The 52,260-nt window shown below is 35.6% G+C and carries 20 protein-coding genes and 1 other RNA gene; 17 read left to right on the forward strand and 4 right to left on the reverse strand.

Annotation, left to right across the window (positions count from 1 at the left end):
* Nucleotides 1–889 precede the first annotated feature (889 nt).
* The 3 genes from hemH to CKF58_RS08380 all read left to right on the forward strand — a co-directional run bounded on the left by hemH (nt 890) and on the right by CKF58_RS08380 (nt 6,568).
* A complete protein-coding gene (gene hemH, locus CKF58_RS03815) occupies nt 890–1,957 on the forward strand; it encodes a ferrochelatase (protein ID WP_222987690.1) in 1,068 nt (355 codons plus the stop codon).
* 493 nt (nt 1,958–2,450) lie between these two features.
* A complete protein-coding gene (locus CKF58_RS03820; protein ID WP_119531140.1) occupies nt 2,451–3,452 on the forward strand; it encodes a 2-hydroxyacid dehydrogenase in 1,002 nt (333 codons plus the stop codon).
* Between the two features lie 815 nt (nt 3,453–4,267).
* Nucleotides 4,268–6,568, forward strand: a complete 2,301-nt coding sequence (locus CKF58_RS08380; protein WP_222987691.1) for a cation:proton antiporter domain-containing protein — start codon at nt 4,268–4,270, stop codon at nt 6,566–6,568.
* Between the two features lie 239 nt (nt 6,569–6,807).
* On the opposite strand, the gene CKF58_RS03830 is transcribed toward CKF58_RS08380, so the two are convergent.
* Nucleotides 6,808–7,554 (reverse strand): hypothetical protein, encoded by a 747-nt coding sequence (locus tag CKF58_RS03830; RefSeq protein WP_119531142.1) that lies wholly within the window; start codon nt 7,552–7,554, stop codon nt 6,808–6,810.
* Between the two features lie 218 nt (nt 7,555–7,772).
* Here CKF58_RS03830 and rnpB point away from each other — a divergent pair.
* The 7 genes from rnpB to greA all read left to right on the forward strand — a co-directional run bounded on the left by rnpB (nt 7,773) and on the right by greA (nt 36,666).
* Nucleotides 7,773–8,113: RNase P RNA component class A (gene rnpB / locus CKF58_RS03835), an RNA gene on the forward strand.
* Between the two features lie 677 nt (nt 8,114–8,790).
* A complete protein-coding gene (locus CKF58_RS03840) occupies nt 8,791–12,540 on the forward strand; it encodes a hypothetical protein (RefSeq protein ID WP_119531144.1) in 3,750 nt (1,249 codons plus the stop codon).
* Between the two features lie 315 nt (nt 12,541–12,855).
* A complete protein-coding gene (locus CKF58_RS03845; RefSeq protein ID WP_119531146.1) occupies nt 12,856–17,202 on the forward strand; it encodes a hypothetical protein in 4,347 nt (1,448 codons plus the stop codon).
* 75 nt (nt 17,203–17,277) lie between these two features.
* Nucleotides 17,278–23,952, forward strand: coding sequence for an FtsK/SpoIIIE domain-containing protein (locus tag CKF58_RS03850; protein ID WP_119531148.1), 6,675 nt, complete (start codon nt 17,278–17,280; stop codon nt 23,950–23,952).
* A gap of 1,718 nt (nt 23,953–25,670) precedes the next feature.
* The gene (locus tag CKF58_RS03855) at nt 25,671–34,613 is read left to right on the forward strand and encodes a two-partner secretion domain-containing protein (protein ID WP_119531150.1); all 8,943 of its coding nucleotides are present in this window, start codon (nt 25,671–25,673) and stop codon (nt 34,611–34,613) included.
* Nucleotides 34,614–35,051: 438 nt separating this feature from the next.
* A complete protein-coding gene (locus CKF58_RS03860) occupies nt 35,052–35,408 on the forward strand; it encodes a thioredoxin domain-containing protein (RefSeq protein ID WP_119531152.1) in 357 nt (118 codons plus the stop codon).
* A 763-nt stretch (nt 35,409–36,171) separates the two neighbouring features.
* Complete coding sequence (gene greA / locus CKF58_RS03865) at nt 36,172–36,666, forward strand: transcription elongation factor GreA (protein ID WP_119531154.1); 495 nt, start codon at nt 36,172–36,174, stop codon at nt 36,664–36,666.
* Nucleotides 36,667–36,927: 261 nt separating this feature from the next.
* Here the strand turns inward: greA and CKF58_RS03870 are convergent, their stop codons facing one another.
* Nucleotides 36,928–37,272, reverse strand: a complete 345-nt coding sequence (locus CKF58_RS03870; protein WP_119531156.1) for a YhbY family RNA-binding protein — start codon at nt 37,270–37,272, stop codon at nt 36,928–36,930.
* 230 nt (nt 37,273–37,502) lie between these two features.
* Between CKF58_RS03870 and CKF58_RS03875 the strand changes: the two genes are divergently transcribed.
* Together CKF58_RS03875 and rlmE are read left to right on the forward strand one after the other, a co-directional pair.
* Nucleotides 37,503–37,763: a SemiSWEET family transporter gene (locus CKF58_RS03875; protein WP_119531158.1), complete on the forward strand. Its 261-nt coding sequence runs from the start codon at nt 37,503–37,505 to the stop codon at nt 37,761–37,763.
* Nucleotides 37,764–37,870: 107 nt separating this feature from the next.
* Complete coding sequence (gene rlmE, locus CKF58_RS03880) at nt 37,871–38,500, forward strand: 23S rRNA (uridine(2552)-2'-O)-methyltransferase RlmE (protein WP_119531160.1); 630 nt, start codon at nt 37,871–37,873, stop codon at nt 38,498–38,500.
* Nucleotides 38,501–38,664: 164 nt separating this feature from the next.
* Here the strand turns inward: rlmE and CKF58_RS08735 are convergent, their stop codons facing one another.
* Together CKF58_RS08735 and CKF58_RS03885 are read right to left on the reverse strand one after the other, a co-directional pair.
* Nucleotides 38,665–39,135 carry a tannase/feruloyl esterase family alpha/beta hydrolase gene (locus CKF58_RS08735; protein ID WP_484283647.1) on the reverse strand — a complete coding sequence of 157 codons (471 nt, stop codon included), beginning with the start codon at nt 39,133–39,135 and terminating at the stop codon, nt 38,665–38,667.
* A 90-nt stretch (nt 39,136–39,225) separates the two neighbouring features.
* Nucleotides 39,226–40,278: a tannase/feruloyl esterase family alpha/beta hydrolase gene (locus CKF58_RS03885; protein ID WP_484283649.1), complete on the reverse strand. Its 1,053-nt coding sequence runs from the start codon at nt 40,276–40,278 to the stop codon at nt 39,226–39,228.
* A 1,034-nt stretch (nt 40,279–41,312) separates the two neighbouring features.
* On the opposite strand from CKF58_RS03885, the gene speA reads away from it, so the two are divergent.
* From speA to CKF58_RS03910, 5 genes are all read left to right on the forward strand, one after another.
* Nucleotides 41,313–43,274, forward strand: a complete 1,962-nt coding sequence (gene speA, locus CKF58_RS03890; protein ID WP_119531162.1) for a biosynthetic arginine decarboxylase — start codon at nt 41,313–41,315, stop codon at nt 43,272–43,274.
* Between the two features lie 39 nt (nt 43,275–43,313).
* Nucleotides 43,314–44,246 carry an agmatinase gene (gene speB / locus CKF58_RS03895; RefSeq protein WP_119531164.1) on the forward strand — a complete coding sequence of 311 codons (933 nt, stop codon included), beginning with the start codon at nt 43,314–43,316 and terminating at the stop codon, nt 44,244–44,246.
* Between the two features lie 871 nt (nt 44,247–45,117).
* Nucleotides 45,118–47,052 carry a hypothetical protein gene (locus tag CKF58_RS03900; RefSeq protein WP_119531166.1) on the forward strand — a complete coding sequence of 645 codons (1,935 nt, stop codon included), beginning with the start codon at nt 45,118–45,120 and terminating at the stop codon, nt 47,050–47,052.
* A 424-nt stretch (nt 47,053–47,476) separates the two neighbouring features.
* Nucleotides 47,477–50,092 (forward strand): penicillin-binding protein 1A, encoded by a 2,616-nt coding sequence (locus tag CKF58_RS03905; protein ID WP_222987692.1) that lies wholly within the window; start codon nt 47,477–47,479, stop codon nt 50,090–50,092.
* Nucleotides 50,093–50,431: 339 nt separating this feature from the next.
* Nucleotides 50,432–52,195 carry a hypothetical protein gene (locus CKF58_RS03910; protein ID WP_119531170.1) on the forward strand — a complete coding sequence of 588 codons (1,764 nt, stop codon included), beginning with the start codon at nt 50,432–50,434 and terminating at the stop codon, nt 52,193–52,195.
* The last annotated feature ends 65 nt before the right edge of the window (nt 52,196–52,260 follow it).

Raw genomic sequence — 52,260 nt, forward strand, 5'->3', positions numbered from 1 at the left:
AGGAGAGTTTCTCTCTTATAAGCTACTCATAGGCAAATTTATCTCATTATATTATACCTTGTAGGAATAAATTTTGCCGCTTGTGACCCTACGAAGATTTAAATTAGCTGACTTTGGTAGTTTAAAAATAGCTTTAATAGAAATAACTAACATTAAACTATCAAAAGTAACATTTTTCTAGTAGGCTCTAAGATCTCTCGCAAAATCCCTACGCTGATAAAATAACGCTAGTTTCGGAAAAATCAAGTTTTTTAGCCACATAAAGACGCTTTTATCGCGGCAATTAAGGCAAAATTATCTGCTGTAAAATTTCCTATCAAAATTTTGCGGATCTATCACTAAAGCTATTTAAGCTTATTTAGATAAGCTCTTCGAATATCAAGCTTAGAATAAGCAACAGTATTTTATCCAAGTATTACCACTTGTCAAAGCTAAAGGAGTGAGAAATGAGATGTCTTGGTAGTTATGCGAGAGTTTTGGTAAATTGATAAGTGCTTAGAGTATTTTGTGTGACAGTTGAGGAATTGGGATATTCATGATACAATCAAGGCACAAAATAAGGTACACTTGAAAGTAGAGGAAATTAGAGCAAGGTAAAGTAAAGGAAGAGAGTTACGGTTACTTTTACCTAGATTGTTAAAAGTTAACTGATCTAATTTTACCTAGATTGCTAAAAGTTAACTGATCTAATACGACTTTATCATTTCTTTCTTAGAAGACGTTATCAGTTATTCTTGCTTGACGTTTTTAGTACTTCTAATATGACCTTATCTGTCACTCAGACACGATTTTATTAGCTCTTACTTATCCTTATCCGACTTTATAATTTAACTTGGGGTTATCCCTGCTTAATGAGCTTGGCTTGTTAAGTGCAATGAGAATAATCATTATGGCAAAAATTAGTGTTATTTTAGCTAATCTGGGAACCCCAGAAGCACCAACTTCTAAAGAAGTATCAAGTTTTTTAGGAGAGTTTTTATCTGATCCACGCGTGGTAGATGTTCCTCAACCTAAATGGGGTATTATTCTCCGTTTTATTCGCTTATTCCGCAGTCCTAAAGTGGCAAAAACTTATGCCCAAGTATGGACAGAACAAGGTAGCCCACTAATGGCTATTTCAGGGCAACAACGTGATGCTTTACAAGTTTTATTAACCAAGTTATATCCGCAACATCAGTGGACAGTTGCTCTGGGTATGACTTATGGACAACCTAATCTAAAATTAGTAGTACCAGAAGTATTTGCACATCAACCGGATCATGTAATCTTATTACCAGCATATCCGCAATTTAGTTCAACAACAACTTTACCAGTAATTGATCAGTTTAATCGTGGTTATGCGGATAAGAATCAACGTTTTATGCCAAGTTTTAGTGTAGTACGTGATTACCACTTACACCAAAGCTATATTCAAGCTTTAGCACAAAGTATTAAACAGCATGTAGCTAAACTTTTACAGCAAGATCCTAAGCAAGTAGATGTTTCTAAATACTTCTCGGCAAGTAATAAACTCTTTATTTCTTACCATGGCATTCCTACACGCTTTGCAGAGCAGTTAAAAGATCCATATCCAGAATTATGTGAGCAAACGACTGCAGCTTTAGTTCAAACCTTAGGTTTAAAACCAGAGCAATATCAGCAAACCTATCAATCGGTATTTGGTAAAGAACCATGGTTAGTACCACAAACCGATCAAAGTCTTGAAGCTCATGCTAAAACTCATCCTAATGCGCAAGTAGTAGTAATTTGTCCAGGTTTTAGTGCTGATTGTATTGAAACGATCGAAGAAATTGGACAAGAAAATCATGAAGTATTCATGCATGCCGGTGGTAAAGCTTATAGTTGGGTAGAATGCTTAAATGCAGATCCTACGCATATACAGGCTTTAGTTGATATTCTTGCCCCTCATATTAAGCTAGTAGAAGAGACATTTGCTAGTCGTGTGCAGATTAAGTAATCCACAGCAAAGGCGTTCTACTCCTGTTTTTTACATACTCCAAAATAAGAATAAGAAATAAGAGTAAGAAATTAAACATTAGAAATTAAAAATTTAACCTTATTTATTCTTATTTTTATTCTTGCTGTGCTTGTTAACTAAAGTTAGATTTATCATAATCTTAAGCAATCGTAAGCTTACGACTTACTATTTATTTGTCGATCCACACAAATAATTGTTTACTAAATCACTATAGTATTTAGGGTTTTTAAAAATTATTTAAGACCCCTAAACGATAAAATTGTTGTGAAAATAATAAAAAACTGATAATCAGCTTTTTAAGATTTTAATTAATTTTTCACCTGTTAGTGAGAAGCCTTCTTTAAATCTTTTGATTTGGAGGTGTGAAATCGCTCTTTTTGTGTGAATTTCTGTGAAGAGTTTGCCGTGCACAATAGGCTGCATTAGTGTATAATAGCCTACGAAATTGACAACACACATTGGAGTTTAATTCATGAACATTACTCTTTTCAGCTCTAAATCATACGATAAAAAATTCTTTACCAAAGTAAATGCTGATGGTAATTTTGGTTACAACTTAACTTTCTTAGAAGATCGTTTAGATGCTAACCACGTAGCAAACTTACCAGCTAACACTGATGTAGTTTGTATTTTCGTAAACGATGATGCTTCACGTCCAGTATTAGAAGCTTTAAAAGCTCGTGGCGTTAAAATCATTGCTTTACGTTGTGCAGGTTTCAACAACGTTGATTTAGATGCAGCTAAAGAATTAGGCTTACAAGTAGTTCGTGTACCAGCTTACTCACCTGAATCTGTGGCAGAGCACGCAGCAGCATTATTATTCTCTTTAAACCGTAACATTCACCGTGCATACGTTCGTACACGTGAAGCAAACTTCAACCTCGAAAACTTAGAAGGTATTTGTTTATACGGTAAAACTGCTGGGGTAATTGGTACAGGTAAAATCGGTTTTGCGATGATCCGTATCCTAAAAGGTTTAGGTATGCGTGTATTATGCTATGACCCATTTGTAAACCAAGCAGCAATTGATTTAGGTGCAGAATACGTAGATTTAGATACAATTTATAAAGAATCAGATGTAATCTCTGTACACTGTCCATTATTCAAAGAAAACCGTCACTTCTTAAATAAAGAAGCATTTGACAAAATGAAAAATGGCGTATTATTAATCAACGCTAGCCGTGGTGGTTTATTAGACACTGAAGCTGCATTACAAGCAATCCGTGCTGGTAAATTAGCAGGTTTAGGTCTAGACGTATATGAAAACGAACAAGCTTTATTCTTCGAAGATAAATCTTCAGTAGTTTTAGGTGATGACCTATACTTACGTTTAATCGCGAACCCACGTGTATTATTAACTGGTCACCAAGCGTTCTTAACACAAGAAGCTTTAACTTCAATTTCTGAAACTACTTTAAACAACATTAAAGAAGTGGTAGAAACAGGTAAAGCTACTAACTCAGTATTACAATAATTAAGTTTAGTCTGCTAAAGACTATAGCTAATTATGAAAAAATCTCCAAGTTATAAGCTTGGAGATTTTTTTCATAAGTGCTAGAGATGGTTTGCAGAATACATCTATAAGAATTACAGATAACCACGTAAAAGTTAAGGTAATTATGGGAACGAGCTCTAGGGCAAATAATTAAAGTCCTAAAGAACTAGCAATTAGACATAAAATTATTTCCAAAAGATAAGCTCATTTCTAGCTAAATTAGCACTAGGAGGCAATATCTTAAGAGAAGCGAAGTATAGAGTAACATTTGTTCATTTGCTGTGCTATCTTTGGCGAAAAATTAGTTCTAAAAAATTCACGGATTTATGGGCTAAAGAGGGGTGGATTGTGCTACAATCTATACTAAGCCCTTACTCTATTTAGGTATAGGTAAACTCTATTTGGGTTTAGATTTTTCTCTTAGTGATTTGTCCAAGATAAGCTTAATAGTGCTTAAAGTTAAAAGACTAAAGGAAAAAGTCTAGAACTAAAAAGCTTAAAGTTAACTGAGTTTACTTTAATAATAGAGTAGTGCTTATTACCAACAGATGCTAGATCTGCGGAATCCCTATGTATAAACAGGTGTGGGCAAGGTACTTGTGGACTAAATTTTTTTTGAGTGTCATCTAAAAAAGAGCTTTGAGCTTTTTTAGACTAAAAATTAGTCATGCTTGATACAAAGTTCAGACCAACAACTCTTGCTCAAGCGGGTTTATACCTCTAGGTATGTTGCTAGTTTATTAGCCCTAGCATATACCATTTAAACTTAACGCAAAAAAGGAAAAAACTACGTAATGCATCATGACACTCCGTTGATTAGTATCATTGCCATAGGTTTTATGCTCTCATATATCTTTGGGATGATTGCTAATCGCTTAAAACTCTCACCTATTATTGGTTATCTCTTTGCTGGTATTCTTTTAGGTCCAAATGTTTCATTTGTATACAATGCGGACTTAGAATTAGCAAATCAAATCTCCGAAGTAGGGGTTATGCTCCTAATGTTTGGAGTGGGTCTTCACTTCTCGGTTAAAGACCTAAACGAAGTTAAAAGTATTGCCGTACCTGGAGCAATTGCACAGGTGGTAGGTACGATCGCCGTAACTACCTTAATCGGTCATCTAATGGGGCATAGTTGGTTTAACTCGGCGATTTTTGGTCTGTGTTTATCAGTTGCCTCAACAGTTGTACTTTTACGTGCTTTGGAAGACAATAGCATTACCCAAACCCCAAGGGGTAAAATTGCCGTAGGTTGGCTAATTGTAGAAGACTTAATGACCGTAGTGGTATTAGTTGTCTTACCAACTATGCAATTTATGACAAACGGCACAGAAATGAACCTTGCACAGTTCGGAATGGATATGTTCTGGACGGCAGTTAAGTTTGCGGCCTTTGTCTTTGTGATGTTCTTCTTTGGGGGTAAATTAATTCCAATGGCGATTTCTCGCTCGGCTGCAACTGGCTCAAGTGAATTATTTACTCTAGCAACTCTAGCTATTGCTCTAGGGATTGCATACATTGCCGTAGAAGTATTTAACGTATCTTATGCTCTAGGTGCATTCTTTGCCGGAATGATTCTTAACGGTTCTGAATTATCGCACCGTGCAGCAGATAATACTCTACCTTTACGTGACGCCTTTGCGGTTCTATTCTTCGTATCGGTAGGGATGTTATTTAACTACAACGTAATTCTAACTAATCCACTAGGTGTAATCTACACAGCTGTAATTATCCTCCTTGTTAAATCAGCAATTGCTTATGCCTTAATTAGAATTATGGGTAAATCAAATCGTACAGCTCTAACCATTTCTGTATCTTTAGCACAAATCGGTGAGTTCTCATTTATTCTTGCTGGTTTAGCTGTAGGTTACGGTTACTTAGATTCAGGACAAAAAGACCTAATCTTAGCAGGTGCGATTATTTCGATTATTCTTAACCCGTTCTTATTCGTGGGAATGGAGAAGTTCCTACAACGCTTCGACGCACGTCTCAAACACAATCTCGAGAACATGCAAGCACGTGGTGGTATGCATCATACAGAAGCTGCTCCAGAAGCAGTTGCTGCACAAACTAAAGAAGCTAGACCAGGGCAAGCGCAAGTTGAAGCTGCAACTCACGAGAAAGAGAACTTACATAATCCAGAACATGAAGTTATTAGCGGGGCGTCATCAATTATTCCTCTACCTGAAGATAAATTAGTAGAGAAATTAGAAGGTGACCAAGCATTCGTGAACGAACAAGTATTAATGAGTAAACATACAATCGTTGTTGGTTACTCATCGATTGGTAAAGCAATTGTCGCGCGCTTAAATGCTACAGCTATGCCTGTAATCGTTATTACAAATAATCTTGATGAGTTCTACGAAACGAACCGTGAAGGTATTCACACTATTTTCGGTGATTTCAAAAATATCGCTCACTTCGAACAAGCCAACGTTAAAGAAGCTAAAGCTATTATCTTTACTAACGACAATGTGTTCGAAATTGGTTATACCGTTGATAAGATCTTCAATGCTCATCCAGAGTTATTTGCAAATATGTCATTTACCGTTTCGGCAATGGCTGACTTCCCAGATGAAATTGAGTTCTTAGAGAAACATCACGTTACCGATATTATCAACTTACGTGAAGTGGCTTCGTTAGTTCTTTTCTCTTCAGTAGTAAAAGAAGATACCCAAGCTGAACTAAACACTAAAGGTACTGATAATAACTACCACGTACGTGTTTCGGTAGATACCCCAAATTCACCAGAAGAAAGTGTAAAACGTAAAATCTTAGCAGATAAAGCTCAAGCTTTAGTAAATGAGCGTAAAGCTAAAGAAAAAGCTAAAGCTGCTGCTAAAGCCGAAAAAGAAGCGCAAGCTCAGGCTCAACAAGCTCATGCTGAAGCAGAAAAAGCTCAAGCACAAGCTAAACAAGCAAGTCAAAAGGCTGAAAAAGTAAGCCAAGATATTAATGCGCAACAAGAAGCGGCTACAGCTAATCTGCAAGCAAATGAAAAAGCAACTGACACTTCAGCAGTACAAGCTGAACAAGCTGCAGAGCAAACTAATGCTGTTCAAGCAGGTTCTGCGAAATCAACTGACAATAAATAAATTATTGTCTTGATAAATTTTATCGTAAGAGATATTTTTTAAGTCTTGTGTATTACTACACAAGACTTTTTTTCATGGAAGCATAGATAAAAGTTTGAGGGATTCTTTTAAGCGGCTTTTGCAACAAGGAGATTTCTTGCTAAGCTTGTAGAGAGGCTGCAACACTTTTCTCAAGATTTTAATGACTATAGTAATTTATCTTCTTACTATGTGGTGCTGTAATGAGTTTTTAGTAATAATTAGAAACTTAATTTAATTACCTTTATACCAAGAGGTTTCAATGCTTTCTGAACCTGTTGGTAATTTTTATTGCTGTCTATTTGGTTATGACTTTTAACTTTGAAGTTTACCAGCTTTTGGGCTTCGTAAAGTGAATTGTATCTGAGGGATATCTCAAATTTACCTAAAAGAAAAATTAAATTAGCTTTTTCTAAGTATTTTGGATCTGTGGGTTGTATCTCCCTTTCTAATTTGACATGTTCACCATAAACAACAAGATTTTGAAAAGTACTCAAATCTCCATTATAAAAAGTTACTAAAAAGTTATACAAATTACAAATATTTAAAGCTTCCTCACTAGCTTTATTACGATAGTTTTTATAAAGGTTACGGCAAAGTGTTGCAAATTTTACAAATTTATCTAATGTTGGATTATGGTATTTACCGTTGACGACACTACTTTCATCTGGAAAAACAAAAAGAAACTGCACAGGGAAAATATAGATCGCCAGTCTATAAATAATTGATTTATTAGCATATTGTCCAAAATTGTATATAGACGAGTTAAGGAAATAGTCAAATCTAGCTACTAGAAATTGATTGTTATGATAAAAGTCCATAACAGCCTGCTCACCTTTAGAAATAACGGTAGTTTGTTGTGTTTGAGGGGAAGAAGCATACGCTTGCGACAAATGAGCATTTAACCCCAACATACATAGACAGAATAAACAGCCTTTAACTAGATGAGTAAAGTATGAATTTTTCATTATGAAGATCCTTAATTAAGTTGAGATTAATTTCATTATAGCAGTAAAGTCTAACTCCTCTTTCTAAACCACAAGAGATGTTTTTTAAAGCTATTTTCGTTTTTTATAACAATAGTGTAGATGGTGATAGTAAAGCATTTTCTTAAAGTGGTAAAGGGGGATGAATTATTAATTTATTTCTAGCAAGAGAAATAAATTTACAGTATAATATCCGAGTTTTAGTAGTTCGAGTAATCGCTGGTTAGTAATAATCAGAGGAAAGTCCGGACTCCATATGGGCATGGTGCCAGGTAATGCCTGGGAGGTGTGAACCTACGACTAGTGCAACAGAAAGTAAACCGCCGACTTGTCGGTAAGGGTGAAACGGTGAGGTAAGAGCTCACCAGGCAGTCCAGCAATGGCTGTGCTTGGTAAACTCCACCAGGAGCAAGATCAAATAGGCGTTCGCATAATTCGCCCATAGTTTGAACGCGGGTAGATCGCTTGAAGTTAGTAGTGATGCTAACTCTAGATGAATGATTACATAAAACAGAATCCGGCTTACGGAATAACTAAAACCTGAATTACAAAAGATCCGAGGAAATACCTTGGATCTTTCTATTTTATAGCTATACGGATTGCGCTTAAAGCACTAGGTTGGTTGTAGTTGGTTGATTTAATTGTAGGTAGTTTGGATAGTTATCTATATTAGAGGCTTGTGTAGTCTAGATAATCGTGTAGTCTATACAGTCATGTGATCTAGATAGTCATGTAGTTCAGATAGCTTCTAATAGCGTCTCATATTAGGTAATGGATAGTTACATAGTTTAGCTTCTACCCTTAGTCTGACAAATATATTGATTTGGTTCTCAGCTAGCCGGTTTAAAATTTGATCGAGCGTTAGTTTTCTCAATTTAAAAACTATCATTTAATACCAGAATGACTTTTAATTTTAGCTTAGGGCTTAATTCAATATTTAAAAGTCATTTTTTGTCCAAAAAAGTAAGCCTTTCTTACGAATTACTTTAGCAATTATCGGTAAAAAAATATAAAATATAAAGTGCAAAGATCTATATTTAAACTTCAGAAAACTAGATTTTTCTTTTTGATTTCGCAATATAAAATTTAGAGGCTCGATGACTAAGATTTGAGTACTTAGTTACATTGAGCTTATATAAAACACACGATGTATAGCAGCATTTTTGTCTCAAGCATCTCAACTGTAAGCTGCTATCCCTATTTATACTCTAAAAACTCATGTCTGATACTACGAAAGAAACGGGCTTAATAAGCCGTTTACTCTTATTTATTTTAGTGCTTTTTGGCATTATTTCGATTTTTAGTGTTTTAGTCTTTAATCCAGAATATTCTGGTTGGTCTTATACGACCTCGGCTATAGGTAATCAATCGACGTTCCGTACGGTAATTACTTTTATTGGTGATACCTATTTTTTATTTTTTGGCAGATTTGGTTATCTATATCCATTTATCTTAACTTTCTTACACTTTATCTTTGTGTTCCAACGTACTAAAAACGGTTTTAGCTGGTTTGCGTGGCTCATGTTTATGATCTCGCTAGCTGTTACCTTTTTCGGGATTGGAACTATTTACGACGCTACAATTGGTCACAATGCTCAACTGTTTAGCATTTATGACGTAGGTGGCTTCTTTGCGCAACTAATCTCATACGTTACTAATAGTAATGTAGGTTTAACCCTTATTATTGGGGTTTTAGTTACTTTAGTGGGTATTGGTGCGGTATATACAAGCTTAATTCGTCGTATCTTAGTTGATTATGTTGCTTACCTACGTGGTAAAGACTTATCAGCTCTAGATCTAGATGAATATAATCGTAACAGTATGAACTCGGCGATCATTACTGAAGCGATGAAGCAACAAAGAGAGCGCCTCAAACGTGGTGAAGTTGATGAGTTATCAATCTACTTCTTACCAGGTTTAGAAACTAGCAGTATTCTTGCAACAACACAAAAAGAACTTAACCACTTAAAAGTCCTATGTGCACAATATGAAGCTATGGGCACACGTGGTAAGCGTCAAGAACAAAGTTATATGATCTTAATGCGCATGTATGAACATAAACTTGCGGAATTAAGTGACTTAAACCGTTCATTATCATCACAATCTCTATGGTTTGCCTTTACTAATAGCGCGAAACGCATCTTTAAACGTAACACCCCACAAGTGGTTACAGCTATTAGCTTAAAACAACACCAAGGTTCGAAAGTTGATGATTTATTACACGGAGCTCCAAGTTCAGGCAATGATTTAGATAGCTTAGTTGGTAGTAATTCTGGTGTAGATCATCGTTTAGATATCTTTGATGATAGTTCGGCAGCAGATCAAGCTCCAGTAGTTCGTTCATCAACCGATGAAGAAAAACCAACTCCTCGTAGTTCATATACAGCTCAAGAAACAAGCCATCACTATGCAGCAGGCACTACAAGCGCTGGTGCTACCATGACAGGAGCGGCAGTAGCAGGAGCAGCTTATGCAGCTTCCCAAGCAAGTGCTGCGGCAAGCACCACAAGTAGCGACACTTTTGTAGGAACTACTTCAAACGATGCGTTTGATCTTGGTAATACAAGCAATGATCTATTTACAACTAATTGTGATTCGTTTGTAACAGCTAATGACCAATTTACTGCGAGTAATGATTCATTTGTTGGTACAACTACTAACGATCTATTTACAGCCAATAGCGCAGTCGATCTAGATTATGCTAATGCCGCAATGGCAACAGGTACAACTAATGCTCATCAAGCATTAGATGATTTATATAATCCAACAAGTGCACCAGCAGCGACAAGCTATGCAGCACCAAGCACAGCAGCACCAACTGCTCAAGGTTATACAACTTCTGCAACTTCAACAACACAAGCTACAACTACAACTCTTAAAGCTTATGAATATCAAGCGGCAGAGAATATTGTAGATCCAAGTGAAGCTTATGCAGCAGCTCGTGCTGAAGCTGCAACTAAAGCCCAAATGTCGGCTGCTACAGAAGATTATCGTAATATTCTCCAAGATGATAACCAAGCACAAGCTGCAGAAGAACAAGCGCATGCGGCGAACTTAATTAATAATGTGTTTGGTTCTGGTGGCATTTTCTCTTCACCGAGCACAGCGGCTCAAGAGCCTGTAGTAAGTGAGACTTATGAAGCTACAGCAACAGCTGATTCATTTGCAACAGAAGATTTTGCTGAGGTAACACCAGAGACGGCTACTGCGGTTAGTAATACTAACTCTGTATTAGATGATCTTTTGGCTGAGGCTACACCTACAGCAACTACAAGTTCAGCACAAGAGCACGTAGATGCTTTTGCAAGTATTGCTGCAGCAGTTGAACCTACTGCGGCTTATGCTAGTACTGAAAGTGCAAGTGCTAGTCTAGATATGACTAACGTAGTTGCTAATGAAGTAGCTAATACTGTAATTGATCATACAGCTAATGAAACTGCGCAAGCAGCTAATGATCCAATTGCCGATCTCTTTAGTGCGAATGTAAACGATGCTTCATTTGCTACAGCGCCAGAGCCTCAATTAACTAATGACGCAAGTTCAGTACTTGATGATCTATTTGGTGAAAGTGCAGATCCGGCAACGCAAGTTAATCAAGATTTAAATTCAATCGTAAATCAAGAGCAAGTAGCACAAGAACAAGTAGCAAAAGAGCAAACTCCAGCGATTGCTCAAACAAATGCTCAAGAGCATGCACTTGCAAGTGATAACTTTGCAACCGAGCAATCGAGTCTAAGTGATACGGCTTTTGACTTTGGTGATGAAGAGGTTGAATTTACTGCAGTTGAGCAACAAGCACAACAAACTTCACAAGCTGCAGTTAATCATTTTGAGCAACAAATTGCCCAGCAATTAGATGCTATTGCAACTACAGCAACTAAAGTTGATACTCTAACTCAAGAGTATGCACAAGCACAGCAAACCTTTGCTAATGCAAGTGCTTCAGACAATAATGTAAATGCTGACAACTCTTATCCAGCAACAACCTTAAGCGAAGATTACTCACAAGGTGATGAAGTTTATGGTATTGCACATGAGTTCTTAGATACGCTTGAACGTACAAAACAAGCTAACTATGAACAAATGATGGAAGAGCGTGAAAACATTTACGTAGATCCAAATCTTAAAGATGCTCCAGAAACTACAAGTAAAGAAACACTACTTACGCGTGTATTTGCTGATTCAACCGAGAATCAACAAGGTGCGAAAAAACGTCGAGTTTCTTACAATCAAGTTCTTGAGTATGCTGATAGTGAAAGATCTATGTTTGGCGGTCAACAAGTAGCAGAAGCGGCACAACGTCGTGCTGAATATGCCCAAGCTCTTGCTGAACAGCAAGCTGAATTAGAGCGTAAACAAGCTGAATTAGCGCGTTTACGTCAAGCTAAAGAAGCCGAGCTCCAACGTCAAGCACAGTTACAGCAATTAGCTGAACAACGCAAACGTGAAGAGCAAGCTCGTCTAGCTGAAGAGCAACGTTTACGTCAAGAAGAACTTGCACGTCAAGCTGCACAATTAGCACAGCAAGAAGCGCAGCGTCAAGCTGCACTACGTGCACAAAAAGAAGCTGAAGAACGTGCGCAACGTGAAGCGGCACAACGTGCTGCTGAACTACAAGCACAACGCGAAGCGCAAATTCGTCAAGCGCAATTACAAGCGCATGCGAATATGCAAGCAGGTCTTGAACGAGAACGTTTACGTCAGCAAGAAGAAATGGCTCTACGAGCTTCTCAAGCTCAAGCCTATGCCCAAGCAGCACTTATAGGTGTGGGTATGGGGGCAGTACGTAAAGGCTCTAAAGCACAACCAAAACAAATGCTTAATGATCTAAATTCTCCTTTAAGTCCTACAGGTGAAAACTTACATCAAGTGTTTAATTCTCCAGAATTAGCAGCACAAACACCTGTGACTAACCATCAACCGCAAGTTGAACAAGAAGTAATGTTAGGTCAACAGCGAGATAAATAATAAAAATGCGAGAGGGTAAAACTTCTCGCAAATTTTTTATCTCTAAGCTGGAGGAAAATGGCGCTTTTGTTATGATAAATAAGGCTTAAACGGTTATAATATAATAGATATCCTTAAAATTTTATTAAGGTAATATTTCCCGAATTTTTCTACTAAATTAGTCGTATCAGATTACTAATTTAAAACCATTCTTTTGCGTATGTACTTTATTTCTTAAATTCTTTAAGAAAAAAAGTAGTTAAACTGCACTTAACATCTACCTAATTTAGATAGATGTTTTTGCAGTTTAAGAATAGACTATCAATTCTCCATTTTATGAGTAAAAAAGATATTTCTTTACAAGATTTATTATCTCTGGCTGATGAGCCAGAAAGTAAATCGGAAGAAAAGCGTACAATCTCTGCCTCAAGCACCTCTAAAAGTAAAGGTGGTTTTTGGTCAGGTTTATTTGGCTCGAAAGGATCTAAGTCTGAAAGTGAAGTAAACACTAAAGTCGTAAGTACTGATGAGCACCAATTGCTAAGTGCAGAAAAAGCTTTAGATGAGCAAGTTTCTTCGAGTAATGCTCAAGAGCAAGTTCCTTCTTCTGACGCTGATCTAGAAACAGCTAACAGTACAATTAGCAGTGAAGTTAATGATGTAATAGAGAGTGCTGCTAAAGTTCAAGCTTCAGGCGAGTTATTTACAGAAGTTAACTCTGTTTCTCCTAAAGCAGAAGAAGTTCTAGCAGATACTAAAGCCGTAAATGCTAAATCTACAAATTCTAAAGTTGAAACCACAAACTTAGAAGCAGATTTAGATCAACTTTTAGTGAGCAACAAAAAAACAGCATCTAATACAAGTGAGGTTACTCTTTCAGATACTTCTGCTGATAATGAAGATTTATTTGCGGCCTTAGATACAACTGCAGCGAGTTTAGCGGCAAGTAAAAGCAAAAAAGCGAAAAAATCAGCAAAAGACTTCTCTCTAAATGCTCTTGATCTTGAGCAAGCTCTTGCGGCAACAGATTCTCAAGGAGCTGATAAAGAAAAAGTAGAGAGCAATGCCGCTGAAAGTGTAGATCTAAGTGCTAATAAAAACACAGATAGAAGCGCATATTCAAACGCTGATAAAAGTGCAGATGGAAGCTTTGATGAATTAGCAACAGGTACTGCTAATTTAGATAGTGTTGCGACTTTAGATAATGTTGATGAAGCAAGTGAAGATTTATTTACGAGCTCTAAGTCTGGTAAAGGCGTAGCGGGTGCTAAAGAGGATTCTAATAAAAAAGATACTGCTGCAACTTCATCTAAGTCTACAAAATCAGCAAAAAGAACTAAAGCTTTAGATAGCTTTTTTGCTGAGTTAGATTTAAATTCTTATGCTGAGCAAGAGCAAGTTTCTAACAAGTCAGTAATTGATGAAGAATTAATTGTCTCTAGTGATGTAGTTAAAAGTCTTGAACTAAATAAAGCAGATAAAGTAACTAGTGCCAAAGCTAAAAATAGTGAAGATGATCTATTTGCTGGTTTAAGTACTGGTAAAGCTACTTCTAGTTCAGCTAAATCGAAATCTTCAACAACTTCTAAATTAGCAAGTAAAAATATTGTGCATGATTTAGAAGGATTATTTAGTGATCCATCTGGTTTAGATGAGCAAGCACAAACTCTCTTTACCGAAAAAACTAAAACTAGTGCTACTAAATCGAGCAATGTAAAATCTTCAAGCTCTAAATCTAGTAATGCTAATTTATCAAGCTCATCTAATGCATCAAACTCATTTGCTACTTTAGATGATTTAGAGGCAACGCCAACTATAGGTTTCCAAGATTTACACGCTTCTTCATTAGAAAGTCTTTTTACTCCTGGCTTATTTTCAGTAGAGTCTTCAAACAGCACTAATGCTACAGACGCAAAAACTCACTCTAAAACAAGCGCTGCAAAAGCTCAAACTAATAGTACTGCAGCAGCGCAAGTAAGTTCAGAAGCTAGTGCAAATAATGATCTTTTAGGTGATATAGTTGATGATCTTAAAAGTGGAGAATTAACTTCAGAAAAAGCGCAAGCAGAGTTAGCAGCACTTCAAGCACAGGGTAAAGCTGAAAAAACGAAAGCCTCAGTTACTCCAAGTGATGATTTATTTGCGAGCTTAAATCTCGCGAATGTAGAAGAGGAAGAAGAGGAATCTGAAAAAACAGGAGTGCTAATTGCCGCTCCACGTATTGATAACTCATTCTTTACTGCAGCTAGTCCTACTAAAGCAACCTCATCTTTAGAAGAACAAGAGACTACAGAGGCTAAATTAAGTGCTTCTGTAGAGCAAAGAAATGCTTCTGTTGTGGAGCAAGTAAATACTTCTGATAAAGAACAAGTAAATGTTTCTGCGAAGGATCAAGAAGTAGATTCTTTCGATACTATTCCTCGTAGGGTCAAATTTAGTCCGGTAGAAGGGAGCTTAATTCCAGCTCCTACGTTAAATTGGTCGCTCAATGATCTTGAGCAAGATATTGCAAAGAATAATACCAATAATCCTACATCAACGGATAGTAAAACCTCGACAAATGGATCTTTGTTAGTCAATACTCCAGCTAATGCTCAAGCTAGTAGTAACAACAAAATTCCTACAAGCGAGATCTCTTTACCACCAATTTCTCCAGTAAAATTAAAAATTTCTGCAAGTTTAGGTTTTAATGCTGATCCAGATCAAGATCCTGCTTTTACCGCCAAGACTGGTCGTAGACGTTTAGTTGATGGACAACCGCATTTTGCAGATAACTCTGAACAAACTTTTACTACTTCGGTTTACACCGGAGATAAAGGGATGTTCTTTGTAAAAATCCCTACTAAAACCTTTGATGGTCATAGTAGTGATGCTTTATCAATTGGACAAGGTATTGATCTCGCTCTAAATGATGAGCTAAATGGTAAATTAGCCTTTAATGTACCAGAAGCTTCAATAGCTTCATTACAAGCTGAGTTAGATAATACTCAGCATGACATTATCAGTAAACCTATTGTTAGTGCTGATGATTCACTTGTAAATAGCAGCTTACGCATGGTGCAACATGCGCAAAGCGCTGCTACTAAAGCTAAAAAATTAGCAGAGGTTTCTTATTTAGGTTATCGCCAAGAGTTACTACGTCAACGTTTAGCCGGAGTAAAAATTGAGTTAGCAGCACCTATTGACGAACAAGCAAATGCTCAAGTTCCTGTATGGTACGATGGTTTCCCGATTTTTGCTAAAGATCTAGATGAACGTAATCATGACGAAAAAGTAACGCAAATGCGTATTCGTCATCAGTACGATGGAGAGTTCTTCCATCTTATTTCTCCACGCATAGTGACCGCACCAGTACTGTCTAAAGGTGAATTATTAAAAACTTTCTATGAAAGTGAAATGATTGATTTACCTGGTGGAGTAACCTTTAAGCAATTCCTTAAACAACAAAAAGTTAATTTTGCCGATCACTTAACCATTAATGGTTTAGGTAGGGCGACTGAGTTAGCTTTAATTGCTGGACAGGAAATTGTAACTTTTGTTCTAGCCTCTAATCAACCATATCTCTTAATTGATAAATTTGTATCTCCAAGAACGAAGTTATTAATTTTAGATGCTAAATTACGTGCAGTAAAAACTGCAGTACAACTCGGACAATTAACTCCAGCGCAAGCACAAATGTTAGCTGCAGATCTACCAGCTAAAATTGCTGAGCAAGAGTTAGGGAATATTGTTACTCCTCCGACAGTAGATATGGTAGGTAATAATGTCTTTGTAGAAGATGATTTAGCAGCCTTTAATGAAAAATACAAAGACTTGAAAGCAGAGTTAGCAGCTAAAAAAGCTAGCTTTGCTATGGCAGCTGGTTCCAAAACCATTGCCGTACCAAATCTTTCTTTATTAGAAGGGCAAACTGTTGGCGCTTTAGCAGAAAATGAAAAAGAGTTAGCTTCAAGCAAAGAAGGAGCTAAATCTCATGCAAGTTCAACTACAAATACAACAGATCCATTTACAGCACCACAAAAAGTAATGGTGCCTCTTCCTAAGAAGATTGACTTTGCTGGTAAGAAAATAAAAGTATTAGGCGAAGATGCTCCAGAAGTATCTACTTCAGCAAAAGCTGAACAATCAGTTGCTGCTAATACCGAGCAATCTACCTCAACTATTACTGAGCCATTCACTACGGAAAAAAATGAGCAATCTACTTCAGAGGTAGTACAATTAACTTCAGCTGTAGAACAGTCAACCCCAGTGGATGAGAAGTCAACTCCAGTGGCAGAGAAGTCAACACCAGCTAAAGTTGAACAAACTGCAATTGCTGGAGCAAGTAATGAGTCTCAAGTAAATGAAGTTACAGGTATTCCTGAAATGCCGAGCCTGTTTGTTGACTTTACAACAGAAGTTCCAACAGTTCAACAGGAAGCTTCATCAAATGCTGTTGAAACTAAGAAAGAATTAGAGCAAGCTGTTGTAACTTATACTCCTATTGCTGAAACTCAAGAGTTTATTTCACCTTTTATCATGCCATCATTCAATCTTAATGATAATAGTGAGCAAACTACACAAAATAATGCAAAAGCACAAGATAAAGTAGAAGTAGAAGAAACTTCTACTAATGAATCTGATGATTTTGCTTATCCACAATTACCGGCAAGTGTGCCATTTAATGTTAAAAACCAAGACTAGAGCCCTCTCTAGTCTTGGTCTTCCCTTTAATTTCTGTTTTTGACTAACACGTTGGTTACCAGCGTATGTAAACTCATGTTTAAGAAAAAGTCTTCTTCATCTCCTTTAGCTAATACTTCACAGCAAACCTTGGCTTCAGACCAAGACTTTTTTGCAGATCTGGATGAATTTACAGATTTTGCGCAAATAACTCCTCAAGCTGATGAGAAAGTTTCGGCTAGTTCTGCGATGTCGCAAAATGCTGATGTTAACTCTTCAACTAGTCAAACAACAGCAACTACTAGTAAGGCTAGTAGTGAAATCGCAAATCTAAATTACACTCCTCAGTATTCTCCCTCTACAACTGTTAGTTACAACTTAACACGTAACAGCAAGAAAAAAGTTCCATCTTTCATTAATAATCTTTTAAATTCTACAGAAGATTCTGCGACCTTAACTAAGGTAGATGAAGCAAAAGCACCTGTAGCTGAAAGCAATCAGAACTCAACTATTGTAGCTAGTACTGTAGCTTCAACTCTGGATAAGGATAATTCTTTATCATCTGATACTTCATTAGAATCATCTTCTAAAAGTAAATCTCAAAGTAATACAACCTTAACTAGTTCAGACAACACTACTTCAAACAACTCTACTTCTGATAGTAAGAAAACTTTAGATCTTAGTTTAGAGAATGATAAAGTTGCTTTAGATGATAACAATGTTTCTTTAGATGATAAATATGTTTCTCTAGATGATAAATATGTTTCTCTAGACGGAGATAAAGTTTCAAGTAATGTGGTTACTTTAGGAGAAAGTAAAGATTTATCTGCAAGTAAGCAATCTTTAAAAGATAAGCAAGGTAGTGCTAATCAGCAACTTTATCAGCAAGATACTTCTTTAATTGATGAGATTTTTGGTGAAGCGAATGACACAATAGTTGCTGGTCAACCTTTAGCAGTTGATTTAGCGAACTTAACTTGTTCTTCATATGTAGTAAATCAAGCTGAAGAAATTAAAGTTGAACCTATTGTTGATACCCCTTACTATCAAACTGTATCTAATAACGAGCAAACAACAAAAGTTGAAAAATCAGATGAACAATCTGCAAGTGCTACTAAAGACAATCGTAATGAATTAGAAGATTCTACTGAAAGTAAAGCATTGAATTCCTCTATGAATGATGAAGAGGATTTAATTGCAGCACTTGATAAACAGTTTATCTCTCCAAGTTTAAGAGAAGATAAAGCCGATGTTCTAGCAGAAACTGCAGAAGCTAATACTGCTCTAGATTATTCTTATGAGATCAATGTTTCTCAAAATGTAGATACTTTAGTTAAAGATACTCCAATTACCCAAGAAGAGATTGTAAGTAATCTTGAAGATTTATTTGGAGAAGAAGTTTTATCAGCAACAGATGCTGACCTAGTAGCAGTAGAAACACAAACTACATCTGTAGTTGAGAATGTTGATATATCCTTAGGTGAGCAAGTTGCTGCAATTTCTGATGGAGTAGTGGATTTAGCTCAAGTAGCTAAAGTTAATAGTAATGACTCTAATAGTAGTGGATCTAAGAGTGATGAATCTAAGAGCAATGAATCTAATACTATTGAGTCTTTAACTACTTCTTTAGAACAAGCTACAACTAAATCATATAATCAAACTCCAAAACAAACAGCAAACAATCAGATTGCTACAGATGATTCTACCAAGGCTGAAGCAACTACTCAAGCCGCTAAGCTTTCTGATGAAGCAACTTTAACTTCTCCATTCTTAGCAACTGAAGCTATACCACAAGTTAGTAAAGTTGCTGTGAGCTACTATCAACCTTCAGCAGAACAATTAGCAGAGTTAGAAGAGCTAGATGAACTAAATGCTTTATATGGAGTTACTAGTCCTGAAGAAGTTATCAATAAGCTAATCCAAGCTGCACAAAGTAAAAATAATGCTAAAGCTGTAGAGACTGAAGATTTGCAAGGGACTATTGGTGCTACTGCAAGTACAGATGCGTCAGATAAAGATTTAGAAAATCTTTTAGAGAAACTTATTAAATCTGGTAAAGATGTTGAGACTTTAGTAAAAACTTTAAAAGGACAATACAACCGTACAACAGTTGAACATTATCAACCACAAGATGAGATTTATTTAACAGAAGTTACTAGTTCATCAGAGTTAGATAATAATTTAGAGAGTGTGCAACAAACTACTCTTGCCAAACAGTCTACAGATACACAACAAGCTGCAGTTTCTCATCAATCTGTAGAATCTCTTCAATCTGAAGATGCTCAACAATCTGAAAATATACAAAACGTTGATGATTACTTTAGAGAAGAATTTGGTGAGGAGTTTGAAGAAGAGTTTATTGATGCACAGGATTATAACTATACATATGATGAGTTTGCAGAGGTAAATCTACCAGTTTCTTCGCAAATGCAAGAGCAAGTAAACTCTCAAGAGAAGTTATCGCAAGCTAATTTAGTAAGTACAGTTACAACTCAAGAAACGTATGCAATTGAAGATAAATCAGCTGCTCAAGATGTATTTACAGCTCAAGAAGCACTTGTAACTCAAGAGTTACTTACTACTCTTAGTCATGTAAATTCACAATTACAAAAAACGTTAGACTTTGTTGCTTCATTACCAGAAGAGGAAAGAAAAGAGTACTTTGATTTAGTTCTTGAGGAAATAGAGAATAGTAAGCGTTTAGCAGATCTAGATGCTCAAATTCAAGCATTATCAGGTGAAATAGAGGCTTTAGAACAGCAGCAAGAAGCTTACGACTCATTAGTAGCATCAGACTATACCGTTTCTGAACAAAATAGTGAACAGTTTGCTGAACAAAATAGAGAACAATTTAGCACTCAAGGTACTGAACAATTAATAGCTCATAGTGACCTATCACAAGACAGTTTATTTGCTCAGGAAAATAGCAGTAAAGCTTATGATGATTTAGAATTTAGTGAAGATATGTCTTTAGATGATTTAGATTTATCTTCGCTTGGTAAATATAAACCATCAGTTAATGCTATTGCAGCTCGTTTACAACAAGAGGTTATTGATCAAGCTAATTCACAATCAACTTTATCACAATCAACTTTAGCTGCTGACAAGCAAGAGCAATTAGGTACATTATCTCCAGAAGCTCAAGCTTTTCTTGAATCTATTCTTAGTAATCAAGAGCTTAGAGATGAACTGCTAAAAACTCAAGTATTTAATCAACTAACTTTATTAAATGCACAAACAACAGACACATCTCAAGACTTACTTTACGCTACAGGTGAAACTAATAGTGTAAATAGTCTAAATAGGCTAAATAGTCTAGATCATCAAGTTTCAGGTCAGGCAAATGCAGTAGATTCTGCAAATTCAAACGATCTAGAACTAGACAACCTAAGTGATCTTGATTTAGAAAGTTTAAGTGACGAACTAGTAATATCTAAAGAAAGTGCAATTTCTAAAGATGCCCCTTATGTAAATCCACATAATGGTATGACTCTTGAAGAGTCAAACGCTAAGTTTGCACAAGCTAAAGCCTATTATGCTGAAGCGAAAAAAGAAGAAGCATACTTAGAAGCAGCTTTAGAAAAGCAAGATGAGTTAGCTTCCCTCTTTACATTACGAGCAAATAAAAAACGTCAAGAAGCTATTGCAGATATTGAAGAACTCAATATAGGTAATGCAAGTATTGTTAGTCTCATGCTTGCTGAACAGAAAAAAGAAGAGCAAGCAGAAAGTCAACGTATTGCTGCTTTACGTGAAAAATATCCTTATCAAGTAAATGATCTTGATCTTCCTGTCGAAGAAGAAGTTGTAGATAATGATGGGGAAACAGTATCCGTAAATGATGGAGAGGAAGTATTAGCTGTAAATTATAGCGAGGGATCTCTACCTGTAAATGAGGGTGAGGAAACAGTAGTAATTAGTAAAGAAGTTGAGGCTGGTGAAGAAGTAGCGGTTAAAGATGAAGTTGCTGCTAGAGAGGAAACGGCAATTAAAGAAGAAGCTGCTAGAGAAGAAGCTTTAAATACTGGTAAAGAAGATGGGGCTGATTCTCATGCTAGTGAGCAAAAGCTTGCTACGTTTGCCGATCTTAATGATGCTTTTAGTTTACCTATAGAACAAACAACAAGTTCTTCTTCACAGCTAGACTTACCACAAGAAAAATTAGCTTATGAAGATTTACCTTTATTAAGTAGTAGAGATGGTAAAGAAGTTTCTGCAATTAATGATAAAGGAGAAATAGATTTCTCTTTCTTAGATACAGATAAACCTAACGTTATCTATCAAGATCCATTCTCGGCTGAACAACGCACTAAGACTGCAAGTATTTTTAGTCGTGGTATAGAGGAAGAGGAAAATGATTTATCTAGAGTAGAGTCATTAGTTGTTAAAGATCAAGAGTCTTCTTTATCAACGAATAAAACTTCTATAACTGATAGAGCTGATCAATCCGGTAAATCAGATAAAGCTGATAAAACGACAGATATATCTGATCAAGATGATAAAGCTGAAATTAAAGCAGATAAAGCTAATAGTGATGATAAGCCTGAATATCAAGTTGATGAATTAGAGGCTAAAGATTCTGTAGGAGATAAGAAAGAAAATTCTCAAGATTCAGAAATAGTAGATCTTTTTGATTTTTCTCAAGCTGAAGTATCTACTGCAACAGATGATTATTCAGAATTAGAAGAAAATATCTATGTTGAATCTGCAGGTGAAGAAGAGACTAAATCTGTTTATGATTCTGGTTCATCTAACAAAGCAGATTCGTCAAATACTTCTACAGTTGATGAGGCTGGTGATAATTCTTTAATTTCTGCTAAAAATACTTTAGGATCGGTTGAAGAAGAGGAGACTACAACTGCACCTATAGTAACAGAATCTGAAACAAAAGAAGCAACAGTTAGTGAAGCTACACAAAATGAAACTTCAGCTAATAAAGAAGCATTAAAAGAAAATACTTCTAAAGAAGCAACAGCTAATGAAGCATCACAAAAAGAAAATAATCTAAGTGAAGCTTCAAACTCGAGTAGAAGTGTATTTAATGAATTAGCTGATTTAGATAGTTCTGCTACTGCTGCAGCAGCTTCAGCTGTTAGTGTAAAAGCAGATTCTCTAGACGTTACTAGTGTTGATCTTGGAACTAATTCTGAAAGTTATTCTAGCGATGAGATTGGAGTTAGTTCTGGATTAGATGCTCAGGTAGAGATTGTTGAGGGGGAGGTTGATAAAGATGAAATTGCAGCTGATACTAACCCTAGCTCTCACAATGTAGACTCTTTAGAACCTACTACTAAAGCAGCAGAAACTACTAATGGTTTATCTCAAGTGTTTACTGCAGCGGCAGCTGGAGCATTTAGTTTACAGAATCTAATGCAAAAAGCTCAAGAGCAACAATCTTTACCACAACCAAGTAAAGATTTACTCTTACCGTCGCAGATTTTTGATGATGACAATAAACAGTTAAACGATTATGTACGTTTCTTACGACAAAATCTAGATAAAGAAACTTCACGTGTTCAAATCCTTGAGCGTATGAAAGTTGCTGGAGCTCATCGTTATGAAATAGCTTTAGCTCCTCATGAAGATCCACAGCGCTTTATTAAAGATTTTAATCGTCGTGTAGATCGTCGTAAGTTACATGCTAAGTTAGATGGTAAACGCATCTTTATTGAACGTTACTTACAAACTAACGTTAACTTAATTGATGTGTTACAAACTACTAAATTTGGTGATGCTGCACTAGGCGTTGGTTTAGATAAAGATAATCATCAATTCAAACTTAATCTAAGCCAAGGTAATAGTGTAATTTCTGGTTCATCTCCAGAAAGTAAATCTAATCTCTTAACGAGTATATTAGTAAGCTTAGCCTTTACTCATAGTCCTGAACAAGTAGAGTTCTTAGCTTATTGCGATAACTCACATCATGCGATTTTTGACTTAAAATTACTACCGCATTTTATTCATCCGGTTCTACAGCGAGAACAAGCGCAAGATTTATTTGCAATTGTTTACGCGGAGTTAATTCGTCGCCGTAGATTATGTGCACGTTTAAATGCAGCTGACTATATCAACTATAATCAGTTTGTAAGTTTAGGTGTTAACCAACAAACGAAATCTTTACCAAAAATCCGTCCTCTATATGTATTTGTTGATGGTATTGGTAAAATCATGGTTACACTAACCCAAACGCCGCATGATTCTCCGAACTTTACTCTTGCGACATTAATCTACTTAATACAGCATGGTAAAGCTTATGGCATTAACTTTGTGATGGTGAATAATGATAGTCGTTTAGAGATTTTACAAAAAGAATCTCTATGTCAACATCGTTTTGAGTTATATAACTTACGTAACCGCCAACTTAAAGATATGAAACCTAATGAGTTTATTTATAACGAGCAGGGAGAGCAAGTTTATAACTTTGCGCAAACTGATGAGTTAGAAATAAACAATATAGTTAATTTCTGGGATCAACAAGTTATCAATCAAGTAGCTGATACTAATGATCGTGGTTATAACGTCATTGAACTTGTAAGTCCAGAATTCTATCGTTTTGCGGTAATGGACGAAATTATTTTCACTGGTAAAGTTAAAGATGAAAGTTTAGGTCAATACTTAAACTTTAGTTTAACTGGTGAGATGTATAAAGATATTATTGCTGAACTAGCTGAACAAAATACCTTAACTAAACGTAATAACAAGTATTTAGTGTATGGTTCATATCTCAACTATTTAGATACGCCATTAGCTAAAACCTATAGTATTAATTAAGGTGTTTCCTTAGTGATTTCATAGGTATTCTATTAAGAACTTCATTACAATGTACTAATAGTGCGTTAACCGTGCTTGTTTAAAATAACTAGCAAGAAAATATTATGGTTAATGTAACTGTTGCTTACTGTAATGCAAGCTACTTTGATGTAAGTTACTTTAACCTAAGCTTAGGTTTAGCGTATAATATTCAATTTTACGTTTGATGTAAAAGACCCTGAATCCTCTGATGCTGTCAGAGGATTTTTTCTTACGTTTTTTTGCACTTTCGTAATAGCACTTTCGTAATAACCCTTTACGTGGTAGTATTTTACGTAGTAGTATTGCCTTTAAGCATTAATACGTAATATTGATTTTGTTTAGTCGTAATTAGAATAAATACAATCAAGTATTATTTTCTGTCATACTTGATTAAGAGAATCATAGCGAAGAAGTTAAGTTAATCAAAACGATTGTAGTCGCTTTATAGCTTTTCCCTATCAAAAGATGTAAAGAATAGAAAAAAGTGCTTTTTATCATCTCATTACGTGTTTAAAGGTTGATTTATTGATTTTTAATACCTATAATATAGTTAGCAATATGTGGTTACGTCATTCTTCTTAAAGTCTAAAGGCGTAATAGTTTTTCATATAGCTAACCTTAAAAATCAAAAATTATATTTAATCTTAATCTTCGATAGCGAACCAACCTGTTCGCTATTTTTTTTGTGCCAAAATTTTGAGTTTGAGGCGATCATTATTTTTTTAGACAACCGCGTTTCATTTTTATGTGAGGTGTAATTATTTTGGGGTACAGCTCAGTAATACTTTTTTACTCTATTTTGGGGTATTGAGTTGTGTATATGTGATGAATTACTTTAGTGCTGCGTATAAATTGTTGCTGTTAATTTTAGAAATTAGAAGAAAAAATTTAAATTTAGTAACTGCTAAATTATGCCTCACTCCTTATTTATTGTTAATTATGACAAAATAATAGCAAGCAAAAGAAAGTAAAGAAACGAAAGTTAAAAGCAAGTATCACTTTAACTTGCTATATTTTAGGGTCTTTAATCTAAACTAACCAATATGAAAATTTTATCAATCTGTTAAAAACTTGCAAATGATAGTAAAAGCAAATTGATAATATTAAATATTTAGATTGATTTTGGCGGGTGAAACGATTACTAAATTTAAGCTGTCTAAGATATAGAACCATTGAAATTCGCAATATGATATTTGTAAAAATCGAAGTATGGTTTTGCCTATGTAAATTTTCTGTAATATCGCTTTTGTCAGTTTTTTGCATGGGTAAAATCGAATAAGTAAATAACTGAAACAGTTGAGTATGTTGTTGAAAAATAGGTGAAAATGGGTTTTTCGGGGGGGGGTGATCCCTAAATATCAAAAGAAAGCTCGAAAAACTCTGGACTTTTTCACTCTAAAATGGGCAAAAATCTAACAAATGGTCTAAATTTAGTCTCCTAAGCACTAATACCTAAATATGATCCAGTTATGTTTAAAATCGTGTTTTATCAATGGTACAATGTTGAAATATGCGAGTAAGAATGATACTTTTATCAAACTTTTATTTGGCAAGAAAAGTTTGAGTTGTTTTCTAGTTACAAGCAAATTAAATCTTCTTACATATAGACCTACTATATTTTTAGATTAAGATCTCCTGGCAAAATAAGATCTTAAAAGACCACTTCTTAAATTAAGTCTCATATTTTTAAATATTATATGAATAAGTTTTACCGTTTAAAATTAAATCGTCAGACCCAGTCTTTAGACGCGGTGTCTGAAATCGCGACTAGTGCCGTAGCAGGCCGTAACTTTAATGAAGTTGATACGACCTATTCAACTTGGAGTTTTTTAAATTTACGTAAGCTAGTTTTAGCTCTAGGGATTTCTGCATTTACTTTTAGTGGTAGCGTATTTGCTGCACCTGGTGAGATTATTAGCCACCAAGGCCAAGTGAAAATGGTGACTAACGGTGCAATTACTACCATTACAACAGACCCTAATGCTATTATTCGTTGGAACAACTTTAACATTAACTCAAACGAAGTAGTTCAATTTATCCAACAAAGCGCTAACTCGGCTGTTCTTAACCGTGTGTTAGGTGGCAATCCTTCACAAATTTTAGGTAAGTTACAGTCAAACGGTCAAGTATTTATCGTAAACCCAGCTGGTATTGTTTTTGGTAAAAATGCTAGCGTGGATGTTGCAGGCTTAGTAGCTTCAACACTTGATATTTCTGATAAAGATTTCGTAGATGGCAAATATATCTTTAACCAAGATAAAGATCAAGCCATCGCTCAAGTACTAAACCAAGGGATGATTAAAGTAACCGATAAAGGTACTTTAGCTCTTGTAGGTGGTACTGTAGTAAATAAAGGCAAGCTTGAAGCCCGTGACGGTACAGTTTTCCTTTTAGCAGGTAACTCAATTGTTATCCAAGATTTAGATAATCCTCTAATTTCATATAAAGTTACAGCTGAAAATAAAGCTGTAAACTTAGGTGAAATTATCACCAAAAAAGCATACTTATTAGCAAATAAAGTAGCTAACGGTTATGTTAGCTCTTTAAGTAGTTACGCGGACTTAGTGTCAGAAGCTGATTCAGCTTCTCAAGCAACTATTACTGCTGATGGAGAAATTGTTTTATTTGGTGCTTCTGAAGCTGATTCTTATCAAACTCACACCCAAAAAACAGCTGAAGTATTAGGCGAAAAAACAGGTATTGCTGTTAATAACGGTACTTTAGATGCGAGCAATACTACAGGTAAAGCTGGTACAATTAAAGTTTTAGGTGATAGTGTTGGTACTGAAGAAAACTCTCGTATCTTAGCTAAAGGTAAAGAGGGGGGTACTGTTTACTTAGGTGGTGACCGTCAAGGTGCAGGTAACATTAAATTATCGAATGGTACTATTGCTTTTGAAGGTTCTGTAGTAGACGTTTCAGGTGAGTATGATGCGGGTAGTTCATACTTATGGGGTAACTATGCCGTTGTTGAAGGTAAGTTTGTAGCTACCTCAGAAAAAGCTAAAGGTGGTTTTATTGAAACCTCTGGTAATTACATTAACGTTACTAATAATTTTGATGTAAATACTTATGGTGAGACTGAAGTAGGTGAGTGGTTATTAGACCCTTATCATCTTGAAATTACACATGGTGATTATGATAAAAGTCTATGGGAAGTAGCTACTGGTAGATATAAAGCAAGTCCATACTTTATTGAAAATAAAGGTTATTACTTCCAAGATACTACTTATAGCTGGAACGTAACACTTACTGATGGTTCTTTATTAGAACTTATCAAATATAAAAAGAGCGGTGGTACGCGTGCGACTTTCTATGCGAATTCTATTGCTTTTAAAGGTGCTATACTAGACTCTACAGACTTTAAATCATCTTCTAATGCATTAAGTATGTATGCTACCAAAAATGATATTTCTATCGTAGATTCAAATCTTAAATTTGGTAGTAATGTATATCTAGAAGCAAAACAGAACATTATTGTAGATAACTCAACGGTTAGTGCACTTGGTAATTTAACCTTATCAGCAAATGAAGGTAATATAACTGTATTTAATAAATCTAGTTTATCAGCTGGTTATTATTTACTGTTATATACTCGTTTTTTAGAAAACTTTACTGATCGCTTCATTAGAGTAGATAACTCTACTTTACATTCTTCTACCAATGAAATTTTCATTGATGCTTCAGCAGCAAAAACAGACGATACACAAGGTTCAAATCCGAATGTAACTATAACTGTTACCTGTTCAACTATTTCTTCTGATACAGGAATAAATATTTGGAGAGGAGGAGCTGCTACAGGTGATGGCGTTAACGGTATTACTGTAACAGACACTACAATCTTCAGTAGTAAAGGTGCTCCGATTGGTATTGGTAACTACGACAGATACAATGTTTCTTTAGAAAGAGTAAACATCTCAACCGCAGGACAGATTGATATCGGCTCAAAAGATGATTATCATAACGTATTTATTAAAGATTCTGTAATCAATGCGACTGGTTCAGACACTACGAAGTTATTGTCAATTAGTGCTGGGGCTGATTTAGATATTGATAACCTTACCATCAATAGTACTAGAGGTTCAGTTTTATATTCAAACTATACCTCTGATATTGATAAATTAACAGTAGTTGCTGGAGCTTCTCCAACAGCTCAACAATATCTAACTTTAGATTCTCGTTTAGGCTTTAATATTACTAATAGTTATATTAATACTACAGCTACTTGGTTATCTTCTAGTATTGGTTATACAAACATTTCAGACTCTACTATTAAAGCTCGTTCAGGTGGTCAAGTAATGATCACAAATGGCTATGATGCTACAGCTGCGGGCGATGTTTCTGGAACAAGTTTAATTAATAATACGACGTTTGAAGCTGGTGATGGAGTTATCTTTAACTTTACTGGTTATACATCTGATAAAGTTGTAACTATTAAAGATTCTACTATTAACGCAGGTAAAGCTGAAGTTATTGCAACAACTCCAGCAGCAAGCTACTATGTACCTAATATTGTAGTTGAGAACTTAACTTCAACTACTACCGGAAACCTTGAATTAAATGTAACTAAAGGTCAAGGTAATTATGGTACAACTCCTGAATTTACCTTAAAAGATTCAGCAAATATTAAAGTAGGTGGTTCATTTGTAGCTAATTTAAACACTACTGGTGATGACTATACTTTACAAGTTGAAAATACTACTGTTACTTCGACTGGTTCGAGTGACTTTAAATTCAACATTAATCAAACAGTAGGTAAGATTATTGTTGCAAACTCATCTTTAAATGGTAATTCATATTCATCTGGTATTACTTTAAATTCACTTAATGGATCTGCAACAGATACTGAATTTGTATTTAATAATGCAACTCTAGAGCAAGTTAAAGCTCTAAACCAAACTAATGGTAGTTTAGTTGTACAAGACACAACAACTTCATTATCTGAAGTAAATATTTGCACAACTCACGGAGTATTAGTAAACTTAAGTAGTAAATTAACTGTTACTAACAAGTTAAATATTACGGATGCGGATTTAACTGTAACTGGAACGGATACTTCTTTCATATATACAGGTTCAGATGTTGCTACTTTAAATCTGAAAAGCTTAGATGTAGTTGATAATGGTTTATTAAAAACTACTGCGGCAGATTTAACTATTACAGCTTCTGCAAATGCAAATATTGAAAATGGTGTAATTAATGCTAAAAATGGTGCTGGTAACACTACTATTAGTGCGGAAACACTTACAGCTAATAATGCTCAATTCGTAACAACTGCAACAGCTGATAATCCAGGTGATACAACTCTAACTTTAACTGCAACAGATAAATTAGAAATTGTAGATACAGAGTACCGTGGTAATGACTTTAGCTTTACAGCAAATGCTGTAGTTATTAACTCATCTAACTTAGAATCTTATAACACTACTAAAACTCCAACTATCGATTCTTTAGATGATACGGGTTCTGTAGATATCGAAAACTCAACTATAACTTTAGGTAAATACGACAACTTTACTACTAAAGGTAGTTTAAGCTTTAGAGACTCTACTTTAGACTTAACTAAAGCTCAAGGAGCTGCAGGTCAGGGTCTAACTGTAGGTTCAACTGGTTCATCTGCTACTTTCCAACGTGTAACCTTTAAACGTGACGGTGCAGAAACTTCAACTACAACTTTAACCGCGAAAAAAGACTTAAATATTTTAGACGGTACGATTGTTGAAGGTCATAACGTACAAGTAGTATCTTCTGAAGGTGCTGTTGGTATTAAAGGATCAAATATCAGTGCATTCTATACTGATCCAAATGGTCAATCAGGTGGTTTCCCAACTATCCAAGCTAATAAAGATGTAACTATCTCTAACTCAAATATTACAGGTTGGAGAAAATTACAAATTATTAGTAATACAAGCGACGTAACCATTCAAGATAGTGCAATTAGTACTGTCGACCCAGATGGCACTAATACAGGTGATCTGTTAATCCAAAGTTTAGGTACAACTAACGATGGTGGTGATGTTGTTATTTCAATTACAACACTAAATACAGACCCAGAGAACTCAAACATTACTTTAAGTGCTTCTGGTAGCTTATCTGCAATTGAAGGTGCAGAATTAACAGCGAAAAATCTTAACCTTACAGCTAAAGGTGGTACGATTAAATTAAAATCATCGACCTTAACTTCTACAGGTAAATTCGATGAGTCTTTAATTTTAGGTGCTAAAGACATTTTAGAAATTGATAATACAACCATTAACGCTAATAAATCATTATCTATTGGTCAAGCTTCTGGTACAGCTGGTAAAGTAAGCATTACAAACCACTCGGTACTTCATGCTACAGAAGGTAATGTAGAGATCGATTTAACTAGTTCTACTAGTGGTTCTCTAACTTTCTCTAACTCGAGTTTAATTGCCGATAAAGGTAATGCATTACTTAAAATGTCGGATAACATTGAGTCAACTGGTTCAACTTTCAAAGGTGAAACTGTAACTGTAGAAAGTACTAATGGTTATGTAAAACTAACAGACTCAGTTGTTGAAGCTACAGGTTCTGGTGCTTCACCAAATATCATTTCACAAAGTGATATTACTTTAGTGAATACCGCGGTTACTGGTAACGGTGATATTAGTTTCGATACTACTAAAGGTAACATTAAGTTAACTAATGGTACTTCAATCACTTCTAAAGAAGGTAGTGTAAGCGTTTCTTCATCAGGATCGGCTGGTACTTTAGAAATTAAAGATACAACGTTACACGCTAAACAAGACGTAACCTTAACGCAATTAAGTTCAGGTGACGAAACTGTGTTAGATGGTGTACACTTAATTTCAGACCAAGCTGATGTTAAACTTAAAGCTCAAGGTAATTTAACTTTATTAAATTCATCTTTAGAAGCTGCGCAAGGTTCAGCATTACCTGAATTAGATAAAGATTTAACCGTTAATAACTCGACAATCATCACCAAAAACTCAATTGAGTTTACGCAAAATACAATTAAAGGTAATGTAACTATTACTAATAAATCTGTATTAAACTCAACTGGTGGTGATGTAACTGTTGCATTAGGTACTTCAAACGATAAAACTGTTAAGTTTGATAACTCATCAATTGCTGCTCAAGATACAGCTACGCTATATCAAGCAAGTGGTGACATTATCGTTGAAGGTATTGATACGTTTATTAAAGGTACAAACATTAACGTAACTACTGGTAGCGGTGACATTAAGTTAAACGGTACAAGTATTACGGGTAATAGTACAAACCCAGGTTCTTTAGTAATCAACTCTGAAACAAAAAACGTTTTATTAAATTCAACGACTATTAAAGATTTAGACGTTGATTTAGAAGCTGCGGAAAACTTAGTATTATCTCACTCGACTGTAGCAGGCACTAAAGAAGGTAACTTCAGTGCGCAAGCTAAATCAGTGGTAGTAAATCAAACTACAGTAAAGCAAGTAAGTAACGCAAAACTAGTAGCGACAGATAATCTAACTCTTGAAGATGCTGTATTTACTGGTGAAGACACAGGTTACTTTACAGCTGAAGCTACAGGTGCTGGCAGTACAGTAGAAGTTACAAATGCAGCGGTATCTCGTTTCTTAGGAGACACGATAAAAGCTGATAAGAAAGTAACTCTTACGAATTCAACCTTTACTGGTGTTGAAGGTAAAGAAGGTAACTTTGTTGTGCAAACAACAGGTGAAGATGCTGATGGTATTGAAACTAAAGACGTAGAAGTAAAACAATTTGCGAATGCGACTTTAACTACTAACGGCACACTTGAAACTACTAATTCAACCTTTAATATCAAGAAAAACTTTGAGCTTGACGGTAAGAAAGGTGTAATCTTCAATAACGGTACAGACCTAGTTTCTGAAGAAGGTGACACTAAAGTTAATAGTGAAGAAGGCCTGATCACTGCAGCTAATGCTAATATCACTAACTATAAAGGTAAAGTAGATTTAACTGCTAAAGAAGATTTAAATCTTGCAAACGCAAATATTACTGCGATTAAAGGCTTCAAATCTGACACAGATGGTAAGTTTACAACTTCAGACAATACAGTTGTAAAATCCGAGGAAGGTGGTATTGATATTACTGCTAAAGAAGATATTGATTTAGGTAATGGTACACAATTTATCGCTAAAGACGATATTAATCTTGAGTCAGAAGAAGGTAAATTAACTACTACTGGTACAAATCAAACTTCGACCGAAGGCTCTGTTAACAACAAAGCTAAAGGTGATATTACTCAAACTAATACCAATATCTCAGCTAAGACTAAGATTGAGAACAACTCAACCAATGGTAATATTACCTTAGTTAATACTAACCAAAATAGTGAAGGTCCAATTACAAACCGCGCTGAAAATGGTAGCATTACGCTAGATGGTTCAACACAAACAACCAAAGACACCATTAAAAATATCGCTAAAGAAGATATCGTTATTACAAACGGTACAAAACAAGTTGCAAGTGGAGACATTCTAAATGAAGCTACTGAAGGCGGTATTAAAATTGATGATTCTGAACAAACTAGCGAAAATGGCACCATTACCAATAAAGGTAAGAAAGATGTTATTTTAGGTAATGGTACTAAACAAACCGCTAAAGGTGATATTACTAACGAAAGTACAGATGGTAACATTACTACCATTGGTACGAACCAAACTTCAACTGAAGGTGGGGTAACTAATAAAGCTAAAGGTGATATTACCCAAACGAATACTAATATCTCAGCTAAGACTAAGATTGAGAACAACTCAACCAATGGAAATATTACCCTAGTAAATACTAACCAAAATAGTGAAGGTCCTATTACTAACCGTGCTGAAAATGGTAGCATTACGCTAGATGGTTCTACACAAACAACCAAAGACACCATTAAAAATATCGCTAAAAAAGATATCGTTATTACAAACGGTACTAAACAAGTTGCTGGTGGAGACATTCTAAATGAATCTACTGAAGGCGGTATTAAAATTGATGATTCTGAACAAACTAGCGAAAATGGCACCATTACCAATAAAGGTAAGAAAGATGTTGTTTTAGGTAATGGTACTAAACAAACGGCTAAAGGTGATATTACCAACGAAAGTACAGATGGTAACATTACAACTATTGGTACGAACCAAACCTCAACTGAAGGTGGTGTAACTAATAAAGCTAAAGGAGATATTACTCAAACTAATACCAATATCTCAGCTAAGACTAAGATTGAGAACAACTCAACTAATGGTAACATTACTTTAGTTAATACTAACCAAAATAGTGAAGGTCCTATTACTAACCGTGCTGAAAATGGTAGCATTACGCTAGATGGTTCTACACAAACAACCAAAGACACCATTAAAAATATCGCTAAAAAAGATATCGTTATTACAAACGGTACTAAACAAGTTGCTGGTGGAGACATTCTAAATGAATCTACTGAAGGTGGTATTACAATTAATGACTCTGAACAAACTAGCGAAAATGGTAACATTACCAATAAAGGTAAGAAAGATGTTATTTTAGGTAATGGTACTAAACAAACAGCTGGTGGTGATATCACTAATGAATCAACTGAAGGTTCTGTAGTTGTTACTGGTACTAATATGACCGGTAATAATATTAGAAACTCTGGTAAAACAGGTACAAGTCTAACCAATAGTAACCTTACAGCGAGAAATAACATTACAAACAATTCATCAGATGGTAAAGTAACTGTTAAAGATTCTACTTTAATCGCTGGTGGTGAAATTGTTGATGATGGTAAAGAGGGAGTTGAAGTAACTAACTCAACTTACAAAGCTGGTAAGAGCATTAAACACACCTCTTCAAATGGTACTGTAACTGTTAGAGGTTCAAATGAAACTTCTGAAGAAGGTGATATTATCATTAACGGTACAAAAGGTAATGATTACCAAGGTAATAATGCAACTGCAGTAAATGGTAACTTTACAGCTAATACTGATGGTGATAATAATATTCACCGCAACAACATTACCGCGATGAACATGAATACGAAAGCTGGTGGTAACTCAAATATCACTGGTAACGTAATCAAACTAACAGGTGACTTAAATGTTGAAGCGCGTGGTGAAAACCGCTTTACAGATAATGTTCTTGATATCGGTGGTAACTCAAGCTTTGTTGGTGATCCAGTAATTCTTGCTAACAATACTGGTTTCATGAACACCACTCCTTCGATTAATGGTCGTCACAACCAAACTGACGTACAAAATAACAACCCTGATTTAGTGGTTAACTTTACAATTAACGACTACAATCAGCCGGAGTTTGATGGTGATTTCAATAACTGGTTATTAGATGAAGATGAATCACAAGACGTATTAGAACGTTCAGGTAATAATGCCGAAGCTGTTGCTAAAGCAGGTTATATCCGTGCTGGTGAAACCATTACAGTAACACGTGATAGCTTCAAGATCTCTACATGTATGGAAACCATTAACAATGTGTTAACTACATATAAAGTTACTGAAGCAGATCGTCAAAACTTATCAGTTGAACAACTAATTCGTAAGTATGGTTTATCAGCTGTAGATGCTGCATCATTCAACTCGGCATGTAATCTAGTACCTGGTTACTTAAAATCAAGTATTGCGAATCCAGTTAATGGTAAAGGCGAAAAATAATTAAAGAACAGCTTTTTAAGCTTAAGTAGATTTTAAATAGATCTTAAGTAGATTTTAAATAGATCTTAAATTAAGTAATACTGTATCTAGAAATAGAACTTATTACTTGAGGTCAATGATGGTCTTAAATTATTAATCAGCATAACTAGATCTTAATTACCTCAGGTCATCGCACTTATGGTTTACTATAAGAGCGGAGGCTAGTTAAGATCTAGCTAATAAAAAAAGAGCCCTTAGGGGCTCTTTTTTTGCGTGTTTAAAAATTTTATTGATAGTTTTAACTTATATATAGATAAAACTGTTTTATTAATCACTGATTAATTGTATTTAGTTATGTTAATAAAGCGAAAATTTCTTAACTTATTTTTGCCTTTATGCTATACTTTAAAGATCAAAATCACTTTAATTTAACTCACTTTCTTGCATTAGGATATAACTATGACTCAAGCTGTTATTGTTTATGGAGTAAAAACTTGTACTACCGTACGTTTACATGTAAAACTGTTAAAAGAACAAGGTTATGATGTAACTTTCTACGATTATTTAAGTCAAGGTGTAGATCAAGATATGTTTAAGCGCGCAATTAAACAATTAGGCTGGGATAAAGTAGTTAATTTAAGAGCACGTAACTTTAGCTCTTTAGTAGAGAATGACAAAGAATATCTGAAAAAACTAATGGCTGAACAAAACCATGAGTTCGATGCACAAGGTTATGACATTGTTTGTCAAAACCCTCGCATTATTAAACGTCCGTTAGTTGAGAAAAACGGTGAATTCTCTCTAAACGTTGATTAAGATTCTAAGATCTTAGTTTCTTAGACTTTGTTAGATTCTAGTTTCTTATAGTTTAGTTTCCTAGGATCTAGTTTATTATAGAGCTAGGATCAGACTGACTGCTCTATGCATTTTAAGTATTTAGTTCAAGCTAATTTTGAAGCGCTGATTTTAAATTCTGGTTTTAAACTTAAATTTCTAAATTAAATCTTGAACTTGAGTTTAGAGCTTAAATTGTGAACTAAAATATTGAACTAAAATTGTATGTAAATTGGGTGAATTAATTGAGTACACAAATTTACCAGCAATAACTAAATATATTTTTCCCGTATTTTGTTAAGTGTGGTTTAAGTGCTTAAAAGCTATTTATCCTTACGAGAAATTATGTAGAATTAGATAAATATGCTATAATGTACTAGTTAAGTTTGGCTGTAAGTTTAAGCTAAATTTAATGCCGAATTCTAGGCAACCGAGTTAACAAATTACTCAAAAATTGCCGAGCTACAGGTTAAACCCTGTGGCTCATTTCTGTATATATTTATAAGAATTTTATCTTTAGTCGTAACTGCATTGAGATCAATGCTTGTAAGGGCTAAAGTTGAGGGTTAATCGCTAAGATAAAAAATCGTCTAAGCAAGCTATAAGCTAATTATGACAAATTTGTTGTTAAAAATTTAAGACGACTTTTCTTTTACGTTCAGAAAGCTTTATATTTATAAAGCTTGAGTCTTTAGCGATTAATGTATAACTAATTTATTTCTAAGCTAACCTATTAAGATTTACTATGGAAATCCTTCCTCTAACAAAACGTGGTAAACACTTACTACAAGAAGAATTAAAAGAATTAACTTCAGTACGTCGTCCAATGATCACTAAAGCTATTGCTGAGGCTCGTGAACACGGCGACTTAAAAGAAAACTCTGAATATCATGCTGCACGTGAAGAACAAGCATTAACTGAAGCACGTATTGCATATATTGAAGGCATTATAAGTAACGGTCAAGTAATCGATCCTGAAAACATTGGTGCGGATAACGTAGTATTTGGCTGTCAAGTTGAACTTTACAACTTAGATACTGAAGAAGAAGTTACTTACCGTATCGTTGGTGAAGACGAAGCAAACGTTAAAAAACACCGTATTTCTTACAAAACTCCAATTGCACGTGGTTTAATTGGTAAAGAAGAAGGTGATGAAGTTAAAATCGATACTCCATCTGGTCAATTACACTTTGAGATTGTGAAAATCTCTTACGAAAGTGAACCTATTTACGCAGAGTAAGATTGAAGATTTTGCGCTCTTGCAGATTTTAGATGCAGATAAAGCAGCTGCCTTAGCAGCTGCTTTATCCAGTTCTAGAAACTAAATTTTAAAATTTAGTTCTTAAATTGTGTAAGAGTCTTTAGCTACTGTTGTTAAGTTTTTAAGTCATTAAGAACTAGATTGTAGCTAAATCGTTAAGTCGTTAATTACTTAATATTAAGTTGCTAAGTTGTTAGACACTTAAGTTTAGGTAAGTACTAAACTGTAACGAGTATTATCTTAACCACGACTTGCACGCCAAAGTTTTAATTTTTCTTCTACTTTACGAGCCTTAGAAGGTTTGTAGAATACGGCAATGTTACCGATGATTTTAATTAACTCTACACCTGTAGTTTGATTTAAAATCTCTTGGCAAATTGCTTGACGAATTTCTTTACGTTCAGCACTAGTATCACCTTCGAATGACATTTTAACTTTAATTAATTCGTGGTGATCAATTGAGTTATTAAATTCAGCAATTAAAGAATCGGTTAATAGATTTTGCCCAATCATTACAACTGGCTTTAAGTCATGTGATAGGCCAAAAAGTTCTTTTTTAACTGCTGGAGTTAATTTTAAAGCCATGTTAAAAATCCTTTTAGAAAAAGTTATAAAACCAATGCCAAATTATACCATAAAATAAATGTAAAAACCGAGGTATAGCTATTTTCTGGTTGAAATTTATATACTTAGCAAGGATTGATAGTATAATATTGCCACACTACTACATAGCTGTTTACAGCTAGACGTTTGCATATTCGTAAGGATTAAAGTCTTTACTTCTTTACCTTACCCTACCAAAGCATAATACTAAAGTGGAACGAAAATTTTTAATTCTAGGTTGGGTAGCAACTTTTGCTTCGATGTTTATGTATATTGCCTATATTCCGCAAATCTTAAACACTCTCAATGGAGTAAAAGGAGATCCCATTCAACCTTTCTTTGTTGGCATAAACTGTAGTTTATGGGTAATCTACGGTTTATTTAAGCCTAATCGCGATTTACCTTTAGCTGTAGCCAATTTACCAGGGGTGTTTTGGGGCTTTACGGCTGCATTTTTAGCTATGTTCTATTAGAGTGAAATAATCTGGATTAAGATTGATTAGTCATATATAACGCTACACATTATTTTTTCAGATAACCTTATACATAGCAAATCATTAGCTTAATTATTAATATAATTATGACAAAAAAGAATGTTTCTGTAAGTTCACGTCGTTGGTTAAACGAGCACTTTAAAGATGAATATGTAAAGAAAGCTCATGCTAATAAACTACGTTCACGTGCTTACTTCAAACTTGAAGAAATCCAACGTACAGACCGCATTTTCCGTAAGGATATGATTGTGGTTGATTTAGGGGCTGCTCCAGGTGGTTGGTCTCAATACGTTGGTGAAATCATTGGGGCAAATGGTAAAGTTATTGCCTGTGATATTCTGCCAATGGATCCGCTGTTTAACGTGGAATTCCTGCAAGGTGACTTTAGAGAAGAAAGTGTTTTAAATCAGCTTATGGAAATGATTAATAATCGTCCGGTTGATGTGATTCTTTCTGATATGGCACCGAATTTTTCAGGTAACCCGAATGTAGATATTCCTCGCGCGATGTATCTATGTGAATTGGCTCTAGATATGGTGCAACAAACTTTAACTAAAGGTGGAAGTTTTGTGATTAAGATTTTCCACGGCGAAGGTTTTGAAGAATATTTAAAACAAGTTAGATCAATGTTTAAAACAGTACGTATTCGTAAGCCAGATGCTTCTCGTGATAGATCACGTGAAGTGTATATTGTGGCTTTAGATTACAAAGGTTAACACTTAACCCCCAGAGTTAATACTCTGGGGGTTAAAAATTGTAAGAAAAATAATAGCTTTGGCTATAGGGTGATTGCTGTAGTTGTAATTACACCATTACACCATTACGTGTAGCTCTATTTGAGCGATTTACTTGTGTTGGGAAAGGTGTAGAGTATTTATTACTACTTACAAGTGTAACTACTCGCTTTATTTACATCACCGCCACGATAGGTTGCAACTTGAGGATAAGCACATACTGGCATTTCACGTTCTGGGTATTTACGAGATTTTGCCAGAATATTGTTTGGAGCTTTATCATTATCTACCCATGCTTCGAGAGTCGTTAATGAGTCAACGTCATTAAAGACATCACCGCCACCACAGTGGTTAAGCCCTGGGATTACAAATAAACGTGAGAAATTAGCTTGGTTGTTTTTATTAGCTACTAATTCTTTATACCAATTAACTTGATCTAACGCCGAGAACACAGGATCAGCTAAACCTGTAACGATCATTAGTTTACCACCATTCGCAGCAAAGGTCCTTAAATCCGTACTTACTGCATCATTAAAATAACCAGTTTGGTAAACTTTTGGCGTATCTACATCAAAGTCAAACTTAGCTAAATTAAATTTAGGATTAGTTGGCGTCATGAAGTACTTAGTTAAAGATTCAGCACCTAAAGATACCGCTAAAGAGTTAGGTTTAGTCGCGTCTTGTGAATTACCCAGTTTTCACATTCTTCAACCTAGTTGATTAATACCAGAATCCCAGTACCAACCTGAGTAGATTTGCGTGCCGTTAGACATTTTCGCGCCATTGAAGACTGCTTTAAGGGCTGCAATTTTTTCAGCAGGAAGATCTAGAGTGTCTGGATTAAAGTTACATTTTTCCCAAGCATTAATAACTCCATCAGCAACTCCATCTAAAGCGTCACAGGTTTTTAGTACAGCTTGACTAACTTTATTGAGATCTTCATCGGTTAGGGTATTGGCTAAAACTTTACGACCTTGCGCATCGCTTGGAGCGATTTTGAGGAATTTTTGGTAATCCCATTGTTGCGCTACAGCGGCACGTGAAAGTCTAAAGCCTGGGTTACCTGCAATAATACCGTCAAACTCGGTCGGATATCTTTGTGCAGCGATTAAAGCCTCGCGTCCACCATTTGAACAGCCCATAAAAAAGTTATGACGTGGGAAAGTATTATACGCTTGGTTAATAAGGTTCTTAGTGACATCTGTTACTTTACCAATTGCTTGATAAGCAAAATCTAAACGCGCTTGTTGGTCTGCACCAAAATCACCTGTTAAACCTTGGTGACCTCCATCCATTGATACCACTGCATAACCACGCATTAAGGCTGGAGTTGCGGTAGAAGTGTTGTATAAAGCTGGACCAGCTGCAGGCGCTACGAAACCATCAGTACCGCCACCACCTTGGAATAAGAAACGTTGATTCCATAAAGCAGGTAAACGTAATTCAAAACCAATGTAGTAATCTTTACCATCAGCTCCTTTACGTGGGTTGATTTTACCAGTCACAATACAGTGAGGTGCTGCTTGTTGAGCTTTATCTGAACCACCTGTAAAGGCTGACATTTTGTCCGCACCAATGTTACCGGTAGCATTCCAAGTAGCTTTATCAATAACGATGTTATTAAATTTTACTTGTGCTAAGGCTTCACATTGAGCTTGTTGTAAGTTTACTTTATTAGCGGTTAAAGGATTAGCAAAAGCCGAAACACTCATAAATGCTAAACCTAAAGCGGAAAGAAGTGGAGTACTGTAAAATTTCATAAATTTCTACTTAAGATCAATTAATAGTTATTACAGAGCTGGATCTTTCTAAGATAAAAGTTGTGGTGCTGCCCACTGCAAAATACAAGTTATAATGATGTTAAGTTACAGTGTACAGCTTAACCTTGTAGATTGTTGTACAATGCAGAATTCAGGTATTACCTCTACCCATCCATACATAGCATAATTCATACATAGCATAATTTAGAATTTGGATTTTAGATTTTGGATTCTGGATTTTAGGTTTTGTTTGGGATATGAATAGATAGGAGGTTTACTTGTTGTTTGTGTTTAAAGCATAAGTTTATGCAGCATCTTTTATCTTAAAAAGAATCAGTTTATCTATTATCTTATAAACCTAAAGCTGTTTATAAAATATCAACAAGTACTTAACTCCAACCTAAGAACAAAGTAAAAAAAACTAATAATCATAGATATATGTTATTTGTGTATTCCTATATTGCGTAAATAAACCTAGTTATGTTTAGGTATTTAGGAATATATGGTTGTGGGGAAGAGAAAGGGTAATCTAAGTGTAACTACCTAATGTAACTACCTAATATAACTGCTTAATGTAACTGCCGAATGTAAATGCTTAGGGAGTATGTAAAATCAAAAGAGGTGATTACAAGACTAAAGAGTGATTATTTTTTACATACTATCCACCAATTAATAACTGTGCTTGGCTGTATAGTTCTGGGTGGGGGTAACAGCAAATTTAACTAGGAACTTTCGGAGGTTTTTGCTAGTCTTTGCTTATCCGAACTAAGGAATAAAAATATAAAAATTGTGTCTCAAGTTAAGTGACGTATAACTATAATTATCGGTATAATATAGTTGAAATTTTATGGTGTAGATAATTCATTTTGTTTAACATTTTTAACTTTACGCCATAAGAAAATCAAGTTTAGGGAGAGTGAGTTATTTTAGGAAAGGCACACCTAAAGAGATAAGAAAAATTAATTCTCATAACATTTTCTTCTCACTAACTCACTACATAATTTTGCATTATTTAATTTTTAGGAGATGCGTCAGTGTCAGATCAAGAAACTATCCCTCCATCTGTTACCCCTTTATCTTACATTTCTGACGAAGGGAAAGCCGCGACTTTACGTGAAGTAACCAATATTAATTATTGGGGTATGGATTATTATGATGTAGACGCCAATGGTGATGTTTACGTGTGCCCAAATCCAGATAAACCGCAAAATCGCATTTCTTTAAACAAGCTTGCACAAATCATGCAAGAAAAACATGGAGCGCATTTACCTGCCCTATTTTGTTTTCCGCAGATAATTAAACATCGCTTACGCTCAATTAACCGCGCCTTTACTAATGCCATTAAAGATTATGGTTATAAAGGTAACTACACTTTAGTTTACCCAATTAAAGTAAACCAACATCGCCGCGTAATTGAAGCTTTAAAACATAGTGATGAAAAATATGGTCTTGAAGCAGGTTCAAAAGCTGAACTGTTAGCTGTTATTGCTCATGCTGGACTTAAAAAACATACGATTGTATGTAACGGTTATAAAGATAGAGAATATGTACGTTATGCTTTAATGGCTGAAAAGCTTGGGCATAAAGTATATATCGTTATTGAAAAGATTTCTGAAATTGACCTTGTGCTTGATGAGGCGAAAAAATTAGACGTAGTACCACGTTTAGGGGTACGTGCACGTCTTGCTTCACAAGGTGCTGGTAAATGGCAATCTTCAGGTGGGGAAAAATCGAAATTCGGTTTATCTTCAACCCAAGTTTTAAGCTTAGTAGAAATTCTCCGTGAAGCAAACTACTTAGATTGTTTACAACTCTTACACTTCCACTTAGGTTCGCAATTAGGAAGTATTCGTGATATTGCTACTGGGGTACGTGAATCAGCGCGCTTCTATGTAGAACTAGCTCATCTAGGAGTTAAAATTAAACGCTTTGACGTAGGTGGTGGTCTAGGGGTGGACTATGATGGTAGTCGTACGACCTCTGATCGTTCAGTAGATTACGGTTTACGTGAATATGCTGAAACTATTGTGTGGGGTATTGGTCAATTATGTGATGATTACAATTTACCTCATCCAGATATTTTCACTGAATCTGGTCGTGCAATCACTGCGCATCATGCTTTATTAATTTCAAACGTTATTGGTGTTGAAAGATATAAAGCTATGGAGTTATCACCACCTGCTGAATCCGATCCAACAGTATTACACAGCATGTGGGAAACTTGGAGTGATATCCAATCGCAACGTGATAAACGTTCATTACGTACATGGATTCATGAGGGGCAGTTTGACTTAGAAGACGTACACCGTCAATATAACGTAGGTACGATTACTCTGCCACAACGTGCATATGCAGAACAACTATACTTAAATATCTGTTCAGAAGTAGCTAAACTCTTTAGTACGCAAAACCGCTCACACCGTCAAGTAATCGATGAGTTACAAGAAAGATTTGCGGATAAAGTGTGGGTGAACTTTAGTTTATTTCAGTCTTTACCAGATGCATGGGGTATTAACCAACAATTCCCTGTTGTACCTATTACCTTAATGCATGAACCTATTGCGCGCCGTGCAGTTTTACTAGATATTACTTGTGACTCGGACGGTTTAGTCGATGATTATATTGATGGTGATGGTATTGCTGCGACTTTACCAATTCCTGATTTTGATGTAGATCATCCACCATTAATTGGTTTCTTTATGTTAGGTGCTTACCAAGAAACTCTTGGTAATATGCATAACCTCTTTGGTGATACAACTACGATCGACTTACGTGTAACAGGTGCAGATGAGTTTGAAGTGATTGACTTATATCACGGTAATACAGTTTCGGACATGCTAAGTTACGTATATATCGATCCGAAGAAAATTCTCGAAAAATATCGCGAAGAAGTACATAATTCCAACTTAAGTGCGACCGATAAATCTAAGTTCCTACGCGAATTAGAATTAGGTCTTTCTGGTTATACTTACCTCGAAGAAGAAACAGAAATTTAAGCATTTGTTGTACTACTAGTTTGCAAAATAAGGATTTTTATGAAAATCAACACTAATACTTTAAATCATCGTGAAGACATTTCATTAGTGTCGAATAACTTTGGTTTTTTACGTTTACCGGTAAACTTTGAACCAGCTACTTCAAATGCTGATTGGGTAATTACCGGTGTGCCTTTTGACAGTGCAGTATCCGGTCGTTCAGGTACGCGTTTTGGTGCTGAAGCGATTCGTCGTGCTTCGGTTAACTTAGCATGGGAACACTTCCGTTTTCCATGGAACTTCGATGTACGTGAAAGATTAAACATCGTAGACTGTGGTGATCTGGTTTATGCTATGGGTGACAATGCTGATTTTACCGCACGCTTAGAAGCTCATGCTACAAGCTTATTAACAGCTGGTAAACGTTGCTTAACTTTTGGTGGGGATCACTTTATTACTCTGCCATTATTAAGAGCACACGCAAAACATTTTGGTAAATTAGCACTCTTACACTTTGATGCGCATACTGATACTTACGAAAATGGTTCTGCTTACGATCATGGTACTATGTTCTACCATGCTCCAAAAGAAGGTCTAATTGATCCTAAACATTCAATTCAAGTAGGTATTCGTACTGAATATGATCGTAGTTTAGATTACACAGTATTAGATGCACCTACATTTAATGATTTAACAGTTGAGCAAATCGTTGAACAAATTAAAGCAACGGTTGGTGATTTACCAGTGTACTTAACTTTTGATATTGACTGTTTAGATCCAGCTTATGCACCTGGTACAGGTACTCCAGTTATCGGTGGTTTAACTCCAGATAAAATATTAAAAGTATTACGTAAATTAACAGATCTAAATATTGTGGGTATGGACTTAGTAGAAGTATCTCCAGCATTTGATCAGTCTGATATTACCGCTTTAGCTGGTGCAACTTTAGCTCTAGAAATGCTTTACGTTCAAGGTGCAAAAGTTGCTAAATAATTGCTAGTTAGTTTGTAACATTTTGTAACTAACGTTTTTCGTAACATTTTAGAGGTGCGGCTAATCATTAATTGTAGCCTATGATATTTAGATAGTAGTCTGCAATACTTAGGTAGTAGCTTACAATACTGAGAAGTTAGCTTGCAATATCGAGATAATAGCCTACACTACTTAGGTAGTAGTCCGCAATACATCAGCTGTAAGAAAAGTAATAAATCCTTATTTATTAATCTAACTTTACTAAGAGTAAATTTATTGCACACCTAAACTTAAAAGTTAGTGTCTGATTTTTACAGGTAAGGATAAAAACCTACTAAAATGTAAGTCTTTATAAGAAAAAGGGTAAAGAGATCTATTTCTCTTTACCCTTTTTTGTTTGTCTAATTTTTTATGCCTCGCTAGTACCAAATTCTCTCATCTTTATAGCTTGTTCTCACGTTGCTGTGATAACTGTGAGCAAGCTGTTTTGAAAAGCAGATTAGTTTTTATGGATAATAAATGGCTAAACTTGGGCAAAAATTAGTAGTCACTAAGGCAGTGCTTATTGCTCTAAGTAAATAAAGTAGATCAAGTAAGAGGTGATTTAAGTAGTTAAGAGTAAAAGAACTAAACTGGATTTACCCTGCTCACATAGATCGAGAAATAACAAGTAAGTATGAAGTTTCTAAGGAGCTAAGCCAAGACAAAACAGTCTTTTCCTTGATAACTATATCAATTTTTAACTAATTGATTTATAATAGTCGTAAGTATAATTCGTCAATTCTTGCTGAAAAAAGTTTGGTTTAATCTGACCTAGATTAGATGGAACTTAAGCCTTAAGACGAAGTGAAATATCAGCAAAACTGATACATACGCGACAGAATTTCTTACTATGTTAATTTTTTACTACATCATGATCGCTCTCTGTGCTCTAGTAATCTTATATATGTGCTACGCTTTTTATAAGCGTAGACAGCATCAAGATGCTTTAAGAACAGATCAGAGTAATAAAACTTTAGGTACAGGTTTAAATACTCCTGCCTATGGACAAGGAGCAGATCTCCGTAATAGTGGAGTGCTCTCTGGCTTACAAAATAAATCTTTAAATACTACTAATAGCACTTACATTCCTCCAACAAATGTGGCAGCCAATGTAAGTGGTGCTATTCCGAATAATCCAGCAAATAATTTACAGTTTTCTCGTTCGTTTAAAGCTGGAAATGAGCAAGCTAATGCAAGTGCTAATGCTAAAGTAAATGCTACAACTAATAGTTTTACCGCAGGGAAAACCTACACTGCTACCCCAGATGTTTCTGGACAAAAAGCAGATGTAACTGGCAACAGCGCTTATAATGAAATCACTCCTAATTTTGCCGGTAAGACAAAAGCTAGTACTCAAGCGGCTGCAATAGGAGCACAAGCAAGTGCTAGTGCCAAAGCCGCAGCACCTGCTAAACTGAGTGCGTCAAATAGTCAACAGCAAGCGGCTGATAACTATTATTCACGTTCATACGTAGCCAATGGTACGGCGAGTGAAAGTGCATTAGCGCAAACGGAAAAAGCTTTACAAACTAACCAACAAGAAAGTATTGGTAGTTCTCTAACCTATGCTACAGATAGTGTAACTCGCGTACTTGCAGAGCGTGAAAGACGTAAAGCATTAAAAAATGCTACTCCAGATCGTGAGTTAACTCTAGCTGAAGAACGAGCATTAGGAAATGGTAAGTCTAATCCAGCTTTATCTGCGACTATGCAAGCAAACGCAACCTCATCGGTAGCTCCTAAAGCTAGCACCCAAGCGAGTTCAAGTTCGACTCCTAGTGCTAATCAAGGAACTAATGCTACTAAAGGAAATGCTAGTAACACAAGTGCTGCTAATTCAGCAACGGCTTCTACGGTCACAGCTCCAAGTTCATCTAATAGTACCGGACAATTTAGCCAAGCTCAGCTGCAAAACCTATTAAATGAATTATCCCAAGCAGACTTAGAGGAATTTCTGAAAATATTAGAAAAGCAGCAACAAGCTAAGTCACAAGTTCGCCCTACGCAAGATCGCGTGGTAACTACAGCGGGTACAACAGCTCCATTAAATCGTGATCCTAGTTCAACCGGAGCGGTAAATGGAGCAAGTGCAGCAGGAGTAACTAAAGCTCCAAGTGCCTCAAGTACTCCGACCGTAAATGCGGTTAAGGAAAATAGTGAGCAAGCTGATCTGCTAACTTTAGCAAGACAACGTACACAAGCTGCCGCACCAACGATACAAGTTGAGCCTGAACAAGAAGTATACGTAGAGCAAGATCCTGTTGTTCATCAATTAAATACGCTATTTGATAGTCCGGATAACTATATTGTATTTAAAGTGCGTCACCAACGTGGAGCTGAAATTTCAGCCGAGTTATTAAATTCATTACTCATGAATAAAATGAAAGACTCGTCAAACACGTATAACAGTACGCAGTTTAAGCAAGACGTGGTACGTTTATCCTATAACAACGTATGGCGCTTAAGTCCAAAAAATGATAAAGAGTTTGTGCTTTATTACTTATTTAATGAGTTTGGACAGTGGATAACAGATAATCGTCGTAATAGCTATAAATGTTTATACATTTATGTGTCACGTTCAATTCTAGATCACCAACAATTATTAGGTATTCTCATGACGCAATTAAGTCAATTGTGTAGTGCGTTTACCTGTTACTTAGATCTCCAAGGAGAAACTTTTACCTCTTCGGCTCTTGGTGCTTATGCTCCAGTTTTCCGCAGTAAAGTGAATAAGATCATTAATCGCGGACAATCGTTACGTAAAAGTTCTCGCTATACCAAATAAGTTAAGACGGCAATAAAGAGATCAGTAAAGCTATCAGTAAAGCTATCAGTAAAGTGATCAATTAAGCGATCTCTGATGAAGCATCTCTAAATAAAATCCTTAAGGCACAATTAAATGATTGTCTTTGGGGGCTTGCTTTCTTTACTTCTTGACGGATCTTAGCTTTAAAACCATAGAATACATAAAACCTCTCGCCCTAGCGAGGGGTTTTATGTATTTTTGAGTTATGATGGTTAAGCACTGACCCTAATATTTACTTAAGTCTTGCTTAAAATTTACATTTTAACCAGCCAAAGATAGTCATTTAGAGAAGATAGCAATTAAATTTTAAGTATCTTTTGCTATAATGGATCATCGTCATAACTTAAAGGTTAAGATTACTGAATTACTCTTTCGGGACTTGTGTTTAATTAAATTCTTTCCCATGAAAAATAAATTAAAATTTCTCTTTACCGCGGGGTTAGGTTTAGGAACTCTAGGGGTAGCAGGGGTTATCGGTTTTTACTCATATTTAATTACCGATTTACCTGATGTTAAAGACTTTACTCCTACGTACTCTGAACCATTACGCGTGTATGACCGTAATGGTCAACTTATTACGACCTATGGTTCTGAACGTCGTACGACATTAACTTATGAACAATTTCCAGAGCAATTACGTAATGCCGTAATTGCTATCGAAGACCGTCGTTTCTATGAACATGGTGGTTTTGATACACGTTCGATTGCTCGTGCCGCTTGGGTACTGATTAAGACTGGTAGTAAAGCCCAAGGTGGTTCAACCATTACTCAACAAGTAGCTCGTAACTTCTTTTTAAACTCGAAAAAAGAATATATCCGTAAGTTTAAAGAAATTATTCTTTCGGTGCGCATGGAAAAAGCCATGACTAAAGAAGAAATTCTTGCGGCTTACATGAATAAAGTATTCTTAGGTCACCGTTCATATGGTTTTGCTGAAGCAGCAAAAACTTACTTCAATAAATCTGTAGATGAACTAACATTATCAGAAGCAGCTTTATTAGCAGGGATTCAACAGTCGCCAACGCGCTTAAATCCAATTGCAAATTTAAAAGCAGCCGTTGAACGTCGTGATCAAGTACTCGAAGCCATGTGGGAAACAGGCTTCATTACTGAGAAACAATACAACGAAACTAAAGCGCAAGCGGTTGTAGTAAACCCAGGTCGTTCAAACGACAGCGTAGGTTATGTATCAGAAATGGTACGTCAAGCTCTGTATAAAAAATATGGTGAAGCTGCCTACACTGGTGGTTTTAAAGTTTATACAACTATCGATAACGGTTTACAGCACCAAGCTGAAGTGGCAGTACGTCGTAACTTAATTAACTACGACCAACGACACGGTTGGCGCGCTAAAGATAACGAAACCTTCTTATTTAACATTGCTGAAGGTATGCCGGATAATGAAACTTTAAACGACAAGATTCTCGTACGTTTAAAAACCTATCCAGCATATGATCCAATTCAACCAGGTGTAGTATTAGCAGCAGGTAAAGAAACTGCTGAAGTTATGGATGCTAGCGGTAACCGCTTAACCATGTACTTAAAAGATATGGCATGGGCAGGTCGTTACATCAATGCCGATGCTAAAGGTGCAGCTCCTAAAGCAGTTTCACAAATTCTTACTCCAGGGCAATTAGTATACTTTGAGCCTATCATTAACGATACTGGTGTTAAAGCAGTACTCGCGCAAATTCCGAACGTGAACTCTGGTTTAATTAGCTTAAACTCACAAAACGGGGCTATTGAAGTAATGGTGGGTGGTTTCTCATACTACCTTTCTTCGTTTAACCGTGCAACGCAAGCGACCGTACAAGTAGGTTCTTCGTTTAAACCATTTGTATATGCAGCGGCATTTGAGAAATATGCACCAAATGATGAGCGTAGTTATAGCTGGGGAACTATTGTTCGTGATGAGCCTTTAGCGATTATTGTTAATGGTAAAAAATGGCAGCCGAAAAACTACGGTGACTCTTATAAAGGTGATATTACCTTACGTCAAGGTTTTGGTGAGTCACGTAATACTATTGCCGTAAAATTAATCCAACAAGTGGGTACGGATTATATGTCTAAGTTCTTACAACGTTTAGGCTTTAGTTCGAACTCATTTATGGCGACTTACTCTCTTGCTTTAGGTACAGCGAACTTTACGCCATTAGAGATGGCTCGTGCATATGCCGTATTTGATAATGGTGGTTTCTTAATTACTCCTTATCTTATCGATCGCATTGAGAATTTAAACGGTGACATCATTTATAAAGCTAATCCTTTAGTGGCATGTACTGCTAATACAAACGAATGTAATTCAATTAAAGCAGTAGATCCAATTACCGCAGATGCAACTGCTGGTAAAGGGATGAAGAATGATGACCTCATTTCTTTAGACGATCCTAATTCACCAAAAGATCTAGACGACTTAGCTAAACTAAGCGAAGAAGTTACACAAAAACGTAACTTAGACATTGAGCAAGCAGCAGATGCAACTAACTCAACGCTGTTAGCGAAAGAGCAAGCGCAAGAAGTTAAATATGCTCCTCGCGTACTTTCACAAGATGTAGCATGGTTAATGTGGTCTGGTCTAAACTCGAACATTCGTGGTGGTTATGGCTTTAATAGCCAAACAGCACGTGCGGCGATGTCTTTACGTCGTGAAGATGTAGGTGGTAAAACAGGTACAACCAACGACTCGCGTTCAGCTTGGTTCGTAGGTTATGCCGCAAACTATATCACCGCAACTTACGTAGCTAAAGATGATGCTACTACTCTAGGTAGACGTGAGTTCGGGGGTGGTGTTGCACTGCAACAATGGATTGCTTTTGAACGTGATCAATTATCTTCAATAAAACCTTATGCACCATTTATGCCGAAAAACATTGAAGCTTACCGTATTAACAGTAATGGTTACTACGTAACTTCAGGTGGCTTTATTGAATATTATCGTAAAGATCAAGTTCCACCAACAGCTCCAGTATTTCAACCAAACATCGATTTAAACTCTGATGGTGATAATGGACTGTTTTAATGTAAAAAAGACCGACAAGTGTTTGTCGGTCTTTTTTACATTGCTAAAATTTGCTTTTGTAATTGTGTCAGATAATTTCTTATAATGTAGAACAGAAGTGAAACATCACAAAGTGATACACCACAAAGTGATGCATCATAAAGATTATTTCTCACTTGAGAAAAAACCAAGAGAAAAAACCAAGAGAAAAAACTAAGAGAAAAGTGAGAATTTCTTTGAACTCGGTCTTAATTTTCTTGTCTAATTAAAGATAGTCCTTATATTTAATAAGGCTGTGAAAATTTTTAGCTCGTGTGTTATTTCTTGACATGAGCTGCCAGATTAATTATTTATCTCATTATGACTAAATTAACTCCAGCTTATTTAGCTGCCGGACAGATTCCTCAACAAGTAGATTTACTACGTCAGGGTGATCAAACGGTACAGCAAGATGATTTCCGTAAATTACAAACCAAAGTAGAAGCTTATGCTTTAATTCCGGTATATCAAGAAGCCGTAACTTTAAGTGCGAGCTTAGAAACAATCAAGCAAGCTTTTACGCAAGGGGTATTAGTATATGCACCTCCTCCAGTAGGAGTACAAGCTGATCAAAGCTTAGAAATAGCAACAGCCTTTGTTGAAGAAAATCCTGGTTTTAAACTAGCTATTTATCCGAGTCCGATTGTTCCACAACATAATCCTTGGCTAGCCGAGTATATGTATGAGGGAGGATTTTCCGTTTATTGGTTATACCATAACTTTTTTAATTTTGGTTTTGTACAACTACAAGAACTAATTAAACTAGCCGGGCATGAAGAAGCCGCTTGGATTGCAGTTTTAGATCCACAAACCATCTATGACAGTAAAGGCTTAGATAGCTTTATTGCTCAATTACCAACCTTAGGACAAACCTATGATGCTTGGAGATTAGATGCTTGTGCTTTAGCTTTCAATCATGAAAGTATGTTTACAAGTGCAAGTTTATTCAAGCGTTTAATTGGTAAAGTAGGTTTGCAAAGTAGCGAACAGTACATTAATCCTCAAGTATTAAATACCGCTTCTTTACATTTTGTTGGGGTGCATACAAGTGCAGTTAGCTATTTTGTACGTTATAGTCAAATTCAACACTTCAACTATGTCTATGCTTCACCGTTTTTAGCGACACAACAAGAAACTGCTAACCATCAAGAGGGTGCTAAGCAACAAGAAGCAGCAAAAGATAAAGCTAAAACTAAAGCCAAAGTAAAATTAGCTGAACGTAAATGGCATTTTATGGCTGATGAGACACAAGAGCCTGATCCAGCAACAACTTATGTTAACTATGCGCAATTAGCTTTAAAGCCTAATACACAAGTTGCCCCTACGAGTTTGCTTTGTGGTTATAGATTAGCTTATGAAACGCAAGTTGCTTACCATGGGGTTAAAGTTAAAGACTATAAAGCTTGGCTTGAGCAAGTTACTTTACTTGGCTCGGCTGCACAAGCAGGTCAACAAGTTATAAATAACTTAACACAAGCTCTTACGAAATTTGTGACGAATAGCCAAGTAATCACTAGGCAAGCAATCACTAGCCAGTCGAGTGATAAACAATTAGGCGATAACCAGTCTAGTGATATACACACTGACGATAATCTGCCTAATCAAAATCAGACTAGTGAGAAACAGCCTAGCAATAAAGCAACTGAAAATACTCAAGCTTTAGATTTAGCTAAGAGTAATGAACAAGTAATGGTTCTAGGTTCTGATCAGTATGCCGTATTACCAAGTATGCAACAAGTAACTCTTGCCGATCCACAAGATTTAGTGCAAATCTTTGCCCAGAATAAAGAGTTCTGGAGTTTAGAGAATGCTGCTTCTTGGTTAGAGCTGTTAAATTATCCGCATGTAGCACAACTTCTAACTCATCCGCAACAGTACTTAAGTTTAACGCAGGCTAATTATGTAGATCTACTTACACAAAGTAAATATCGTCTCGAAGAATGGTTAAATGGCTTTAACTTAAGTTTAAGTCAAGAACCTGCAGGTACTAGTAAGAAGTTTGAGTTAGAAGCGCAAGCTCAAATTTTACGTACTTACTTTGGCAGATATGCTCTTTCAGTGAAGAATATCTCTTTAGGTAAATAGTCTAAAGTTTAATAATTACGAATTAATCATTAGTAGAACAACTAAGTAGCATATCTAAGTAGCAT

The organism is Psittacicella hinzii (assembly GCF_003585935.1).
Taxonomy (GTDB): Bacteria; Pseudomonadota; Gammaproteobacteria; order Enterobacterales; family Psittacicellaceae; genus Psittacicella; species Psittacicella hinzii.

Coding starts and splice junctions, on each gene's coding strand:
- CKF58_RS03860 (WP_119531152.1), top strand. CDS start 35,052: ATGACTCAAGCTGTTATTGTTTATGGAGTAAAAACTTGTACTACCGTA.
- CKF58_RS08735 (WP_484283647.1), bottom strand. CDS start 39,135: ATGACGCCAACTAATCCTAAATTTAATTTAGCTAAGTTTGACTTTGAT.
- CKF58_RS03900 (WP_119531166.1), top strand. CDS start 45,118: ATGTTAATTTTTTACTACATCATGATCGCTCTCTGTGCTCTAGTAATC.
- hemH (WP_222987690.1), top strand. CDS start 890: ATGGCAAAAATTAGTGTTATTTTAGCTAATCTGGGAACCCCAGAAGCA.
- CKF58_RS03850 (WP_119531148.1), top strand. CDS start 17,278: ATGTTTAAGAAAAAGTCTTCTTCATCTCCTTTAGCTAATACTTCACAG.
- CKF58_RS03910 (WP_119531170.1), top strand. CDS start 50,432: ATGACTAAATTAACTCCAGCTTATTTAGCTGCCGGACAGATTCCTCAA.
- CKF58_RS03845 (WP_119531146.1), top strand. CDS start 12,856: ATGAGTAAAAAAGATATTTCTTTACAAGATTTATTATCTCTGGCTGAT.
- speB (WP_119531164.1), top strand. CDS start 43,314: ATGAAAATCAACACTAATACTTTAAATCATCGTGAAGACATTTCATTA.
- CKF58_RS03855 (WP_119531150.1), top strand. CDS start 25,671: ATGAATAAGTTTTACCGTTTAAAATTAAATCGTCAGACCCAGTCTTTA.
- rlmE (WP_119531160.1), top strand. CDS start 37,871: ATGACAAAAAAGAATGTTTCTGTAAGTTCACGTCGTTGGTTAAACGAG.
- CKF58_RS03885 (WP_484283649.1), bottom strand. CDS start 40,278: ATGAAATTTTACAGTACTCCACTTCTTTCCGCTTTAGGTTTAGCATTT.
- CKF58_RS08380 (WP_222987691.1), top strand. CDS start 4,268: ATGCATCATGACACTCCGTTGATTAGTATCATTGCCATAGGTTTTATG.
- CKF58_RS03820 (WP_119531140.1), top strand. CDS start 2,451: ATGAACATTACTCTTTTCAGCTCTAAATCATACGATAAAAAATTCTTT.
- CKF58_RS03870 (WP_119531156.1), bottom strand. CDS start 37,272: ATGGCTTTAAAATTAACTCCAGCAGTTAAAAAAGAACTTTTTGGCCTA.
- CKF58_RS03830 (WP_119531142.1), bottom strand. CDS start 7,554: ATGAAAAATTCATACTTTACTCATCTAGTTAAAGGCTGTTTATTCTGT.
- CKF58_RS03840 (WP_119531144.1), top strand. CDS start 8,791: ATGTCTGATACTACGAAAGAAACGGGCTTAATAAGCCGTTTACTCTTA.
- greA (WP_119531154.1), top strand. CDS start 36,172: ATGGAAATCCTTCCTCTAACAAAACGTGGTAAACACTTACTACAAGAA.
- CKF58_RS03905 (WP_222987692.1), top strand. CDS start 47,477: ATGAAAAATAAATTAAAATTTCTCTTTACCGCGGGGTTAGGTTTAGGA.